A 52,616-nucleotide genomic window follows, 5' to 3' on the forward strand; every position below is an offset into this window, starting at 1 on the left:
CCGGTGGGCAACGCCTCGATCTCCCGCTGGCGTGCGCGCGACGGGCGGCTGCGGGCGATCCGCTACAACGACACGCGGCATCTGCGCGGCATCGACGTGCGCTGAGCGGGCGGGGATCGGGTCGGCGGCCGGGGACCGCCCGGCCGCGGCGCGGTGTTCGCGGCGGCCGACGGTCGGGCACGGGGGAGTGGGCCCGACCGTCGGCGCCTTGATACCCGCGGGGTGGGGGTGCGCCGTCGCGCAGTGGGGGTGTCAGGTCCCCTCCCCTCCCGTTCGGTGCCCTCTGGTTTCCCCGCTGCGAGGCCGGAAAACCGCCTCCGAACGAAGAGGTCGAACCCGGCCGGACCCGGCTTCCAACCGATCGCGGAGACGTCCATTCGAAGGCGATAGCGCCATTACCGAACAGAAATATGACGCTGCGTCAGTAACCGGAAGAGGAGCCTTCCCGCCCTATTTCGTCGCTGATCAGCCGCTTGATCACCGATCCGGCGCTCTGCTCGCAACCGACCGGATCGCCCATGATCGTCCGCCCGACAACCGTTCGGTCGCCGGGCGGACGATCGCGGCGCCGGCGGATCGCTCCGGCGCCGTGTCACCCCCGGTCCGACAACCGCTCCAGCGCGCCGATCAGGTCCGGATACCGTCGGGTGCGGGCGCCGCCGTCGACGCCGTAGACGCTGCCGGAGACGAACGAGGCCTCGTCGGAGGCCAGGAACAGGACCACGGCCGCCACCTCCTCGGGTTCCGCGAACCGGCCCAGCGGGGCGTTCTCGACGTATTCGTCGACCACGCCCGGGACATGCCACATGCCGGCGGTGGCCCGGGTGCGAATCAGGCCCGGGGCCACCGCGTTCACCCGGATGCCCGACGGCCCCAGTTCGAGGGCGGCCACCTCGGTCAGGGCGACCACGCCGGCCTTGGCCGCGCAGTACGCGCCCATGCCTCGGCCGGGCTGGACCGCGTTGAGCGAGGCCAGGTTGACGATCGAACCGGCTCGGCCGTCCTGGGCGCGCATCACCCGGCCCGCGTGCTTGACGGTCAGGAACGCGCCGTTGAGGCACAGGTCGACGACGCGACGCCAGGCGGCGTACTCGTGGTCGGCCAGTTCGGCCGCCGTGCCGCCGCCCGCGTTGGCCACCGCGATGTCCAGGCCGCCGAACTCGTCCACGGCGGCTTGGGCCAGCGCAGCCACGTCGTCCTCGACGGTCACGTCGCACAACCGGGTGGCGCACCGCTCCGGGCCCAACTCGTCGGCGAGCGTCGTGAGTCCGGCCGCGTCGATGTCGCCCGCCAGCACGTACGCGCCCTCGGCCGCCAGGCGGTGTGCCACGGCCCGCCCGATGCCCGCCGCCGCCCCGGTCACCAGGGCGACCTTGCCCGCGACGCGTCCCGGGCCGGCGTCGCCCTCGATCCGCGTGCTCACGCCGTGCTTCCCTTCGTGTTCTCGTAGTCCTTCACGGCCCCGCCGACAGCGTGCGCGGTCTGGTCGCGCCAGGTCTGGGACAGGCCCACCTGCCAGTCCTGGGACGCGAGCGGGCCGTGCGCGGCACCGGTGAAGTACGGGATCACCTCGCGCGCGATCAGTTCGTAGGAACGCTTCGTCGCCTCCGGGTCGGCGAAGTCGGCGCCCATGAACAGGTAGGTGCCGAAACCGCCGGACTTCTGCCACAACCGCTCGATCTGACGGATCGCCATCTCCGGCGTGCCACAGATGAACGAGCCGGTCGCGTTGCCGTGGTCGATGCGGTCCGCCAGCGGAGTGGACGTGTCCAGCGGGATCGGCAGCACCTTGGCCTGGTAGTTCTGGATGCCCTCCAGGCCGTACGCCACCTCGCGGCGGGCCTGCTCCTCGGTCTCGGCGATGTGCATCATGCCCATCAGCCGCCACTTGGACCGGTCCATGGTCTGCCCGTGCCGACCGGCGACCTCGTTCGCGATGCCCCAGTGCGTGCCCAGCGCGTCGAAGCCGCCCTCCTGGCTCGCCGCGATCGAGAGCATGCCCGCGCCGAACCGCCCGGCGGTACGCGGACCGGCCGGCGAGAAGGTCGCGGCGACGGCGAGCTCCAGCGACGGGTGGGTGTACGGCCGCAACTGCAACCGGGCATCGCGCAGTGTGAACCAGTCGCTCTCCCGGGTCACCGGTTCGCGACCGGCCAGCAGTGCGACGATCGCCTCCAGCGACTCCTCCATCATCGCCCGCTGACGTGCGGTGTCGATGCCCAACATGTGCGCGTCGGAAGCGAGTTGGCCGGGCCCCACACCGAGCATGACCCGGCCGCGGGTGAGGTGGTCGAGCAGGACCAGCCGATCCGCGACGTGCAGCGGGTGGTGGTAGGGCAGCGAGACGACGCCGGTGCCGAAGCGGATGTGCCGGGTACGGGCCGCGGCGCTCGCGATGAACAACTCGGGCGAAGCGACGATCTCCCAGCCACCCGAATGGTGCTCGCCGATCCACGCCTCGGCGTAACCGAGCCGGTCCAGGTGCTCGACCAGGGCCAGGTCCTGTTCCAGCATCAGGGTCGGGTTGCGCCCCGCTTGATGGAAGGGGGCCAGGAAGACCCCGAACTCGAGCGGACGGCGCTCGCCCAGGGCGACCTGCCGGGCGATCTGCTGCGGTTCCGTGTGTGCCACCGCGACTCCTTGGAATACCCGAAAACTGATGAGCCGTCACCGTTCCAGGTTGCGATGCGCGAATCAATAGTTGCACTATGCGAAAGGTGGTCGGGTCGGCGGGTCGAGCGGCCCGCGGGCCGGCGCCGCTCGCGCCGGTGCGTTCCGTGACGTGCCCGAGGCGCGCTACCGTGCGGGGGAGCCCGAAATGCGTTGGCCCGGTCGGCGTGGAACGGGTAGGAAGGGTTGTCATCCTCGGAACGACCCGTCGAGGACCACCTCGGATCCCCCGACCGCAGGACGAAGGACGCGCGCAGGCCATGGGCTACATCGATGTCAACACCGTCGGCTTCACCCTTCCCGACGGGCGTGTTCTGTTGGACGAGGTCTCCTTTCGGGTCGGTGACGGCACCACCGTGGCGCTCATCGGGGCGAACGGCGCCGGCAAGACCACGCTGCTCCGGATCATCACGGGGGAGCTGAAACCCGACACCGGCGCGGTCGCCCGAACGGGTGGACTCGGCATCATGCCGCAGTTCGTCGGCCGGATCCGGGACGCCTCCACGGTGCGTGATCTGCTCGTCTCGCTCGCCCCGCCGCGGATCCGGGACGCGATGCGCGCGGTCGACGACGCCGAGCTGGCGCTGATGGAGAACGACGACGAGAAGCACCAGATGCGCTACGCCACGGCGCTCGCCGAGTTCGGTGACGCGGGCGGCTACGACATCGAGCCGGCCTGGGACCAGTGTTGTCAGGCGGCGCTGGGCACCACCTACGACGGCGCCAAGTGGCGTGAGGTGCGCACGCTCTCCGGCGGCGAGCAGAAGCGGCTCGCCCTGGAGGCGCTGTTGCGCGGCCCGGACCAGGTGTTGATCCTCGACGAACCGGACAACTATCTCGACGTCCCGGGCAAGCGTTGGCTCGAACAGTCCCTGCGCGAGTCCCAGAAGTCGGTGCTGCTGGTCTCGCACGACCGCGAACTGCTCGCCCAGGCCGCCGACCGGATCGTCACCATCGAACTCGGCGCGGCGGGCAACACCGTCTGGATCCACGGTGGTTCGTTCGGCACCTATCACGAGGCCCGGCGGGCCCGGTTCGAGCGCTTCGAGGAGTTGGGCCGGCGCTGGGACGAGGAGCACGCCAAGCTCAAGGCGCTGGTCCTGATGTACAAGACCAAGGCGGCGTACAACGACGGTCTGGCCTCCCGGCTGCAGGCCGCCCGGACCCGACTGCGCAAGTTCGAGGAGGCCGGGCCGCCGCAGAACATCCCGCGCGAGCAGGACGTCAAGATGCGGCTGCGCGGTTCGCGCACCGGAAAACGCGCGGTGATCGCCGAGGCGCTGGAACTGACCGGTCTGATGCGGCCGTTCGACACCGAGGTCTGGTACGGCGACCGGGTCGCGGTGCTCGGCTCGAACGGCTCGGGCAAGTCGCACTTCCTGCGGCTGCTCGCGGCCGGCGGCACCGATCCCGAGGTCGAGCACGAACCGGTCGGCGAGACGGTGATCGCACCGGTGGCGCACACCGGGCGGGCCCGGCTCGGGGCACGGGTACGGCCCGGTTGGTTCGCGCAGACGCACGATCATCCCGAGTTCGTCGGCAAGACGCTGGTCGACATCCTCGGTCGGGGCGACGAACACCGCAGCGGGCTGGGCCGCGAAGGCGCCGCGAAGGTGCTCGACCGGTACGAACTGGCCTACGGCGCCGAGCAGCCCTTCGACACCCTCTCCGGCGGCCAACAGGCCCGATTCCAGGTGCTGTTGCTCGAACTCTCCGGCGCCAACCTGCTGTTGCTCGACGAGCCGACCGACAACCTCGACCTGGTCTCGGCCGAGGCGCTCCAGGAGGCCCTGGAAGCCTTCGACGGCACCGTGCTGGCGGTCACCCACGACCGGTGGTTCGCGTCCTCCTTCGACCGCTTCCTGGTCTTCGGCCAGGACGGTCGGGTGCGCGAGACGGACGGCCCGGTGTGGGACGAGGGGCGCGTCGAGCGCGTCCGGGGCTGACCCGAAACCCCCGGGTGGGCGCGGGAGTCGCGCGCCCACCCGGGGGTTCGTCGTGTCGGTGGTGGGGCGGCCCCTTCGCGGACCGGTGGGCCGGTGGGCCCGGTACCGGGAACCGGAATGACGTCGACGGGCCCTCTGCCCTACGGTTCGGCGGATGCATCCTCACTTCGACGCGGCGAACGAATCGAACGAGCCGACCGGATCGACCGACCCGAACGACGTGATCATCCGGTGCAACGACAATCCGGCCATCCGGATCCGCCTCCGCGACGCGGTCAACCCCGACGACGAGGTCGCCGTGCGCTACACGGCCTCGCGGCTGGTGCACTACACCGTCGAGATCCACGCGCCCGAAATGGCCGCGCAGCTCGATCGGGTGGTCGGCTGGGTCGGCGAGACGAGGGAGATAGACGGCTTTCTGACCGATCTCGCCCGGGACTTCGGCGGCTGGGACGGCGAACGCCGCTGGCACACCGACGATCGTGATCTCACCGTCACGGCGGCCTTCCGCTCCGGCGGGCGGGTCGAACTGACCTGGGAGCTGCGACCGAGACGGCTGGGCGGCTGCGGTTGGGCCGCCTCGGTGACGCTGGTGGTGGAGACGGGCGAGCAACTGGCCGCGCTCGCGGGCGACGTGCGCCGGTTTCTCTCGCGCGCGGACGGGTGACCGCCCTCGGCTCGATCCCGCGGCGACGCGGAGGCGCCCGCCGCCGCCCGCCGCGGCCCGGCGGAACCTGCCCGGCGCGAGCGCGGTACGAGCGATCGACCGGCGGTGCCGGCGCGGGAATCGGGCGACCGGGCGGCGCCGGGCGCCGGCCTCGGGCTCACCCGTGCTCGGCGAAGGCCGCGACGAGGGCGCCTCGGTCGGCGCCCGAGGCGATCAGCAGGCGTAGCAACACCCGGGCCTTGTAGGGGTCGAGCAGGCCGGCGTCGAGCAGACCGCGGCGTTGCAGGTCGGTTTCCGAGCCGGCCCCGCCGTAGGTGTGCCGCAGCACGGAACCGGCGCCGGTGCGCGAGGTCAGCACGACCGGGATGCGCGCGGCCAGTTCGCCGAGCACCGGCGCGAGGGCCGCCGGCACGTGGCCGACGCCGAATCCGGCGACCACCAGGCCCCGTCGGTCGGTCGGGTAGTCGGCGAGCAGCGCGCCGTCGTCGTCGAGGGCGACCGTATACAGCGCCACCCGGGTCGAGGCGAGCGCGGCCGGCTCCGGGATCGGCAGCGGCCGATGCGGCGGCGGGGTGGCCAGGATCCGTACCCGGCCCTCGACGACGACCCCCAGCGGTCCGGTGTCCGGCGAGCGGAAGGTGGCGGTACTCGTACTGTGCGTCTTGCGCACCCGGCGCGCCGCGTGGATCTCGTCCGCGAACACCACCGACGCGCCCAGCCCACGGGCCGATTCGGCCGCCGCGACCCGGGCGGCGGCGAGCAGGTTCGCGGGGCCGTCGGGCCCGGCCGGCGTCGGGTTGCGCATCGCTCCGGTGAGCACGAACGGCTCCGGATGCGGCCAGACCAGGTCGACGAGGTAGGCGGTCTCCTCCAGTGTGTCGGTGCCCTGGGCCACCACGACACCGGTCGCTCCCGCGGCGACCGCGCGCGACGCGGCGGCGACCACGTCGAGGACCTGGGTGAAGGTCAGGTTCCCGCTGGACACGGCCTGTACGTCCTGCACGTCGAGCGTGATGCCCGACTCGGCGAGGCCCGGTACGGCGGCGGTCAACTGCGCGCCGGTCAGCCGGGCGACCACCTTCCGGCGTCGGCGCCGACCGCCCCGGCCATCGCGATCGTGCCCCCGAGTGTGAACAACGCGACGCTCATCGGCAGAGCCTCTCCATCGATTGCTTCGGCGAACGCCGCCAAGGTAGCCGCCCGGGCGGTGCGCGCGGCGGCGCGGTGCCGCGGTGGACCGGGGTCGGGCACCGGGCCCGGACGTGCAGCGACCCCGAGGGACTGAGGTCCACTCGGGGTCGCCGGGGGGTTTCGGTGTTGCGTTCGGCCGTCGACATCGTCCGGTCGGTCCGGACCGCGTGTCGGGGGTCACCGCCGCGGTCACCGGGTGAGCAGCTGCAGGTTCCGACGCATGCGTACCGATTCGATCGCGGCGGCGCTCTGCACCACCGCCTCGTGGGTCGCGCGCTCGGCGCGCCGGGCCTTGGCGGCGGCCCGCCGGGTGCGCAGCGCCGCCATGACCAGACGGTCGCGGTCGGCACCGGCGAGAAGCTCCTGCTGACGGCTCTTGTAAAGCTCGTACTCGATCACTGTGTCCACCTTCTGTTACTTCGACCCGGTTTCCCCGGCTCGTGGTAACAGCTTCGCGTGCCAGTGGGGGGCCGGGCATGAGGCGGATGCCGCATCTATGCCCACCCCCGACCACCACCCGATACCTAAGCCGCGCCGAGGAGCCCTAAGGCGACCCAAGGCGGGGTAAGGCGGCCTAAGGCATTCCCTGAGGCACCCCCCTGTGCCCCCTGATGCACCGCTTTGCGACTCCGGCGGCGGCCCGGCCGCGGTGTGGGTGCGCTTCGCCGGTCGGGCGGTCGGGCGATCGGGCCCGGCGGCGTCGATGTCGAACACGGCCACCGGTGCTCCCGTGTTCGCGTCGACCGACTCCAGGCGCAGACCCGGGACTCGGCCGAAGGTGCCGGCGTCGGTCGAGGCCGCCAGGATCACCGCGTCGAGATCGGCCGGCGCGCGGGTGAGGTCGATGGCGACCACGTGCGACCCGGGTGGTCCGCCCCGGTGGGTCACCGCGCCCGAGGGGTGGTTCGGCTGGTTGTGGAAGACCGGATCCGCGTCGCCGCCCGCCCGACGGTCGCCGTTCACCAGCAGTGCGGACACATCCACGTCCGGCACGCCGGGACCCGGTCGCCAACCCAGGGTGGCGTGCAACGTCGGCCTCGACAGCGGAGTGTTCGCCCCCTTGGCGAGCGTTGTCATTCGCCCACCGTGCCACAGGACCCGGTCTGCGATGCGGGGACGGACCGATCGAGCCTGCTTCGGCAACCGCTGCCAGGATGGCGGCATGGCGTCAACCGTGCTCGCATCGCTGACCGTGCCCTGGATCCCCACCGCGCACCGGCTGGACGTACTGCGCTGTGCCGATCTGCCCGAGGGCCACACCGTCACCACCGCCTTCGTGCTCGCGCTGGACGGCCTCGGGCGCACCCTGCTCACCCGGGTGGACCGGCCCGGACGCGGCTGGGAGGTGCCGGGCGGACACCTGGAGCCGGGGGAGACGCCGGCCCGGGCGGCGGCGCGCGAGTTGGCGGAGGAGGCGGGCCTGCGGGTGGCCACCGAGCGGCTCACCCTGTTCGGCGGCCAGCGGATCACCCTGCTGGGCACGCCGCCGGCCGGCTACCGCTATCCGACCCGGGCGTTCCAGGCGTTCTACACGGTGCGGCTGCCGGGGCCGGGCGCGCCGACCCGGCCCGACGCCGGGTCCGAGTGCGACGCGGCCGAGTGGGTCGAGGCGGACCGGGTGGCCGCACGTTGCCCCGACGCGGCCTGGTCGGCGCTGCACGCCGCGCTGCTCGGCTGAGGTCCGAGGGCGGCGCCGCCGATCGCGGGCCGGCCGACCCTCGCCGGCTCACCCCCCGGCTTCGCGCCGCCCCGAAACGGGCTAATCTGCACCGATGATCACCGTCTCCACCGCCAACGTGAACGGCCTGCGCGCCGCCGCCGGCAAGGGCTTCACCGCATGGCTGAACGCGACCGAGGCCGACGTGGTGTGCCTGCAAGAGGTACGGGCCATGCCCGAGCAGCTCACCGACGAGGTACGCGACCCCGAGGGCTGGCACGCCTACTACGCCCCGGCGACGGCCAAGGGTCGGGCCGGCGTGGCCGTGTACAGCAGGGTCGAGCCGAGCGCGGTGCGGATCGGATTCGGCTCGGCCGAGTTCGACGCGGCCGGCCGGTGGATCGAGGTGGACCTGCCCAAGGTGACCGTGGCCAGCCTCTACCTGCCCACCGGGGAGGCGGAGACGCCCAAGCAGGACGAGAAGAACCGGTTCATGGCCGACCTGGTCGCGCACCTCAAGGTGATGCGCGCGACGGCGGCGATCGGCGGTCGCGAGTCGCTGGTGTGCGGGGACTGGAACATCGCGCATACCGAGCACGACATCAAGAACTGGAAGGGCAACGTCAAGAAGTCCGGCTTCCTGCCCCAGGAGCGGGCCTGGCTCGACGAGTTGTTCGGCGCGGCCGACTGGCACGACGTGGTCCGCCGGATCCACCCCGACGGCCCCGGCCCCTACTCGTGGTGGTCCTACCGCGGCAAGGCGTTCGACACCGACGCGGGCTGGCGGATCGACTACCACGTGGCGACCCCGAAGCTGGCGAACGCGGCCGTCACCGCCGTGGTCGAACGCGCCGACACCTACGCGGAGCGCTGGTCCGACCACGCGCCGGTGACCGTGGCCTACGAGATCTGAGCCCCCCGCGACACCCGCGGCGAGCCGGGCCGGTCCGCGAGCGACGCCAGGGCGCGGGCGAGTCCGGCCGACCAGGTCGCCGCGCCGTCCCGGGCCGCCGGGTGCTCCGCGCGGAACCGCTCCCAGTCGGGCACCGGCCAGGCGCCGATCTCGGGTGCGGTGATCGGCGCGCCGCCCACCACCCGGTCCAGCAGCCCCGGGGGCAGCCGCAGATGCGGGGATTCGGCGAGCAGGACCGCGTCGTACAGGTCCTTGGCGAAGACACCGCCTCGCGCCGCGTCCCGGCGCAACCAGCGCAGCTTCCAGGCCAGGGACAACGCCCGGCTCGCCGCCGGCACCACCACCGGCGGCCCGCCGCCCGTGCGTGGGATCGCCATCCACCGGGCCGGCTCCGGCATCGGCTCGTCGAAGGCGTAGTCGACCCGGATCGTGCCTTCGGGCAGCCCGTGCGCACGCCAGGGGACGATCAGCCGCACGCCACCCTCGCCGCCTTGGTACCCGCCCCCTTCCGCGTGCGCCCAACTGCCGTCCAGGACCACGCCGGCACCCGCGTCGGGGCACTCGCGCAGGGCCTCGACGAGTTCGTGATGCGGCGACTCGCCCGCGTCGTCCCCCTCCTCGCCGTCGTCGGACGGCCCGTCGTCCTCGTCGTCGCCCCAGCTCTCCACCCGCACCCACGCGGTCCCCTCGGGCGGTGGGCAGGCCCGGATGCCTCCGGTGTCGAACTCCTCGTCGCACCACAACTCGGCCGCACCCGCGCCGGCGAACACCTCGGGCCACTCCTGGACCGCCGCGCGGTGCGCGACGTACGGGTGCGGGTCGAGCAGTCCGACCGGGCGCACCGGGGAACGGGCCACCACCCAGTCCAGGTCGCCCGGCTCCCGCGCCGCCGCCCCCAGCCACACGGTCAGCGGCATGCTGCCGCGCAACACCAGCGCACTGCCCGAGGGCCCCTCCGCGGCCAACCGCAGCGCGTGCTCCAGCGCCCGACGTCGGGCGGCCCACCAGCGCCGCCGCTGCGCCGGGTCGGCGAACACGGGTACCTCGATGCCGCCGCCGCGATCGGAGGTCGCGCCGGCCGGGACGGTCGCGGTCACCCGGACAGCCGGGCGGGCGGGAGCGCGCAGGCGGGTTCGTCGGGTCGATCCGGCGGCACGCCGAGGGCCGAAGTGGGTTGGGTCCAGCGGGACTTCCGCCGGCACGCGGCGCAACACCAGTGCGTGGTCGTCATCGCCATCAGCTCGGCCAGGCGCCCGCGCGTGACGTCGTCGGCCGGCGTGTACACCAGCATCCGGGTCTCCGGCACGCTCAACAGCAGTCGGGTGCCCGCGAATTCCATCCGGCCCAGCACGTTGTGCACGATCCGCTTGACGTGCCGATTGCCCGAGCCGACCTCGCGACGGGCCCACAGCCGGGCGAACTTCGGGCTGCAACTCGCCAGGCGTCGCACGAACGACTCCCACTCCGGCTCGCCCACGTGCCGGGCGAACGCGGCCTGCAACTCGGCGACCATGCGCGGCTCCTCGAAATCCCGGTCGAGGAACGGATTGCACGGGTCGGGCGACATGAACGTGGCCCAGATCACGTTGCGTTCGTCCGGCGCCTGCTCGACCAGGCCGGGAAACATCTTGTGGTACGCCTCGTTCCAGGCCAGCACGTCGTACCGGGCGTTGTACACGGCGGCCGGATTCGGGACCAGGCCGTCCAGGATCTGCTGGATCTCCACCGGCAACGTCGTGCCCGACTGCGTCTCGATCTCCCAGGGCACCTGCGCGAGTCGGTACAGGTGGGTGCGCTCGGCCGGGTCGAGCCCCAGCGTGCGCGCGACCGCGTCCAGCACCTGCACGCTCGCGTTGATCGGGCGACCCTGCTCCAACCACGTGTACCAGGTCACCCCCACGCCGGCGAGCATCGCGACCTCCTCGCGACGCAACCCGGGGGTACGCCGGCGCAGGCCCGGCGGCAGGCCGACGTCCTCCGGGGTTCGGCGTTCGCGCCGGCTGCGCAGGAACGCGCCCAGTTCGGTGCGTCGGCTCGCGGTGTTGGTACCCATCCGGCCATCCTCGCCTCTGTTCCGATCCGCTGCCAGGTGCTCCGGGTACCAGGATCGACAGACTCTCGGCAACAGGATCGCGCGGCCCGCACGCTCCTGGCATGACCACCACGACCGCGGCGCCGGACACGGCGCGACGCGCCCATCCGCTGCTGCTGACCGCATTGCTGACCGCTCAGTTCATGGCGTTGTTGGACACCTCCGTCGTCAACGTCGCCGGCCCCACGATCCGTACCGACCTGGACACCAGCGGTGCGGGACTGCAACTGGTCGTCTCCGGCTACACCATCGTCTACGCGATGCTCATCGTCACCGGCTCGCGGCTCGGCGGCCGGCACGGCTTCCGGCGGGTGTTCGGTGTCGGCCTGATCGTCTTCACCGCCGCATCGCTGCTGTGCGGCCTGGCCTGGGACGAAACCTCGCTGATCGCGGCCCGCGCGGTCCAGGGCGGCGGCGCCGCGCTGATGGTGCCCCAGGTGCTCAACCTGATCCAGGCCACCTACACCGGCGCCGACCGGGCCCGGGCGATGGGTCGGTACGCGGCGACCATCGCGGGCGGCATGGTCGCCGGCCAGGTATTGGGCGGACTCCTGGTCAGCGCCGACCTGTTCGGGCTGTCCTGGCGGCCGGTGTTCCTGATCAACATCCCGGTCGGGATCGTGCTGTACCTGCTCGCCCGCCGGGTGTTGCCGGCCGGTGGGACCCCCGCGGCGCGCGGTCTGGACGTCCCGGGCCTGGCGCTGCTCGCCCCCGCGTTGCTCGCGCTGGTCGTGCCGTTGGTGATGGGGCACGAATTGCACTGGCCGACCTGGGGCTGGGTCGGCCTGGGGGCCTGCGCGGTGTTGTTCGTGCTGTTCGCGCTCGTCGAACGACGTGTGTCGGCGCCGCTGATCCCGGTCGAACTGCTGCGGATGCCGGGCGTGGTGGCGGGGGCGGTCACGCTGTTGTTGGTGATGACGGCGTTCGGCGGGCTGATGTTCATCACCGCGCTGTACGTGCAGAGCGGTCTGGGCTACAGCGCGTTGGAGGCGGGGCTGACCTTCATCCCGTCCTCGGCCGTGTTCGCGACGGTGTCGCTGCGCTGGCAGCGGTTGCCCGCGGCGTGGCATCGGTGGTTGCCGACGATCGGGATGCCGATCGGCGCGCTCGGGTTCGCGGCCACCGGGTGGGCGTTCGGCAGCGGGCAACCGTTGGCGATCCTGCTCGCCACGATGATCGTGAGCAGCTTCGGGCTGGGCGTCGCGTACAGCCCGGTGATGATGCTCGCGCTGGGCCGGGTCCCGTTGCCCAGGGCGGCGGACGCGTCGGGGCTGATGGTGACGATGATCCAGCTCGGGCAGGTGCTCGGGGTGGCCGCCTTCGGCACGCTCTACCTGTCCGTGGGTGCCGACTTCCACCACGCCGGCGAACTGACGGCCTGGGCGATCGCCGCGACGGCGCTGGTCACCACGGCGCCGGCGGCCCGATTGGGCCGGTGATCGCCCGCCGGCTCAGCCGGTGTCCGCCGCGTCCTGGGCGGCCAGGACGCGGTGGCCGTGTTCGAGCGACCAGGCGCCGAGTGCGTGGAACGGGACCAGGAGGCTCTCGCCCAGGTCGGTCAGCGCGTAGTCGACGCGCGGTGGAGCCTCGGCGTAGGCCCGGCGGCACACCAGGCCGTGGTACTCCAGCCTGCGCAACGTCTCGTTGAGCACCTTGGCGCTGATCCCGCCGATCCGCGCGGCCAGGGCGCCGGGCCGCATCGGCCCGTCGGCCAGGGCGAAGACCACCACGCTGTTCCAGCGATTGGTGAGCAGGTCGAAGCCCATCCGGGCGCGGCAGTCGGCGACGTACTCGCCCTCGTGCGTGGTCATCGGCCCATTGTGGCCCGGTCGATGGACACCGAATGGTGCGGATCGGGCCGCCTAGCTTCGAGGAATCGGAGACGGCCCGGCCAAACGAGCGGAGCAGCGGCTGTGCGAATCGGAATTCTGGGTGCGGGCAACATGGCGGGCGCGTTGGGCGCGAAGTGGGTCGAGGCCGGGCACGACGTGCTGATCGGGGCACGTTCGGCGCCGCGCGCGGAGGAGTTGGCGAAGCGGATCGGGGCGCGGGCGGGCGGTTTCGCCGAGGCGGCCGAGCACGGCGACGCGGTGTTGGCCGCGGTCGGGCACACGGCGACCGCCGAGGTGGTCGTGCCGGTGGCCGGTCTGCTGGTCGGGAAGGCGCTGTTGGACTGCTCGAACCCGATCGTGCCCGGGCCGGACGGGCTGATGTTGACCACCGACGGCGGGCCGTCGGCGGCCCGCACGCTCGCGGACGCGGCGCCGGGGGCGCATGTGGTCAAGGCGTTCCACCTGGGCGCGGCCGAGTTGTGGGCGGGGCCGCATGGGCGGGGGGTCGCGGTGCCGTTGTGCGGGGACGACCCGGCCGCGCTGGCCGTGGCGCACACGTTGGTCGCGGCGGTGGGCGCGGTGCCGCTGTCGGTCGGCGGGCTGGACCGGGCGGGTTACCTGGAGGCGACGGCGGCGATCGTGATCGGGATGTGGTTCGCCGGCCAGGATCCGCGGACGATGTTGCCGGCGGCCGAACACGCGCACGGTTAGGGTCGCGCGGCGCGCTCGGCGGATCGGGGCGGGCCTGCGACTCCCCACGGGTGGGGCGGAGTTGCGGCGTGGTCGGGGACACGGGCTACGAGCCCTCGCCCAGGTAGTCGACCAGGACCGGGGCGTGGCTGTGGTCCGGGTCGCGGACGGCGGTGAGCAGGGTGAGGCGGCCGTCGCCCGCCCGGGTGAGCAGCGCGGCGCGGGCCGCGTGCGCCGGCGCGCTGTCGAGTTCGTCGCGGTAGCGGGCGCGGAACACCTCCTCGGCCAGGCCGCCTGTGTGCCAGGCCCGGCGCAGCTCGGTGGAGGGGGTCAACTCCTTGGGCCACTCGTCCAACCGCGCGTCCGCCTTGGCGATCCCGCGCGGCCACAGCCGGTCGATCAGGACACGCAGACCGTCGTCCGGATCGACCGGCTCGTATACCCGGCGCACGGTGATGGTGGGTCCGCCGGTGGTGCCGCGTCGAGCCATCGTGCCTCCCGCTCGTGTGTGGTGATCGATGGCCTGTACCCGACTCGTGGCGATCCCACCGGCGGGCGATCGGGCGGCTCGGCCGGGTGCCTCGGTGCCTCGGCGATTCAGTACGCGATGCCCAGCGGTCGGCGGTAGGTCGCCGGGTCGTCCAGGATCGCGAGCATGGCGTGCGCGAGGTCGGCCCGCGCGATGGTGCTGCCGCGCGGGACGCTGCCGCCGATCTGCGTGCGGTAGGTGCCGGTGCCGCGGCCTTTGGTGAGCATCGGCGGCCGCATCGCGGTCCAGTCGGCGTCGCTGCGCGCCAACTCGGCCTCCATCGCCGCCAGGTCGGCGTACACCGTCCTGAGCGACGCGCGCAGCATCGGGATCAGCGCGCCGCGTACGAACACCGAGTCCTCGCGCGGCGTCGGGCCCACCGGCGCCGCGCTGATCGTCACCAACCGGCGCACGCCGGTGTCGGCCATCGCGGTCAGGATCGCGGCGGTCGCCGCCGCGGCGATCCCGGTGCTCTTGCGGCCGCGCGGTCCGATCCCGGACAACACCGCGTCGTGGCCCTCGATCGCCTCGTGCAGCTCGGCCGGATCGGTCACGTCGGCCCGCAGCAGCTCGATGTTCGGGTGTTCGACGGCGGGGCGGGACGGCGCCCGGACCACGGCGGTGATCTTGTGTCCGGCGGCTGCGGCATGGCGCAGGACGTGCTCGCCGGTGGCACCGCTCGCCCCGAAAACGGTGAGTCTCATCTTCTGCCTCCCGAGGTGGGTGAGTGAGGGTGGGTGAATACTCACTCACCTGCACATGGTGAATACTTGCCCACCACCACGTCAAGTCCGCGAGACGGATCGCCCCGAACCCATCGGAGGCACCCGAAGCCCCCGGATCACCCCACCCACGACGAACGGACGACCGCCGCGATGCCGAACCCACCCCGCCCCGAAGGCCGGCAGCGGGAGCCGCATTCGGCGCCGCGACCCGTCGTGCCCACCCGGCAGCGGATCCTGGACGCCGCCGAGCACCTGATGCGCACCCTCGGCCTCGCGCGGACCACGACCAAGGAGATCGCGCGCGCCGCCGGTTGCTCGGAGGCCGCGCTGTACAAGCACTTCACCGGCAAGGAGGAACTGTTCGTCGCGGTCCTCCAGGAGCGGCTGCCACCGCTGGGCCCGCTGCTCGCCGAACTCGCCCGACTCGCCGACGAGCCCGACGGGGCCGACGGGGCCGAAGCACTCGAGGGGGCCGACGAACTCGGCGGCTCCGACGGATCCGACGGATCCCACGACTCCGAGGGATCCGAGGCGGCCGACCGGGTCGAGCGCCGGCTGGCCGCGATCGCGAGCCGGGCCGCCGAGTTCTACGAACAGAGCATGCCGATCGCCTCGTCGCTGTTCGCCGAACCCGCGCTGTTGCAACGCCACCGCGAGGCGCTGCGCGGCATCGGCGCGGGCCCGCACGTCCCGCTGCGCCTGCTCGCCGCCTACCTCACGGTCGAACGCGACCGGGGCCGGATCGACCCGGACGCCGACCCGGAGGCCGCCGCCGCGATGTTGCTCGGCGCGTGCTACCAGCGGGCCTTCCTACGGCACTTCATGGGCATCGAGGACGGGCCGACGGTGGCCGAGTTCGCCGCGAGCACCGCTCGTACCCTGATCCGAGGCATCGTCCGCTCCTGACCGCGGTGCCGCGGGACCCGTCGGGGGCCGTCGGTGTGGGCCGCGACAGCGTCCGTGAGCCGCGACACTCCGGCGGAAAGGAAGCGGGATTGTCACACCGGCCTCCTATCGTGCGGGTATGGAATTGAAGCAAGAGATGATCACGATCGACTGCGCCGAACCCGGCCCGCTGGCCGCCTGGTGGGCGAACGCCCTGGGCGTGGAGATCGCCCAGGACTTCGGCGAGTTCGTGATGGTCGCGGCCCAGCCCCTGGTGCTGGGTTTCCAGCGCGTGCCGGAGGAGCGGGCCGGCAAGAACCGGGTGCACGTGGACTTCTCCACGGCGGACCGCACGGCCGCGGTCGAGCGATTGGTGGCGCTGGGCGCGAAGGTGGTGGCCGAACGCGACGTACCGGGGCTGAACTGGACCACGATGCAGGACCCGGAGGGCAACGAGTTCTGCGTTTCGGGGTGATCGCCGGGTGGCCGCGCCCGAGCGGTGCCGTCCGGCGACTCAGTGCCGGGTGCGCAGGTAGCGGCCACGCGGGAGTTCGGTGACCAGGACCGGTCGACCCTGTACGGGCACGGTGGTGCGGCGCTCCTCGGTCATGCCCAGTTTGTCCATCACCTTGGCGGACGCGGTGTTGTCCACGTGGCAGATGGAGACCAGCCGCGGCAGTCGGGCGTACTCGAACGCGAAGCGCAGCACCTCGACGGCGGCCTCGGTGGCGATGCCGTGGCCCCAGTACGGGCGGGCCAGCCGCCAGCCGATCTCCACCGCGGGCAGCACCTCGGGCAGGAACTCCGGCACGGCCAGGCCCACCCAGCCCGCGAACGCGCCGACCGGGCCCGGTTCGGCGGTACGCAGTTCGACCGCGAACAAGCCGAAGCCGCGCTTCTCCCAAGCGAGTTCGTACGCGGCCAGGGCGGCGGCGCTCTGCTCGGCGGTACGCGGCAGACCGTCGCCCACGTAGCGCATCACCTCGGGGTCGGCGTTCAGCGCGGTGAGCGCGGGCAGGTCGTCGGCACGCCAGCGGCGGAGCAGGAGACGCTCGGTTTCGATCATCGGACCATCCTGCCCGAACGCGGGCTCGCCGGCTCGGCCCGAATCGGGCCCAACGCGATGTCCGATTCCCGCCGGACGATGGGCCCGCGAGCGCGCACAGTGGAATCCGGAAGCACCTGTGACCAGTGCACACGGTGTCCGACCACTGCCCGCGACAGCCGTCGCGGCCTCGACGAAGGAAGCGCTGATGACCGTCCACACCACCTTCGACAGCCCCCTCGGCGAGTTGTTGCTGATCGGCGACGAACGTCCCGACGGCACCCTCGCGCTGGCCTCGCTGTCCGTCCCGGGGCAAAAGGGCGGGGCCGCCGTGCCCGCCGATTCACGCCCGGACCCGGCCGTCTTCGCCGAGGCGGTCCGCCAACTCACCGCCTACTTCGCGGGCGAGTTGCACGACTTCGACCTGCCGACGGCACCGCGCGGCTCGGCCTTCCAGGAACGCGTCTGGGCCGCGATCGACGTGATCCCCTACGGCACCACCACCACGTACGGTGCGATCGCCGAGCGGGTGGGCACCTCGCGGGCGGGCGTGCGCGCGGTCGGTACCGCGATCGGCGCCAACCCGCTGCTCCTGGTCCGGCCCTGCCACCGGGTGATCGGCGCGGACGGCGCGCTGCGCGGGTACGCCGGCGGCCTGGACCGCAAGGAGTACCTGCTCGTGCACGAAGGCGCGCTCGCGGCGCGGGTGCGGTGATCGTGGTGGACACGCTCTTCGCGGCCGAGCCGGCGACCACCTCGGAACTCGCCGCGCACGTGGACGAACACGGCCACGCGTTGACCCACCGGATCCTGGACCCGGACACCTGCCGAGAGATCGCCGAGCTGTACGACCGCCCGGAACTCTTCCGGGCCACCATCGAGATGGCCAGGCATCGGTTCGGCTCCGGCCGGTACCGCTACTTCGCCGTGCCCGTGCCCGAGCCGATCGCGACGCTGCGCGCGTCCTGCTACCCGCACCTGTTGCCGATCGCCCGGGCCTGGGCCGCCCGCCTGGGTCGGCCCGCGCCCTGGCCGGACACCCTGGACGAGTGGCTGACGATGTGTCATGCGGCGGGCCAGACCCGGCCGACCCCGATCCTGCTGCGCTACGGACCGGGCGACTGGAACGCGTTGCACCGGGACCTGTACGGCGACCTGGTCTTCCCGCTCCAGGTGGTGATCGGCCTGGACGAACCCGGAGTCGACTACACCGGCGGCGAGTTCCTGATGGCCGAGCAGCGGTTCCGGGCCCAGTCGCGCGGCACCGCGATCAGCCTGCCGCAGGGGCACGGGCTGATCTTCACCACCCGGGACCGGCCGATCCGCTCGGCCCGAGGCTGGTCCGCGGCGCCCATGCGGCACGGCGTCAGCACCGTGCACACCGGGCTGCGCCGCACCCTCGGCCTGGTCTTCCACGATGCGGCGTGACGTGCGGTACACGCTGATCGGGCCGGACGGGCGGCCCTACCGCAGCGCGACGCCCGGCACGCTGGGCGGCACCACGAACGGTCGGCTGTACGGGCGGTTGCACTGTCGCAGCGCGCTGCGGGCGATCGCGCGCGGCGGCTACGTCGCGAGTCGGGTGTTCTTCGCCGACGAGGCCACCGCGATCGCGGCCGGGTTCCGGCCCTGCGCGGTGTGTCTGCCGGAGCCCTACGCGCGCTGGAAGGGTCGCCTGCCGGCGCCGCACACCGACGCCGAACTGGCCGAGTTGCTGGACCGGTTGGCCGGCTGCCGGACGCTGGCGATCGGGCACGGGCGAGACCGCGCCTCGACCGCCGCGGCGCACGCGCTCGCGGCGGCCTGGCCGGGCGAGGTGCCGGCCGTCGTCTCCTGGCCCGAGCAGGCGGCCTCGTGGTTGCGCCCGGCGTTGCGGCTGACCGCACAGGCTCCGGACGCGTGGGTGGTGGCGGGTACCGCGCCGGGCTGGGCGGGCATGCGTGATCGGCTGTTGCGCAGTACCGACTGGGACCCGCGACGCACGTACGCCTTCGCCTCGTTGGCGGACGCGATCACCGATGCCGATCGGGACGAGGGGCCCTGGTGGGCGGCGGCCCGGCCGGGGTGATCGCGGCCGGGCCGGTGCCGGCTACCGTTTCGCGTAGCGCACGTGCTCGAACGGCCAGTGCTCGGCCAGCCACGCACTGACCTCGCGGTACACCGGCTCGTCGAGTTCGGCCCGATCGGCCCGGACCCAGGAACGCACCGAGGTGACGGTGGGGTCGTCGTGGTCGGGATAGATGTAGACGCAGCCGATCACGTCGTAGTCGCCGGCGTTGCCACCGTTGTCGAGCACGGTGTAGGTGAAGCCGGTGCGTTTGTCGAAGTCGTCGGCGTGCCGGACCAGGTCGCGCAGATTGTCGTCCGCGCTCAGCCCGTCCAGGGGTGGCCAGTGGCGATCGGCGTAGCCGGGGGTGGCCCGGATGTGCTCGATGCTGGAGGACCACGCGGCCAGATCGGCCCGGTTGTGCCGGGCGGCCAGCGGCTCCAACCGGAAGGACGCGGTGCTCGGCGGCGCGGGCACGACGAACTCCGCCGGGACGAAGGTGGGTTCAACCATGCCGGGGAGCCTACGCGGGCCGAGGAGGCAGGGCGACCGCGGGCTATCCGAATTCGGACGTCAGGGCCGCCAGTTCGCGCCACTGCGCGAGCGGCATTCGGCCCTGGTCGGAGGTCAGGACCTGGAGGCAGACGTGGTCGGCGCCCGCGTCCAGGTGGGCCCGGACGCGCTCGGCGATCGACGCGGTGTCGCCGAGGGCGCACAGTGCCTCGACCAGGCGGGTGCCCTCGCCGTCGAGTTCGGCCTCGGTGAAGCCCAGCCGACGCAGGTTGTTCGCCTGGTGCCGGGCGACCCGGTAGCCGGCCGTGAAGCCGCGGGCGACCTCGACGGCCCGGGCGCGGTCGGTGTCCGGGACCGCGGTGAGCGCGACGGACAGGTACGGGTCCGGGCCCATCGCCGCGCGGGCCGCCGCGGTGTGCTCCACCGGCACCAGGTAGGTGTGCGCGCCCCAGGTCCGGGTCCCGGCCAGGGCCAGCATTTTCGGGCCGAGCGCGGCGAGCACCCGGCGGCCGGGGCGGTCGGGCGCGGGGGCGACCAGGACGGCGGCGTCCATCTCGTCCAGGTAGGCGCCGACGGTGGCGACGGCGGGGGCGGTGTTCGCCTTGGGCATGCCGGCCAGGTCCGCCTGGCCCGCGGCGCGGTGGCCGCCCAGGCCCAGCACGAAGCGGTCCGGGTACGCCTCGTTGAGGGTGCGCTCGGCGGCGGCCATCAGCCGCGGGGTGCGTTCGGACATGATCGCGATGCCGGTGGCGACCGGGAGCGTCCGGGTCGCGGCCAGCAGGAGTTGGGCGTGGGTGGTGGCCTCGCGGCCGATGCCCTCGCCGACCCACAGGCCGCCGTAGCCGAGTTCCTCGATCTCGGCCGCCGCCTCGCGTACCGCGCCGGCGGGCTGCCCGTCGAACGCGAAGGTCCACAGGCCGAGCCGGCCGAGGGCGGTCTTGTCGTGCGTCATCGGGTGTCCTTTCCCGGTTATTCGGAGGCTGCCTCCGATTTGCCTGCCTCACCATATGGAGGCAGGCTCCGTTTGACAACGTCCGAGAGGGAACGCCGATGACCCGACCGATGCGCGCCGATGCCCGCCGCAACTACGAGCGCCTGCTCGCCGAGGCCCGGCTGTTGTTCGCCGAGCACGGCGTGGACGCGTCGTTGGAGGACCTCGCCCGCCGGGCCGGGGTCGGCATCGGCACGCTGTATCGGCACTTCCCCACCCGCGACGCGCTGGTCGAGGCGGTGGTGCGGGACCGGTTCGACAAACTCGCCGCGCGGGCGCGGGCGTTGCGCGACGGCCCGGCGGCGCGCGACGCGCTGGCCACGTGGTTGCGGCTGCTGATCGAGGGCGCGGGCACGTTCCGGGGGATGAGCGCGACGTTGTTGAACACGCTCGCCGACGAGAACTCGGAGCTGTACGCCTCCTGTCACGCGATGCGCGCCGCCGGCGCCGAGCTGCTCACCCGCGCCCAGGCGGCCGGGGAGGTGCGCCCGGACGTCGACACGGACGAGCTGTTCACCCTCGCGCACGGCATCGCCTGGGCCCACGAGCAGCGCTACGGCGACGATCCCGAGCGTCTGCCCAAGCTGGTCGACGTGGTCGTCCTGGGCCTGGCGACGCGCCCCTGAATCGAGGCGACGGCGGCCGGAGCGGGACCCCGTTCGGGCGGTGGGGCGGAGGCTGGGTCAGACTTCGTGGTCATGGACACCCATGCGGACAGCCTGGTGGAGAGCGGTGCGGCGGGTGGGTTGACCGCCGCCGCCGGGGCGTTGTTCTTCGACGGCGAGGGGCGGGTGTTGCTCGTCGAGCCGGACTACAAGCCGGGGTTGGAGTTTCCCGGCGGGATCCTCGAACCGGGGGAGTCGCCCTGGGCGGGCTGTGTCCGCGAGGTGCGGGAGGAGCTGGGGATCGTGCTGGAGGGGCCGCCGAACCTGCTCGTGGCGCAGTGGGTGGCACCGGTGGACGGGCACCGCGGGGGGATGCGCTGGTTGTTCGACGGCGGCGTGTTGGGCCCGGACCGGCTTGCCGAAATCCGGCTCCAGACCGACGAGTTGCGGGCCTGGCATCTACTGACGCCGGATCGGGGCGCGGCGGCGATGCCGGCGGAGCGGGCCCAGCGGTTGTGGGCCGCGCTGCGGGCGCGCGGCAGCGGCGGGGGGATGTACGCGGAGGCCGTGCGCTGATCCGGCCGCCGCGTGCCGGGCGGCGGGCGGCCGTCGGTGTCGAGCGCGACCGCGGGGAGGCCGGCTCGGGCGCTTCGCCGGCCGCGCCGGTCAGGGCTGCGGCGCGGCGTTCGCCACCGCCGTGGCGAGGACGTCGACCAGCGGGATCGGCGCGGCGTCGGCCGGCGGCGGATGCACCAGCAGCGTGCCGTCGGCCGCGACACCGAAACAGCCGCCGGCGCGGTCGGTGCGCGCGGCCTCGTCGGCATCGAACACGATCGGCGGACCCGCGCGCAGGATCAGGGTGTCCGGGGTCAGGCCGGCGCGGAGGACGGCCGCGCGCAGCGCGTGGGCCCGACCGGGGTGCGAGGTGCGCAGCCAGATCTCCTCGGCCGGTACGGCGCCACGTTCCAGGAACGGCCGACCCGAGCCGTCGAGCGAGAACAGGTCCAGGACCGGTCGCCGCCGGTCGACGACGGTCGGCCGGCGACGCAGGAGCCGGGCCGGCCCCCGCGTCGCCGGCCGACCGAAGACCGGCAACATCGCGACCTCCCGGCCGTGCAACTCCGCCGCCGTCGCGACCAGGAGCACCTCGACGCGTTCGATGATCCGCGCCCAGTCCGCAGGCCGGCGCCCGGCCGGCGTCGCGCCGGCGCCCGGGTCCGCACCGGCCGCCGGGTCCGCCGGTCGCCGCCGCTCCGCCTCGATACGCGCGTCGAAGTCGCTCATGGCGGCAACCTACCCGCGACCACCCGACCGCGGGCGGGACACGACCGACACCGACGCCTCGGCGCTCCGGCCGCGTCCCGTGCCGGTCCGACTCCACCCCGCCCGGACGGACCCGGACGGCCTGCCCCACCGTCAGTCCGGCCGTCCCCGACCCTGGCCGAACGGCAAGCCGCTTTCCTTGTGAACAACGGTGCCGAGATGAAAATTGACGCCCCATCAGCCTTGTCGATTGGCAGAGGTCGACGTATGTTCATGCCCAACAGGAAGGGGGACCCGTGGCGATCCCGGCACCCGAGGACACCTATGACAAGGTGCTCCAGGCGGCAGAGGAACTGTTCGGTGAACAGGGCTTCGCCGGCACCTCGTTGCAGGCCATCGCCGATCGGGTCGGGGTGACCAAGGCCGCCCTCTACTACCACTTCCGCACCAAGGACGAACTGCTCGACGCCCTCCTGCGCCCGGCCCTGAACGATCTGGACCGAGTGTTGGAGGTCGCCGAGAGCAGACGCGGCACCACCGCTCGCCAGCGCCTGCTTTTCGAGGGCTACGTCGACTTCCTCATCCGGTATCGCACCCTCGCCGTCATCCTCGATCGCGACGTCTCGATCGGACGCCACCCCGCCATTCAGCCCCGACTCGCCTCGATCACCGCGCGGGTGCGCGAAGTCCTCGACGACGTCGACGACTCGATCGAGTACCGCGTGTCCACGGCCGTGGCGATGGGCGGCATCTACTCCGCCGTCGCCGCCTTCGCGGAACTGCCCGACGACGAACTCGGCCGCATCCTGCGCGGCGTGGTCCGCAAGCTCCTGGGCCCCCGCCGCAGAGCACCGGGCCCGGTCGCCGGGGCCTGACCGGCAGCACACCACCGGCCCACCACCGGTACCAGTACGCAGCACCGCGCCATCGCACCACCGCGCTTTCCGGCACCCGTCCCCGGCCGGTTCCCGCGGCGACCTCGCACACCCTCCGGCAACGGGAGTTCCACCATGACGTGTCCGGTCCTCGACCACGGCTTCGACCCCACCGACCCCGACCTGTACACCACGCGCATCCCGCTCGACGAGTTCGCCGAGCTGCGCAAGACCTCGCCGGTGGTGTGGGTCCCGCAGACGCCCGAGGTGTCCAACTTCGGCGACGACGGCTACTGGCTGGTCACCCGGCACGCGGACGTCAAGGAGGTCTCCACCAAGCCGGAGATCTACTCGACGAACAAGAACACGGCGATCATCCGGTTCGCCGAGGGCATGGACATGTCCAACATCGATGCGCAGAAGCTCATCATGATCAACATCGACCCGCCGGAGCACACCCGGCTGCGCAGCATCGTCCAGCGCGGCTTCACCCCCCGGGCGATCAACGCGCTCCAGGCCGCGCTGACCGAGCGGGCCGCGCAGATCGTGCGCGACGCCAAGCTCAAGGGCTCGGGCGACTTCGTCACCGAGGTGGCCTGCGAGCTGCCGTTGCAGGCGATCGCGGAGCTGATCGGCGTACCGCAGGAGGACCGCAAGAAGATCTTCGAGTGGTCCAACAAGATGCTCGGCTACGACGACCCGGAGTACGCGGAGTCCACCGAGGTGGGCGCGCAGGCCGCCGCCGAGCTGATGTTGTACTCGATGGGCATGGCCGAGGAACGCAAGGCGTGCCCGGCGCAGGACATCGTCACCCGGCTGATCACCGCCGAGTCCGACGGCAGCCTGTCCTCGGACGAATTCGGCTTCTTCGTCCTGCTGTTGGCCGTCGCGGGCAACGAGACCACGCGCAACGCGATCACGCACGGCATGCTCGCCTTCTTCGACAACCCCGACCAGTGGGAGCTGTACAAGGCGGAGCGCCCGGAGACCACGGCGGACGAGATCGTGCGCTATTCGTCGCCGGTGATGTCCTTCCAGCGCACCGCGACCCAGGACACCGTCCTGGGCGGCCAGGAGATCAAGGCGGGGCAGCGAGTCGGCATCTTCTACAGCTCGGCCAACTACGACGCCGACGTGTTCGAGAACCCGACGAAGTTCGACATCACCCGCAACCCGAACCCGCACCTGGGCTTCGGCGGCGGCGGCCCGCACTTCTGCCTGGGCGCCTCGCTGGCCCGGATGGAGATCAACCTGATGTTCAACGCGATCGCCGACGCGATGCCGGACATCACCAAGGCCGCCGATCCCCGGCGACTGCGCCACGCGTGGATCAACGGGATCAAGGAACTCCAGGTGAACTACACGGGCGAGTAGCCCCGTTCAGCCTCGGCCGGATCCGTGGGAACCACCCTCCGACCTGGCCGAACATGACAGGCGCCGTCCGTCTACGGGAGCAGCGGGCGGCGCCTTGCTCTGTCCGGAGGCGGGGGTTGGGGCACGGACCCGTCGGCCCACGCTGTGTGACGCCTCGGCTGCCGCCGAGTCCGTTGCCTCCCACCACCCCTGGACGGCCTCGGCAATGGCCCGTTCCATGCTTGGGGCGGCGTGCCGGCAGGTTCCCTTGACCGTGCGCGTTTCGTGCCCCAGGCGCTCCTCGATCGCGACGTCCGGATGTCCGGCCTCGTCCAGCCACACCGCATGGCCATGGCGCAAGCCGTGGGGAACCATCCCCTCCAGGCCCGCGACGCCGGCCGCGGCGGGCTTGTCCACAGGTTCGCCGCAGCGCGCTCGCCGGGGGTTCGTGCTCCGCCGGGCGAGTGGGGGCTCCGTCAGCCGTAGCGGGGGCGGCACCAGAGGCGTCCGGGGCTCCTCGGGTTGCATGTCGCGCGCCCTCTCCGGTGCCGGTGCGGGTGGCCGCTGCCGTGGCCTGGGCGATGTGTTCGTCGTGCATCTCGACGCTGTACGAGGCCGGTCCGACAAGGCCCGCTCAGATCGAGACGAGCTTGAGCATGGTCACCACGAGCACGCTGCTGCTGATCTCGTACTCGGTGATCACTCCAGCGAGACACGCCGAGCGCCGATCCTTGTCGCCGCGGATGGCCGCGCCGTGGGCGTAGGGGTCGCGGGCCATGTAGCTCACGGCGGCATCGAAGTCGCGGCGCACGTTCGCGGGCAGGGCGCTGTATTCACTGCGGGCACGGTTGGAGTACTGGATGTAGTAGCTGCTCATGGCTCCACCGGGTTTCCATGGACGTCCACGACGCCGGTGAGGTCGCCGGACCTGATGCGGTCGGCGTCGGCCCGGATCCGGGCGTGTTCCTCGGGCGGGATGGCCCAGTGGACGGCGATGGCGACGATGTCCCGCAGCGCCGCGTTGTTGATCTCTTTGTCGAATGCTTCGCGCTGGTCTTCGGGGAGGGTGGCCCGGATGTCTGCGAGGGTGCCGGGGAGTCGGGTGAGCACGCCGTCGACGGTGGTGGTGATCGTCGGGCGGTCGGGGTCGCGGAGGTCGTCGTCCATGCGGTCAGGGTGGCATCGCGGTGGTGGCGATCGGTAGCCCGCGCACACGGGCGGAGTACGCGCCGGGGAATGCTTCGACCCGCACAAATCTGTGCGGGTGGGAAGGCTTCATCTGTGCGTTGGTATGCGGACAGCGCTGGCGACGTACCCTGCGATTGCCACCGACCCGGGGAGACATCGATGGGCCTCATGGACGACGAGGGCGTGGGAGCGCGGATCCGTACCGCCCGCAACCTGCATCAACTCACTCAACAGCACACCGCGACCGCTGCGGGGCTCTCGCTCAGCTACCTCGAAAAGCTGGAGCGGGGCGCACGTCTGCCCACTCACGACGTCCTGGTGCGGCTCGCCGGCGCCCTCCGCACCGATGTCACCCGCCTCAACGGGCAACCCGATCGCAGCGATCGAGACGTGAGCGGGGTGATCCCCGAACTGCGGCGGGTCCTGCTCTGCTATCGCAACCCGGCCCGGCTGACCGTCGCCCCGCGCACACTTGCCGAACTGCGCGTCTCGGTCGAGACGATCAGCCGCCACCGTCGCGCGGCGCAGTACGCCCAGGTTGCCCCGAACCTGCCGGGTGTGCTCACCGAGTTGGGGCACGTCGCCCTGACGGCGGAGGGCCCGGAGCGGCGGGAGGCGTTCGGGTTGCTGGCGACCGGCTATCGGGCGGCGAACTCCCTGGCCCACAAGCTCGGCTACTACGACCTGAGCACGTCGGCACTGGAGCGCACGGAGTGGGCCGCCGAGCAGTCCGAGGATCCGCTTGCCGTGGCGACCGCGCGCTACCTCCTGGGCGGGGCGATGCTCCGTGAGGGCGCCATCGAGTCGGGCGTGAGCCTGCTCGAAGGAGTGGAGCGGGACTTGGTCGCGTTGTCCGCGCAGCGACCGCGCACGATCCAGGACACCGGCGTGCACGGTGCGATCCTGCTCAAGCTGGCGATCCTGACGGCCCGGGGCGTGGGCAACCGCAACCCTCAGGCGTATTTCGAGGAGGCCGACCGACTGGCGGCCACCATGGGCGGCGACAAGGTCGTCTACGAGACGACGTTCGGACCCGCCAACGTGGCCATCCACAAGGTGGCGGCCGAGATCGAGATCGGCGAGATGGACAACGCGGTCCGCATGGCCGAGGACATGGTGTTGCCGAACGACCTGGCGCCCGAGCGGAGTTCGCACCACCACATCGATGTGGCGCACGCCAAGCTGGCGACGGGTGATCGCGACGGCACGCTGAAGTCGTTGCAGGAGGCGCGGAAGCTCGCGCCTCAACACACCAGGCATCACCCGCGGGTGCGTGACACGGCCGCCGCGCTGCTGAGGCAGGACCGCGGCAACCGCGAATCCGTCGCGGGATTCGCCCGTTGGAGTGGTATCGACCTCTAGTCCCAGGTATTTCCGCAGCTCAGAGGGCCCGCACAAAACTGTGCGGGCCCTCGGCTGGTTTCTCTCGCAAGATCTATGCACTGGGAGTGACACCGAGATCACCAAGGGAGAAGCGATGGCCGGCGACACCGAGCAACCGCGAGTGACCGTAGAGCTGGAGCCTGAGGCCGACCAGCCGTTCGTCATCCACATGGGGTCGACCGCGCAGGTGGAACCGACTCGCGAGGAGGCCGAGCGTCACGTCGCCGAAATGGTCAACCTTCTCGACCTGTTCGACGTCGACGCGACGGTACGGAGCATCCGGTGAACGGCCCCGCCCCGACGGTGAACGTGGGCCCGTCCGGCGATCCGCACCGCCCGATCCGCGTGAAGCTCCCGGACCGTGAGCCGACGGACATGACGAGCGACGAACTCGTCGCGCTCCAGCACGAGATCCGCGTGCACCTGCTGTACCGGGTCCCGGCTCCGTCGCTCGGCCGGATCTCGAATTCGGGCGGCTGACGAGCCGCCCCATGGCCGCAGCGGCTCGGACCCGCACGCGGCCTCCGGCCAGGCCCGCGCGTCCCACCGCGCCGCCTGGCCGGCCCCGGCCACCCGTCCTCCGTCGGGTGGCCCGGGCCGGCGGTGCTGTGTCACCGCCGGGCCCGCCTTCCCCTCGCCCGGCCTCGGGTACGCCCAAGGCGGCCGGGCGAGGACCACCACCCACACCCAGCCCTGGAGAGGTCATGTCCAGCTCGGGCCCTTGGTCCGTCGGCGACAACCTGTGGCGCAAACTCGGCGACGGCAACCACCACTTCGGCACCATCACCCGTGTCTGGCAGGAGACGGACGGCCGGTGGCTGGTCGAGTACAGGCGCGGCTGGTCGCCGACGAAGCGGGAGACGCACGTCGCGCCCGCCGACGAGATGTACGCCGGCGGCAGGGCCCCCTCGCGGCCGGTGTGACCTACCCGAGCCGGACCTCCCACCGGTCCGCCGGCAGCAACCCCTCCACTGCGGCGCCTCGTCCGTCCCGCGAGTACCCGACCACCCACACGACCAGGAGCATCGCCCCGATGGTGACCCCGAGCATGCCGGCCTCGCCGGAGGCGGCAGCGCGCCCGGACACGCCGCCGATCGTGTGGCCATCCGGGATGGGGCGGGAGGCGGCCGGTCTACCCGACGAGCAGGTGGCTGGTCCGCCCGTCGGGGTCGAGCAACTCCACCCGCTCGCACGGGACTCGGGCATTGTCGGAGAGGCCGAGTAGCGTCCGAGCGATGTCCGGTACGACGCCGCGCGTCGGATGGCTTTTGCCCAATCGCCGGAGGATGCACCGCGGTGAGGCGATGCCGCTGGGATCTCTCGATGAGTGCATCCGCACGGAGGACCCGCATAACCTCGTGGGCGGCTCCGTCGCCGACGCCGTACTGCTCGCGCGGTTCGCTGCGGGTGGGGGAAGCGCTCTCCGGCGCCAGGATGCCGCGTTCGTTGAGGCCCGCAGGTGAGCGGCGACGCACTGCTGGTGGTCGTCTGCGTTGGGCGCATTGCGAATCCTCGCTGGTCAGTCCCACCCGGGACTCGGCCGGGCCACACGTTTGCGGCCCGGCCGAACACGACGGGCGCCGTCCGCTACGGGAGCAGCGGGCGGCGCCGTCGTGCCGTTGTGGGGCGACTCGGCGCGGGATGGATCACGACTCGGTGAAGGACGCCCGTTCGAGTGGTCCGGGGGCGTAGCCTCCGCGGCATCCGACTGTGGGGAGTCCCGTGAGCAATCAACCGCCGCAGCGGCGTCGACGGATCGGCAACCGTGTCGTGGGGGCATGTGTGGCCATCGTCCTGGTGATCGGCGCCGCCGTGTTCGTGGCAAGTCTGGTGCAGGGCAAGGGGGACGGTGACGCGGCGAGTCCGGCCGCAGCCGGCCGGGCGGACTCCTCGCCGGCCGACGGCAGTCGCTCGCCCGTCGATGCCAGATTCGTCGCCGAACTCGGTCGCTCCGCACCGCAACTGGTGGGCCCGAAAGCCGATTTGAACGTGCTGCTGAGCATGGCCAACGTGGCCTGCGGCTGGGTGCAGATGGGCAAGGACCGGGAGGAGATCGCCAACCGCATCATGGGCGTCACCTACACCCGCGACGAGGCCCTGGCCATCACCAACGCCGCGATGACCGGGTACTGCCCGAACGGGGGGCGCAAGTAGCGCCGACGCGCGATCGCCGGGTCGGCGGCCGGCGGGCCCGGTGTGGGTGCGGCGTGCGAGGGTGACTGGTTCAAGATCATGGATCCGGACCGGGAGCGCTTCGTGGCTGGGGTTGGCGAGGGTGTGTATGTGCTGCGGAACGTGCGCAGTGGGCTGGTCCTCGAAGTCGAGGGCGGGCGGACCCACAGCGGGGCCAATGTGTGGCAGGGCGCCGAGGACGGTTCCGCCGCGCAGCACTGGCGGATCACCGCCGTACACGCGGGCGGCGCGGTCCACCACGTGGAGCACGTGGCCAGTGGGAAGCGGCTGGACGTGACCGGGGCCTCGGAGGAGAACGGGGCCAACGTGCAACTGTGGCGGGCGAACAACTTCGGCGCGCAGGAGTGGATCCTGGAGGAGCACGTCGACGTGCCGGGCCGGGTCACGCTGGTCAACTACGTCAGCGGGCTGCTCCTGGAGGCGGCCGACGGCAGCACCGAGCCCGGCGGCAACGTGCGGCAGTGGGAGGACACCGACAGCCCGTCGCAGTGGTGGGCGCTCGAACCGCGCTGAGCACGCCGACCGGACCGGGCCGCCGCCGTCCCCCTTCGCGCGAGGGTCAGGCGGCGGCCACCACGTGGGTGCGGGCCAGCGTCGGGGTGAGCGGGCGCGGGCGCGGGCGCGCGGCGGGGCGGGCGAACACGAACAGCCGCAGCACCACGAACCGGCCGATCCCGGCCAGGCCGGACGCGCCCAGGTAGACGCCCTGTTCGACCAGGACACCCGCGCCCGGCGCCGCCGCGTGCAGGCCGAGCACCGCGGTCGTGGTGAACAGGTAGGCGACCAGCGCGCTGAGCGCCGACTGGCCGTGGGCGCGCAATCCGGCGCGCCCGCCGCCGAAGGTGAACCGGCTGTGCAACTCGGTCGCGGCCACCGTGGAGACCACGGTCACGAACGCGTTGGCGATCGCGATCGGCATCGTGCCGGAGAGCACGACCAGCGCACCCGAGGAGGCGATCCCGGTGCCGCCCCCGAAGACCACGAACCGCGCGAACGCGGCGATCGAACCGGACTTCCCGGCCCTGCCGCCGGCTGCGTTGTTGCTCTTCCCCGTGGTCTTCATGTCCTTCAGCCTAGAAACGAATGAGGCCAGAGACGTTCCTGATTCACCCGGTGCGCGCGAGGTGTTCGGTAAAAACCCTGCGGTTCGCCGAAACCCCGCTGCCGCTTGGCCTCCGGGCCCGCCGACCCGGGGTGCGGGACGGTCGTGCCGCCCACCACCCTGGTGCAGAACCGGCACCGGCCGCACCCGATTTTTCGCGCCGCGCCGTGTCCGCCCCGAACGGTTGGCGCCCCGCGGCGCGGGCATGCGACGACCCCGGTCGGGGCGTCGGGTCGCGACGCGGTGGACCGGGGTCGGGGAGCGCGGTGTCTCCTCGGGCTTCAGCCGGGGCGTTCCTGTTTCGATCGGATCCGTCGGGCCTCAGCCGGCCGAGGTGAACACCAGGGACGCGTTGTGGCCGCCGAATCCGAAGGCGTTCGCGACGGCGACGTTCAGCGGCCCCACCCGGGGCTCCTTGGCGACCACGTCGAGGTCGATGTTCGGGTCCTGGGAGTCCAGGTTGCGGGTGGCCGGGATGACGCCGTCGCGCAGCGCCGCCACGGCCGCGACCGCGCCGATCGCGCCGGCCGCACCGCACAGGTGGCCGAGCATCGACTTGATCGCGGTGACCGCCGCGTGCCTGCCGATCGCCTCGGCGATCGAGGCGGCCTCCAGCACGTCGCCCGCCGGTGTCGAGGTCGCGTGCGCCTGGATGTGATCCACGTCCGCGCCGGTGACGCCGGCCTCGGCCATCGCCATCCGCAGCGCCCGGACCTGGCCCGGCCCGTACCCGGCGGTGATGTGGTTGGCGTCCGAGGTGACCCCCGCGCCGGCCAGGTACGCGTGCCTGCCGGCGCCGCGGGCCGCCGCGAAGTCGGCCCGCTCCAGGACCAGCAGCGCGGCCCCCTCGCTCATCACGAAGCCGTTGCGCTTGGCGTCGAACGGACGCGACGCCGCGGCCGGGTCGCCGTCGTAGGTGGACAACGCGCGGGCCTGGGCGAAGCCCGCGATCGGCAGGGGGCCTATCGTCGCCTCCGCGCCGCCCGCGATCACCACGTCGGCGCGACCGAGGCGGATCAGGTCCAGGGCGTACGCGATCGCCTCCGAGCCCGACGCGCACGCGCTGACCGGGGTGTAGGCGCCGGCGCGAGCCCCGAACTCCATGCTGACCTGCGCGGCCGGCCCGTTGGGCATCAGCATCGGCACCGTGTGCGGGGACACCCGGCGCACGCCGGACGCGGCCAGCACGTCGTGCTGCGCGAGCATCGTCATCGCACCACCCATGCCGGTGCCCACCACCACGGCGAACCGTTCCGGCTCGACCACCGGCGCGCCCGCGTCCGCCCACGCCTCGCGGGCCGCCACGAGTGCGGCCTGCTGACACCGGTCCAGACGCCGCGCCCGGACCCGGTCGAGCACCGTCTCGGGGCAGACTCGCATCCGCCCGGCGATCCGGACCGGCAGGTCGGCCGCCCACGCGTCCGCCAGGGCTTCGATTCCCGACTCGCCCGCGAGGAGGGCCGCCCACGTGGACGGCACGTCCCCGCCCAACGGCGTGGTCGCGCCCATCCCCGTCACCACCACATCGGTCTTGCCGAGCGTCATAAAACGCACCCCAGCTCTGTCGAAGCATTGTGGAAACACGACACGGGTGACCCACGCGCGCTCGCGTACGGGTCACTTGATCCGCAACGCTGTCAGGGAAAGTTCGGCGCGGGGGTATCGACACCGATAAAGAGGACGTCCTATTACTTGTTGAGTTCCCACAACCGACCGGTAACCGGTTCAGCTCCGCAAATGCCATCGAAACGGCTGATACCCGCCGATGATCGGCGGTTGTGAGCGACGGATCCGGGGCGGCGGGACGCGCGCGAGGGCAGTCGCGGGGCGCGCGCGAGGACGCTCGCGGGGCGTGCGGTGCGGCAAGCCGCGCGCGGCATTATGGGCTGCTTCAGCGGGATCGTCCCGGCTTTGCGGAAGATCGACGAAAAGCCGGCAAAACGTCGTGACCATGGGCATTTGCGACCTCGATCCCAGGGAGACCGCCATGGCCTGGTACCCCGGAGCCACCAAGCGCGAGCTGGAGCCCGAATCCGACGCGCAGCCCGCCATCCGCCCCACTCAATTGATCCTGCACTCGATCGCCGCGCCGTGGTCGGGCGAGCGGATGTACGAGTACTGGCGCGACTCGACCAACCTCGAATCGCACTTCGGCTGCGCGTACGACGGCGGCCTGTGGCAGTTCATCGGCACCGAGACCCGGGCCGACGCGAACGCCTCGGCGAACCGCCGGTCGGACGGCACCGGCGCGGTCAGCGTCGAGAGCGCGAGCAACCTGGAGCACACCGACCCGTGGACCGAGGCCCAGGTGGACAGCCTGATCCGGCTCGGCGTGTGGATGCACGAACGGCACGACCTGCCGCTGCGGGTGTGCCGGGCGTGGGACGACCCCGGGTACGGCTACCACCGGCTGTTCGCCAAATGGTCCATCGACGGCACCGCGTGCCCCGGCGACGCGCGCGTACGGCAGTTCCACGACCGGATCTTCCCGGGCATCGTGGCCGGCACCGGCGGCACCCCACCCGTCGACATCCCGGCCCCGCGCCCCGCCGTCGACCTGGCCGAACTGGTCGCCGCGGCACGGTCGGACCCGAGCCGCCAGGGCACTCCGGTCACCTACGTGGGCACCCGCATGGTCGAGAACGCCCTGGTCGCCGAGGGCCTGCTCGCCGGCCATCTGGCCGACGGCCACTACGGCACCGCGACCCTGAAGGCATACGCCGAATGGCAGCGCCGACTGGGCTACAACGGCTCGGACGCGGACGGCATCCCGGGGCGCCGGTCACTGACCCGACTGGGGGCCAAACACGGCTTCACCGTCGCGTGAGCGGGGCGCGCACAGCGGAAGCGGGGCGTCTCACACGCCTCGGTCGGTGGCCACCAGCAGGCCGGTGACGATCGCCATCAGCGACCACACCAGCCACATCCAGGCCACCGCGTCGTACAGCGCGCTGTACAGACCCAGGATGGTGAGCAGCACGAGTGTGCAGGCCACCATGCCCCGACTCTGTGGACCGTAGGTACGGATCATCGTCGCCTCCACCCTCGGAGCCCGGGAACGAACCGGTGTCTGGCACGGTAGCGCAGCAGCTCGCGAGACGGACAGAGCGCGGCGCCCGGGAACCACGTGGCGCGGCGGCCGGCGGCCGGGTGACCGCCGGGCCTTCGCCGCGCCTCACAACACCAAGAGGTCGAAGAGCCGGTCCAGGTCCGCCGCCGGATTCGCGGTCAATCCGCCGTGCACCGGACCCGGCTGCACGATCGTGCTGCGCGGCGCGGTCAGCCAGCGAAATCGGCGCCCGACCGGCTCGGCGCCGGGCGCACCGGCCGCCTCGCTGCCCGCACACACCAGTTCCCACGCGGCGAGTACGGCGCGTGCCTGGGTGACGTCGGCGTCCGGGTCGAGCGCGCACAGCCTGGACTGTTCGACGTGGGTGCGGGCGCCCAGGAAGCCGAACGCCTGGCTGTACAGCGCGACGCCGACGTTCAGGCACTCCCCGCGCTCCACCCGGGGCACCAGGCGGATGATCGAGTACTCGAAGAACTCCCGCTGGGCGATCGTCGTCATCACTTGAGCCAATCCGGGCGGTTCGACACCGAGGAGGCCGCGCCCGGTCGCGCGACCGTTTCCGGCGCGATCTCCGGGAGCCACGCGCGCGGTGCGGCGGCGCGGGCGGACAGGTGCGCGATGTACGCCTCGCGCAGCGCGTCGGGGCTGTCCAGGCCGAGTGCGCGCTCGGCGTCGCCCGACTCCAGCCACTCGTCCGGGACCAGCGCGAGTACCTCGGTGAGCAACGCGCGGGTGATCCGCGGAGCCAGTTCGGCGTCCGCCTTGAGCAGACCGGGACCGCCGAGGGTGGCCAGCACGTGATCGCCGGCGTCGAACGCACGCGTCGCGGCCGACGTCGCGGCCCGCCACGCGTGGTGGAACCACAACGAGGCGCCGTGGTCGATCAGCCACAGCCGACCGTGCCACACCAGCAGGTTCGGATTGCGCCAGGAACGGTCCACGTTCGAGGTCAGCGCGTCCAGCCACAACACGCGTGCGGCCAGCTCGGCGTCCGGCTCCCAGGTGGCCGGGGTGAAGTCGGCCGAGCCCGGCAGGAAGTCCATCCCCAGGTTCAGCCCGGCACTGGCCTTGATCAGCTCCTGCACCTCCTGGTCCGGCTCGCCGCGCGCGATCACCGGATCCACCTCCATCCGCACCAGGGCGGGCACCGGCAGCCCGAGCCGGCGGGCCAGTTCGCCCACCACGACCTCGGCGACCAGGACCTTGGCCCCCTGCCCGGCGCTGCGGAACTTCACGACGTAGGTGCCGAGATCGTCGGCCTCGACGAGCCCGGGCAACGAACCGCCCTCGCGCATCGGCGTGACGTAACGAATGGCATGGACCAGGGGAAGCATTCCCGAACAATGCCACGCCCCTCGGGCCGAAAAACACTCGGGCCACCGCGGCGGGCTCGCGCGGGTCGGGCGCGTCGAGCCGCGCGGGCGCGGGTCGACCCTGGGCGCTGGGCCCGTTGCCGTCAGAGGCTGGGGGGTTCGGGGCGGACCAGGCCGTTCTGGTAGGCGATGACGACGAGTTGGGCGCGGTCGCGGGCGCCGAGTTTGGTCATCGCGCGTTGGATGTGGGTGCGCACGGTCAGGACGCTGAGGACGAGCTTTTCCGCGATCCGGTCGTTGGACTCGCCGTGGGCGGCCAGGACGGTGACCTCCTGCTCGCGGGGGGTGAGGTCGGCGAGGCGTTCGGCGGGGGCCAGGGGCGGTCCGGAGGCGGGCGTGGTGAGGAAGCGGGTGATCAGGGCCCGGGTGGCTCCCGGTGACAGGAGCGCCTCGCCGGCGGCGACGGTGCGGATTCCGTCCAGCAGCGCGTCCGTGGTGACGTATTTGCCGAGGAAGCCGCTGGCGCCGACGCGTAGTGCCCGGGCGACGTACTCCTCGGTCTCGAACATGGTCAGGATGAGGACGCGGGTGCCGGCGAGGTCGGGGTCCTCGCAGATGGCGGCGGTGGCGGCGAGCCCGTCGCCGTCGGGCATCCGGATGTCCATCAGGACGATGTCGGGTTGCCGGGCGCGGGTGAGTTCCACGGCCTGGTGGCCGTCGGCGGCCTCGCCGACCACCTCCATGTCCGCGCAGGAGTCGATCAGCAGCCGGAAGGTGCCGCGCAGGAGGGCCTGGTCGTCGGCGAGCAGGACGCGGATGGTCAACGGGTTTCCTCGGGTCGTCGTCCGGCCGGGGTGTCCGCCGGGGCGGGAGGCGGGAGGGGGAGTGCGGCGGCGACTTCGAAGCCGCCGTCGGGTCGGGGGCCGGCGCGCAGGTCGCCGCCGACGGAGTGGGCGCGTTCGCGCATGCCCATCAGTCCGTAGCCGCCTCCGGGTACCGGCGGGACGGCCCCGCCGTCGGGTGAACCGTCGTTGTCGACGGTGACGAGCAGGTGTGAGTCCTGGTAGTGGAGCCGAACCCGGGCCGCGTGGTCGGGCGCGTGTTTGGTGGCGTTGGTCAGGGCCTCCTGGATGATCCGGTAGGCGGTCAGGTCCACGCCCGGGGACAGCGGCCGGGCCCGGCCCTCGGTGGTGACGGTGACCGTCAGGCCGGCCGATTCGCAGGCCGCGACCAGCGTGGCGAGACGGTCCAGGCCGGGGGCGGGCGCCAGCGGGTCGGCGTCCGGGTCGGCGCTCTGGCGCAACACGCCCACGGTGGCGCGCAGTTCCAGGAGCGCGGAGGTGGTGGTGCCGACCAGGTCGGCGAGGATCCGTCGGGTCTGTTCGGGGTGGGTGTCGGCGAGGTGGGCGGCGGTGCCGGCCTGGGCGTGCGCGACGGCCATGTGGTGGGCGATGGCGTCGTGCAGTTCGCGGGCGATGCGCATGCGTTCCTCGGCGACGCGCAGCCGGGCTTCCTCCTCGCGGGTGCGTTCGGCGTGCGTGGCGCGGGCCTGGACGGATTCGAGGTAGGCGCGCCGGAAGCGGCTCCTGCTGCCCAGGGACATCGGCAGCCACAACCACAGGACGGTACCCACGGTCCGCAGGATGAGGTCGTCGCCGAGCGGCGCGCCGGCCAGCGAGGTGGCCGGCAGCACGGCCACCGCCGCCCGGCCGTAGCGGCCGGTGGTCCGCGAGTCGGTGAGCGCGGCAAGCCAGTACAGGGCGGTCATCACCGGGGCCAGCAGCAGCGGACTGGGCAGGTAGCCGAGCGCGGTCAGCAGTGCGGCCGCGCCGGTGGTGACCGCGAGGGTGGCACGCGGGTGGGTGCGGGCGCCGAGCACGGCCACGCCGGAGACCACGAGGATCCAGGCGGGCCACAGGGCGTGCGGGGGCGAGGACTCGGACGTGCTGATCTGCGCCCCGAAGAGCGTGCAGACGCACATCGCCACCGCCGTCACCACATCCGCGGCCCGGGCGTGGCGCTCCGCGTACCGTTCGAGATTGCCGGTCATCGTGCTCTCCGCGAGGGGGCGTGCCGGGTCCATGGTTGCCGATGCCCACGAGGACGGCGCAAGGACCGCCCGAGACGGCTTGCTCGGGCGGTCCTTCGGGCGCAGTCGATCACCGGTGCGCCCGGACCGGCCCGTCCGGGTCGCGGTCCGGGCCGGCGGGCCGGGCGTGGCCCAGGGCCGAGCCCTCCACGTCGACTCGGGGCAGGACGCGGCCCAGCCGGCTCGGCAGCCACCAGGCCCGGTCGCCGAGCAGGGCCAGGACGGCGGGCACGATCGCCATCCGGACCACGAAGGCGTCGAAGAGCACCGCGGCGGCCAGGCCGAACCCGAGCATCTTGATCAGCCCGCCCTGTTCCCCGATGAACCCGGAGAAGACCGCGATCATGATCAGCGCGGCGGCCGTCACCACCCGGGCGCTGTGCCGGAACCCGGACACGACCGCCTGCTCGGCCCCTTCCCCGCGGGTGTACGCCTCCCGCATCCGGGAGACCAGGAAGACCTCGTAGTCCATGGCCAGCCCGAAGACGATGCCCATCATGAAGATCGGCATCAGGCTCATGATCGGCCCGGTCTGCTCCACCCCGAACAGGTCCGCGGCGTGTCCCTCCTGGAAGACCAGCACCAATACGCCCAGCGCCGCGAGCACCGAGAGCACGAAACCCAGGGCCGCCTTGATCGGCACCAGCAGGGACCGGAAGACCAGCAGCAGCAACACCACCGCCAGGCCGCCCACCACCGCCAGGTACGGCACCAGCGCGGCCTGCACCTTCGCCGCGACGTCGATGTTCAGCGCGGTCGTGCCGGTGACCTCGAACGTCGCCGACGCCTGCTTCTCCACGGCCGGCCGGTCCCGGCGGATCGCCTCCACCAGGTCCTTGGTCCGCTGGTCCGTGGGGCTGCTCGACGGGGTGGCCCGGAAGACCGCGGTGTCGCCGACCTGGTTGAAGCGGGCCTGCGAGACCGACACGATGCCGGCTGTGCCGCCGATCCGGTCGCCGACGGCGCGCACCGCGGCGTGCGGGTCGGCCGAGCCCCTGGCGTCCACGACGATGGTCAGCGGTCCGTTGAAGCCGGGGCCGAAGCCCGCCGCGAGCGCGTCGTAGGCCCGTCGCTCGGTGGTGGCGGTGGACTTGGCCTCGTCACCGGGCATGCCCAGGCGCAGCGATGCCACCGGTACGGCCAGTGCGACCAGGCCCACCACGCCGAGGATCAGCACCGCCACGGGACGACGCAGCACGAAGCCGGCCCAGCGGGTGCCCAGGTTGACCCGTGTGCGGGTGCCCGGCGCACCGCCGCTCGGGAGCACGGTCCGGTCGGCGCCCCGGGCGCGGGCCTTGCGCGTCCTGCGGGCCAGGACCGCGTCGGGCCAGTACCCGAGCAGCGCGGGCACGAGTGTCAAGGCGACCAGGACGGCGACCGCGATGGCCCCCGCGGCGGCCAGGCCCATTTTGGTCAGCGTCGGGATCCCGACCACCGACAGGCCCGCCAGGGCGATCATCACGGTGATCCCGGCGAACACGACCGCCGATCCGGCGGTGCCCACCGCCACCCCGGCCGCCTCCTGCGGGGGCCGGCCGCGCTCGCGCTCTTCCCGATAGCGGGAGACCACGAACAGGGCGTAGTCGATGCCCACCGCCAGGCCCAGCATCGTCCCGAGCGTGAGCGTGTCCGAGGACAGCCCCAACGGGCCCGCCAGCAATACGACCGTGAACAGACTCACGGCGACACCCACGATCGCGGTCAGCAGCGGCAGACCTGCGGCCGCCAGTGACCCGAAGGTGATCAGCAGCACGACCGCCGCCGCCGAGAGGCCGACGATCTCCGCGACGCCGCCGGGGCCGCCGCCGCCGTCCATCGCCGACCCGCCGGTCTCCACCGTCAGGCCCGCCGCCCGGGCCTGATTCGCCGCCTTGTCCACCGCCGCCCGGTCGGCATCGGTGACGTCGGCGGACTCCACCTTGTAGGTGACGGTCGCGTACGCGGTCGTACCGTCCTTGCTGACCGCCTGCGACTCGAACGGGTCCGCGACAGCGGCCACCCGCGGGCCGCCGCCCAGCGTGTCCACCGCGTTCACGACGGCCTTGCGCAGGTCGCCCGTGCCCACCTGCCGCCCGTCCGGGGCGACGAAGACGATCCTGGCGGTGGCGCCGTCCGCGGCGGCCCCGGGGAAGCGTTCCTCCATGAGATCGAACGCCTTTTGCGACTCGATCCCCGGCATCGAGAATTCCTCGTCCGAGGGCCCCCGCGCTCCCGCGGCACCCACCGCGACCGCGGCCAGCACCCCGAGCCAGACCAGGACGACCAGGCGGCGGCGCCGGAAAGCGCCGAGCCCGAGCCGATACAGAAAAGTCGCCACGTCAGGGTCTCCCTATCCACGAGCGATGACCGCTCAAGGCTCGCCCGGGAGGACCCGTCCCGTCGTCATGCCGCTACGGACACCGCGACCTACCGAAACCACACGACGCACTACCGAAATCGCAGTAGGCGCCCGAGGCGTGACCGCCCGGAGCGGCCCGTGACCACCCCCGTCGTCCCGGGTCGGGGGCGGCGGGACAATGGGGGGTATTCGGATCCGCTCGGGTCCCTGTCTCCTGGACGTGACACGCGTGAGTTCGCCGGAATCCAGCTCGGCGCCGATCGGCGATTTGTTCATGCGGCTGGCCAGGCGCATTCGGGTGCGCGCCGGCCGGGAACTCGCCCCGTTGGGTCTGACGCCGGCTCAGGCGCATGCGATGAAGGTGCTCGCGCACGCCGAGGAGCCGCTGCGGATGGCGGATCTGGCGGCGCGGCTGGAGATCGTGCCGCGCTCGGCGACCACCGTGGTGGACGATCTGGCCGCGCGGGACCTGGTCCGGCGCAGTACCTCCGCGCTGGATCGGCGCGCGACGCTGGTGGAGTTGACCGAGCGGGGGCGGGACGAGCTGCGTCGGATCCGGGCGATCCGGCAGGGTGCGGGTGCGGCCGTCTTCGATCGACTGGGCGAGGCGGATCGGGCCGAGTTGTTGCGGCTGTTGCGGTTGGTGGACCGGGAGTTGGCCGAGTACGAGGCGGTGGAGCCGGGGGCGGTCCGGGACGGGCGCTCGTGCCCGCCGCGCGACGGGGGATGAGCGGTGGCCGCGGGTTTACGCCGACAGCGATTCCGCCCAGAGCGTGAGGTGCTTCCGGTGATCGTCGCGGGTGGGCAGAGTCGGGGCATGAGAATTCTGATTCTGGGTGGTTCCGAGTTCGTCGGCCGCGCCGTCACCGACGCCGCGTCGGCCAGGGACTGGGACGTGACCGTGTTCAATCGCGGTCGGCACGAACTTCCGTCCGGCATAAGGTCGTTGGTGGGTGACCGGACCACTGTGGGCGGTCTGGCCGCGCTCGCCGACGGCGAGTGGGACGTGGTCCTGGACACCTGGAGCGCCGCGCCGCGCGTGGTCCGCGCCTCGGCCGAGCTGTTGGCCGACCGCGTCGGGCGTTACGTCTACATCTCCAGTTGCTCGGTGTACGACCAGCCGACGCCCGCCGGACTGGGCGAGGAGGCGGCCCTGGTCGAGGCCGCGCCCGACGACGGCGACGACGTGTCCTACCCCCGGGCCAAGCGCGGCGCCGAGATCGCCGTCGAGCAGGCGTTGGGCGACCGGTACGTGCACGCGCGGGCCGGGCTGATCCTGGGTCCGCGGGAGAACATCGGCCGGCTCCCGTGGTGGCTGAACCGGATCGCCCGCGGCGGCCTCGTCCCGGCTCCGGGTCCGCGTGAGGCGCGGCTCCAGTACATCGACGCGCGCGACCTGGCCGAGTGGACTCTGGACGCGGCCGAGGCCGGTCGCAGCGGCGCCTACAACCTGGTCGGGCCGACCGGCCACACCACGATGGGCGAGCTGCTCGACCTGTGCGTGCGGATCACCGGTTCGGACGCCGAACTGCGCTGGATCGACCCGGACACGATCCTGGCCGCGGGCATCCAGCCCTGGCTCGAACTGCCGATCTGGCTCCCGGCGGGCGAGGACTACGACGGCATTCACCGGCGCGACGTGCGCAAGGCGCTGGCCGCCGGCCTGCGGGTGCGCCCGGTCGAGGAGACCGTCGCCGACACGTGGACCTGGCTGCGCTCGGTGAACGGCGTCGTGCCGCAACGCCCGGACCGCCCGGTGGTGGGCCTGCCGCCGGAGAAGGAGGCCAAGCTTCCGCTGGGCTGAGCCGCCGGCGCGCCGGGGTGGGCGGGTGTCACCCGGGCGGCGGGAAGGAGTGGTCCAGGAAGGCGGTCCAGGCCGACTGCACCCTGTCCCGATGGTCCGGCGTGCCGCCGGCCAGGTGGTCGAGCAGCAGGCCGCGCAGCACGGCCAGCACCAGGGTCGGCGGCACCGGGTGGTCGGCCAGGACGCGCCGGAGCGGGGGCAGCCAGTCGTCGAGGGACCTGCCGGCGAAGTCGGACCACGGCCCGTCGGGCCCGTCGAAGGATCGCACGTAGCCGTCGAAGAACAGGCGGAGCGCGCCTCGGCGTTCGGGGGCGACCAGCCAGGTCCACAGCAGGTCGAGGGTCTCCCGGGCGGTGCCCGGGTGGCCGTCGGCGCGGGCGACCAGGGCGAGTTGCTCGGCGCGGCCGACGTCGAGGATCTCCCGGACCAGTCCCTCCTTCGCGCCGAACAGGTAGAGCAGTACACGGGGGCTGGAGCCGATCGCCCGGGCCAGCGGGCGCAGCGAGAGTTCGGCCAGCCCGTGCTCGGCGACGTAGGCCGCGCTCGCGGCGAGCAGCTCGTCACGGCGGGCGGAGGTGGGGGGTTTCACGTCGGCGGTCATCCGCATACTCTCTACTGAAACAACTGTTTCAGTGAAGGGTATCGAGACCATGACCTCGACACCGAGCACGCGCGGCGTGAGCATTCGCGACGCGACGCGTCCCGGCGACCTGGGCGCGCTCGCCGCGTTGCACGGCGTGCTGTACAGCCGCGAATACGGCATGGACGCGACGATGGAGGCGGGCGTCGCCGCGGGCATGGCCGAACTCGTATTGGCCCGAACCCGCGAAGGCGACGACGGGCCCGGTCGGATGTGGGTCGCCCAGGACGACCGGGACACCGAACGTGTGCTCGGCGGCATCGGGTTGACCCGTGCCGAGGACGGGTGGACGCGGCTGCGCTGGGTGATCCTGGATCCGGCCGCGCGCGGTCGCGGGGTGGGTGGTGCGTTGCTCGACACCGCACTGGCCGAGGCCCGTCGGCGCGACGCGGTCGGCGTCTACCTGTGGACGATCGCCGGCCTGGAGGCATCCCGGCACCTGTACGACCGGGCCGGTTTCGCCCTGACCGAGGAACACCCGGCCCGGACCTGGGGAATCGACACCGTCAGGCAACGTTTCGACCTGAAGTGGTGATCGGCGTCGACCCCGGAATCGATCCGGGATCGGCGCCCGCCCCGGCCCGACGACGGCCCGAGTGCCGGCTCAGCGCAGCGGCAGCGTCACCCACACCGTCTTGCCGCCGGTCGTGTCCGGCTGGATCCCCGCATACCCGCCGGCCTCGGCGACCAGGGCCTTGACGATCAACAGGCCGCGCCCGCTGTCGTCGTCGACGGTCTCCAACAGCGCCTTGGGGCAGAACGGATGTCGATCGTGCACCCCCACCTGCACCCCGCCGTCGTCGGTGCCGCACACGGTGACGCCGATGGCCGGCGTCAACACCCCCGCGTGCCGGACCGCGTTGGTCACCAACTCGGACACGACCAGACGCAGCGTGTCCGCGAGATCGCCGTGGGCGGGCATGCCCCACCCGACGGCGATCGCGACCACCTTGCGTCGGGCCGCGGACACCTCCGCCTCGTGCGGCGGCAGATCGAACCGACACACCGGATGGGCGTCATTGAGCACGGTCATACCGCGCCTCCCGAGCCGGTGGCGGTCACGCGATGGACGGACACGGCACCGTGACGGTGCCCGGTGTGACTCATGATGTCCCCGATGGCGGGTGTACGGATCTTCCGAGGGAATTCCCTCGGAGCGTACCGATTCCGACACCCGGTGCGTCCCGTTTGCGACACTTCCACACCCCGCTCGGCGGGGCGTTCGGGGGCGTGCGCGAACGAAACGCCCTGGCGAGCGCGCCGTCCGCGCACGGCGCGCGCCAGGGCGGACCGGCCGGGGTCCACCCTTACGCGTGACACCCGCCCCGCGCGTCCCCCGGACCCGGCCCGTACCCGGCTCCGCCGCTACGCCGTGGCGGGATGTACGCCCGACCCCTCCAAATGTGGGCGGACCAGGACCTTGACGTGCTCGTCCGGCCGGCCGAGCGTGTCGATCGCCGCGGCCACCCCGCCGAAGCCCACCTGGCCGGTGACCAGCGCCGCCGCGTCCACGCTGCCGGCGGCGATCCGGGCCAGCGTCTTCGGATACTCCTCCGGCGGATAGGTCAGACACATCTTGACCGTGAGGTCCTTGTAGATGCCCACCACGGGTCGGAAGGTGTCCTCGGTCATGCACACTCCGATCAGCAACACCGTGGCGCCGCGCGGCGCGGCGTAGGTGATGCGATCGAACATGCCGGCCTTGCCCGAACACTCGAAGATCGTCAGCGGTTGCCCCGGCTCGGCGATCTCGCGCCACGCGACGAACGGGTCCTGCTCGGCCGGGTCGACCACGACGTGGGCGCCGAACGCGCGGGCGAGTTCGCGGCGGCGCGGGGAGGGTTCGGAGACCACCACCGGGGCCACGCCGCGCTCGATCAGGCCGGCGATCGCGCCCAGGCCGATCGGCCCGGCGCCGATCACGATCGCCGCGCCGCCCTTCTCCGCGCCGGAGCGGGCCACGTTGCCGAAGCCGACCGCGAGCGGCTCGGTCAGCGCGGCGACGTGCGCCGGTACGTGTGCGGGCACCTTGACCAGGGCCGCCGCCTGCATCACCATGCGCTCGCCGAAGCCGCCGGGGAAGGTGTTGGAGTAGCCGATGGTGCGCAATACGCCACCGCCGTCCAGCGCCCAGGGCAGGCCGACCACGACCTCGCCCTCCTCGAAGCCGGTCACCCCCGGCCCGGGCCGCACGACCCGCGCGGACAACTCGTGACCCATCACCAGGTCGGCGTCCGGGTCGAAGACGAACGACGGCGTGTCGGAATCGATGGACGCCCGGAGGAACTCGGCCGTGTGTTTGTACGCGGACAGGTCCGAGCCGCAGATCCCGCAGGCCATCGTCTCCACGAGGACCTGCCCCTCGCCGGGTTCGGGTGCCGCGATGTCCTCGACCGTGAACGCGCCGCCGCGTAGTACCGCTGCTCGCATGTTGGGCAATCTCCCTGTCGGGTCGACGGCTCACCGGTGCTCCGGATCGCCGAAACGAACGTGCGTGGACGGGTTCAGGAGGCGGGCGGCGTCATCGCCGCGACGACCGCCTGACGCAGCGCGCCGATGAAGCGCTCGCTGTTGTCGTGCGCCCAGGCCATCGAGGACTGCCGGGGACGGTTGGCGCCGGTGAAGTGCGGGACCACGTACTCGGCGAACAGTTCGTAGCTGCGCCGCTTGTCCGCCGGTCGCGCGATCGGCAGGTCGAGCAGGAGCAGTGTGCCGAAGCCGCCGGACTGTTCGGCCATCGCGGTGATGCGTTCGATCGCCTGCGCCGGTGTGCCGATCATCGCCACGCCGAAGGTCGGGAAACCCTCGCCGGTCCACTGCGCCACGGCCTGCCCGGGCGTCGCCCCCCAGGGCATGGTCATCCCGGACAACCCCTGGATGTAGTCGACCAGGTGGTGCACGCCGTACTCGGCCTGCTCGCGCGCCGCCTCGGTGGTCTCGGCGAGGTGCATCGGCACCACCAGGCGCCAGCGCTCGCGGTCGGCGACGTGGCCGTGCTCGGCGCAGGTCTTGGCGTAGACGTCCCAGTTCGTGGACAGCGCCGCGAAGCCGGACGGGTCGGCGGCGGCGAGCGAGAGCAGGCCCATGCCGTGGGTGCCGGCCTGGACCGATCCGGACGGCGAGACGGTGGAGGCGCACACGGTCTCGATGCCGGCGCGCGTGTACGGGCCCAGGTGCAGCCGGGCCTGGTCCAGGGTGAACCAGTCGGTGCGCATGGTCACCGTCTCGCCGCGCAGGAGCGGGACGATCGCGGCCAGCGCCTCGGCCATCATGGCGCGCTGGCGCATCGGGTCGATGCCCATCATGAAGGCGTCCGAGGCCAGTTGGCCGGGCCCGGAACCGAACATCACCCGGCCGCGCGATTGCAGGTCGAGCTGCACGATGCGGTCCGCCAGCACCAGCGGGTGGTGGTACGGCAGCGAGTTGACGCCGGTACCGAGTCGGATCCGGGTGGTGCGTTCGGCGGCGGCGGCGATGAACACCTCGGGCGAGGCGATCGTCTCGTATCCGGCCGAGTGGTGCTCCCCGATCCACGCCTCCTCGAAGCCGAGCGCGTCCAGGTGTTCGACCAGGTCGAGGTCCCGGCGCAGTTGCAGCGAGGGGTTGCCGTCGATGCCGTGGTAGGGGGCGATGAAGGCACCGAAGCGGGTCGGCGGAGCGGCCTCTGACACGGGCTGGACCTTTCGTAGGACACAAGAACATGCTTGGATGAGTTATGTCCTACCTGGAGGATCGCGAGGAAACAAGGGGTACGCCCGCCGGTCGCACCGGGCCGCGCACCCGGCGCACCGCCGATGGCGGGCCCAGCGCCCGCACGTTGTTGTTGACCGTGCTGGGGGAGTACGTGCGCTGGCCCGGGCACGACGGGGTGTGGTCGCCGACGGCCGTGGCGGCGCTCGACGCGCTGGGGGTGCCGGAGGCGGCCACCCGGCGGGCGATCACCAGGCTGACCGGGGAGGGCTGGCTGGTGGCCCGGGCCGAGGGGCGGTACACCCGGCTGACCCTCGCGCCGTCGTTGTATCGGCTGCTGACCGGATGGACCGAGCGGCTCGCCCGGGCGACCCGCGAGACGCCCTGGTCGGGACAGTGGCAACAACTGCTGTTCCGCCCGCCGGCGACGCTGCGCGAGGCCCGCGCGGTGGTCGAGGAGCAGCTCGCCTTCGAGGGCTTCGGCGATCTGGGGCGGGGGGTGTGGATCGCGGCGGACCCGGGCGGGGTGGGCGCGTTGCGGGCGCTGATCGCCGAGCAGGGCCTGGCCGGGCACGCGACCTGGATGACGTCGAGCGTGAGCGACCCGGAGCGGGAACGGGCCCTGGTCGAACAGGCGTGGGACCCGGCCGCGATCCGGGTGGTCCTGGAGGCGTTCGTCGACCGGTTCGCCGGCGCGCGGGCGAACACCGACGCGGAGGCGTTCGAGCTGCGTACCCGGCTGGTGCACGCGTGGCGGCTGACCTTCGAATGCGACCCGCGCCTGCCCGCCGCGCTGCTGCCGGCGGATTGGCCGGGGGCGGCGGCGAGCGACCTGTTCGTGGCTACGTGGCACCAAGTCCACGAACCGGCGCAGCGGTGGTGGGCGCACCTGGATCGGGATCCTCGGCGGGGTTGAGCGGGGCCGGCCGCGGCTTCGGAACGGGCGCGGCGGGCCTGCGGGAACGGGTGTTACGCGTTTGCGGGAACGGGTGCGGCGCGGTGGTGGGAACGGCGCGGCGCGCTTGCGTGTGGATACCCCCTGCCCCTATCTTCTTCTCATGCTCGTATGAAGAGCTGTTCAGACGATACGATGTCCGAGTCGAGACGACGGCGGACGTGGGCGACCACGCGAAAGTGGAGGTGACCCGGTGGCGCAGCCGGTGGACGCGGACCTGGTGGACTCGGTGCGATCGCGGTTGCCCGACGGCCCGCACCTGGCCGAGACCGCGGACGTGTTCGCGCTCCTGGGCGACCCCGGCCGACTCACCCTGCTGGTCGCGCTTTTGGAGGGCGAGCTGTGCGTCCGCGACCTGGCCGCCGCCTGCGGGCAGGGCGAATCGGCGGTCTCGCACCAACTGCGGTTGCTGCGCGCACACCAGGTGGTGACGGTGCGCCGGGCGGGCCGGATGGCCTACTACCGCCTCGCGGACGCGCACGTTCGGCTGCTCCTGGACGTGGCGCTCGCGCACATCGGTCACGCCCCCGCCACCGATCACACCGGCTGCGCGAACGAGCTCCCCGGAGGGACTTCATGACCACCCGCGACCACGACCACGGCCCGGACGCGGCCGGGTCCACGGCGCCGACCCGCGAGCCGGATCCGGCGCACGGCAGCCACGGCGGGCACGACGGGCACGACGGGCACGACCACGGGGGAGCCGGGCACGCCGGTCACTCGCATGGGGTGGCCGCGGACGCGGACCGCCGCTACCTGACCGCCGCGCTCGTGCTGATCGGCGCGTTCATCGTGGTCGAGGTCACCGTCGGCATCCTGGCGAGTTCGCTCGCGTTGATCACCGACGCCGGCCACATGGTCACCGACGCGTTCGCGATCGGGCTCGCGCTGGTGGCGATGCGGCTCGCGGCCCGGCCCGCGCGTGGGCGCTGGACGTACGGGTTCAAGCGGGCGGAGATCCTGTCCGCGCAGATCAACGGCATCACGTTCCTGGTCCTGGCGGTGTGGTTCACCTACGAGGCGGTCCGGCGGCTGATCTCGCCGCCCGACGTCGAGGGCTCGTTGGTGATCGTCACCGCCGCGGTCGGCATCGTGATCAACGTGATCGCGGCGTGGCTGATCTCCCGGGCCAACCGCTCCAGCCTCAACGTCGAGGGCGCCTACCAGCACATCCTCAACGACCTGTGGGCGTTCATCGCCACCCTGATCTCCGGCGTCGTGGTGCTGACCACCGGCTTCGCCCGGGCCGACGCGATCGCCTCGCTGATCGTGGCGGCGCTGATGCTCAAGTCCGGCATCGTGCTGGTCCGCGAGTCGTGGCGGATCTTCCTGGAGGCGGCCCCCAACGGCATCGAACCGGACGCGGTCGGGGCGGACCTGGCCTCGGTCGAGGGCGTCACCGAGGTGCACGACCTGCACATCTGGACCATCACGTCCGGCTTCCCGGCGTTGTCCGCACACGTCCTGGTCGAGCCCGGGGACGACTGCCACCGGGTCCGCGACCGGCTCCAGGAGCGGCTGCGCGAACGGTACGCGATCACCCACACGACGCTTCAGGTCGATCACGCCGACCCGGCGGTGCTGGCGATCGGCACGACACGCGGGCACTGCGAGGACCCGCACGGGACGGTGCACACGCGCTGACGGGGAGCGCCGACAAGACCGAAGGCCCGCGTACCGCTCGGCGGTACGCGGGCCCTCGGCCCATCTGCTCTTCGCTCAGTTCGAGGCGGCGGCGCGGACCGTGCGCAGGCGCTCGGAGCGGAGCTGCTCGTGCCAGTGGTCGCCCAGCGGGGTCAGCGGCACGCCGGTGGCCCAGGTGAGCAGCAGGTCGGCCAGCGCCGGGTTGCGCGACATCACCGGCCCGTGCATGTAGGTACCGATCACCCGACCCGCGTACGCGCCCTCGGTGCCGTCGCCGGTCCCGTTGCCGTTGCCGTGGGTGACCCGGGCCAACGGCTTGGCGCCGGGGCCCACGTGGGTGACGCCCTGGTGGTTCTCGAACCCGGAGAGCACCGGCAGGCCGAGCGCGGGGTCGACCTCGGCCAGCACCTCGCCGACGCAGCGCTTGCCGGGCGCGCCCCTGCCGGAGCGTACGTCCAGCAGGCCCAGACCGGCTTCGGCCTGGTCGAGGTCGTCGATGAACTCGTTGCCGATGATCTGGTAGCCGGCACACACCGCGAGCAGCGCGGCGCCGGCGCCGACCGCGGTGGCCAACCCCGGGTCGCGGCGCAGGCGTTCGGCGGCCAGCCGCTGCGGCCGGTCCTCGCCGCCACCGATCAGGTAGATGTCGCCGGAGGTGGGCACGGGCTGGTCGGAGCGTACGTCCACCCGCTCGACCTCGATGCCGCGCATCAGCGCGCGGCGCTCCACGATCAGCGCGTTGCCCTGGTCGCCGTATGTGCTGAGCAGGTCCGGGTAGATCCAGACCAGGCGCAGCCTGCTCTCACCGATCATGCGTGGGCCGCTTCCTTGATCGTCTTGCGAAGCTGTTGGAACGCCGTGTAGTTGGCGATGACCTCGATCTGGCCGGGCGGCGAGGCCGCGACCGCCTGACCGAGCGTCTCGAAGACCTGGAACTGCAGGCCCGCGACCTCCAGCCGGACGGCCAGGTCGAGTCGGCGCTGGCCCAGGACCATCAGCGGGCGACCGGCGAGCTGGGTGAAGTCGACGTCCCAGATCCACGAGGTGTCCTTGCCGTCCGCGTCGAGCGCGTTGACGGACAGGATCACCGGGGTGGGCGGCGGGTCGATCAGCGAGAACGTCTCGACCCAGCCGGCCGGGTTCTTGGCCAGCAGCAGGCGCAACTTGCGGCCCATGTAGTCGACCACGTCGTAGCGGCCGGCGACGGCGGTGACGTGCTTCATCCGCTCCAGCGCCGCTTCCACGGGCACGCCGAACAACGACGCGACGGCCGCGGCGGTGACCGCGTTGGCGCGGTTGGCCCGGCCCGGCAGTTGCAGGTGCAGCGGCCACACCTGCCCGTCCGGGTCGACCATGCGATCGCCGGCGAGCGACCAGGTGGGCGAGGGACGACGGAAGTCGCACTCCGAGCAGAACCAGTCGTCGCCCGGACGCTGCATCACGCCGCCGCACTGCGGGCAGGACCAGGAGTCCTCCTGCCAGGTCTGCCCGGCGGCCACCCACAAGACGTCCTTGCTGGAGGACGCGGCCCACACGATCAGCGGGTCGTCCGCGTTGGCGACCACGATCGCGTCCCGCCCGCGCAGACCCTCGCGCCACTTCTCGGCGAGCATCCGGGTCTCGGCGGCGCGGTCGAGCTGGTCCCGGGAGAGGTTGAGCAGCGCGATGGCGACGGGGTCGGAGTCGCGGGCGACACCCGCGAGGTACTTCTCGTCGACCTCGATCACGCCGTAGCGGGCCTCGTTGCCCGCGCCCGCGAGGGCGGAGGTGATGCCCGCCGGCATGTTCGCGCCCAGCGCGTTGGACACCACCGGGCCGGCCGCGCGCATCGCTTCGGCGACCAGGCGGGTGGTGGTGGTCTTGCCGTTGGTCCCGGAGATCAGCACCACCTGCAGCCCCACCGACAACTGCGCGAGCAGGTCCGGGGCGAGTCGCAGCGCGAGCTTGCCGCCGATGACCGAACCGCTGCCCTTGCCGGCGCGCCGCGAGATGGCCGCGGTCACCCGACTCGCGGTGATCGCCAATTTGGAACGCGGCGGCAACGCCTCGGAGGAGCGCTGCGGCGCACCCCCCTGGCCGGGAACGCTATTGCCTGACATCGAAGAAGGTTCCTCCAAGCGACGGCCCCGACCGGCGGTGGCCCATGACCGGTTGTACCGGCCGCCACCCTATCGAGATCACACCACCTTCCGTCGCCGGCGGCGGTGCGTATAGGCGTGGACGCGCGGGGTCGGCGTTTCGGTTGCGGCGGTGCCGGTGGGGCGGTGTGTGCCCGGTGCCGCGGCCGGAGCACGGGTGTCCTGCGGCGGGCCCGGGGGCGGGTGTTGGTGCCTTCGGGTTACGGGAGGCGCCAGTCCACCGGTTGGGCGCCTTGGCCCACCAGGAGGTCGTTGGTACGAGAGAAGGGGCGGGAGCCGAAGAAGCCGCCGGCGGCCGACATGGGGGAGGGGTGCGCGGACTCGACCACGGCCGCGCCCGGGCCGAGCAGCGGCCGGGCATTGCGGGCGTCGCGACCCCACAGGATCGACACCAGCGGGGTGCCGCGCGCGGCGAGCGCCTTGATCGCCTGCTCGGTGACTTCCTCCCAGCCCTTGCCGCGGTGCGCGGCGGGCCGACCGGGGGCGGTGGTCAGCGCGCGGTTGAGCAGCAACACGCCCTGGTCGGCCCACGGGGTCAGATCACCGTTGGTGGGCATCGGCAGGCCCAGGTCGCGGTTCATCTCGGTGAAGATGTTGATCAGCGAACCGGGCAGCGGACGCACCTCCGGAGCGACCGAAAAGCTCAACCCCACCGCGTGCCCGGGGTTGGGATAGGGATCCTGACCCACGATCAGCACCCGTACGTCCGCGAACGGTTGGGTGAACGCCCGCAACACGTTCGCGCCCGCCGGTACGTACCGCCGCCCGGCGGCGATTTCACCTCGCAGGAACTCGCCCATGGCGGCCACTCGGCCCGCCACCGGTTCCAGGGCCTTCGCCCATCCTGCCTCGACAAGTTCGCCCAACGGCCGCGCCACCATGGGAGTTGAGCATAGGGCAAACGAGTGACACTCCCGCACGGCCGCACCCGCGCCGACCAGGGTACGAGCGTGCGGGGGAGGGGACTTGGTCGCGGCGCCGCGCGTCGGTGCCGCGCCCCCCGACCCACGGTAGCGATCACCCGGCTGCGGTCGAAACGTTTGCGTCGGGCTGCGAAGGCCGGTTGCCTCGGCTGCCCGCTCGACGCGCCTGCCCGGCTACTCGATCAGGCCCGTCACCATGTCCCAGGCGTCCTCGGCATCCGAGCCGGCCAGCGACAGGGCCACCGCCGCCTCGCACGCGGCCAACGCGAAGACCGCGCCCACCCACGTGCGTTCCGCGGGGGTCAGCCGGCGCCATTCGAGCGCCCCGCCGGCCCCGTCCACCAGATCCGAGGCCACCACGAGCCAACCCCACTCGGCACTGCCCCGCCCCGCCGCCAACGCGCGCAGCACGCCTGCGCCCAACAACACGTCCCGCGCCCCGAGACCGCGGCCGAGCAACGACGCCTCCCGGGCCGCGGTGGGCCGCAACCACACCCCACCGCGCGGAGCCACCATGGACACCACCCCGGCGGCCACCCGCCCCGCCGCCAATACCGCCGCCATCCGTCCGGCCGACCCGGATATCGCCCCCGAAACCGCCACCACAGCCCCTTATCGAAACCAGCTCGCACCCCCCGGCCCAACGACCGGCGGCCCACACCGTAGCGGTGCCCCACATCGCAGCCCCCGCACCCCCAGGACGCACCCAACCTCCACCCCGGTTTCGACCCCGACCCCCACCCGCCCCCCGAGGCAAGTGAGCGACGAACCAGGCAGGTTCAAGCCAACCAGGCACGACCACCACCGCGACACACGCGCCACAGCCGGCCTCCCCCAACCCGCCGACCCGCCCCGCCCCCCGGCGCGTCAGCGCCCCCGAGACAGGTGAGCCGCGCGATCGACGCGCAGCGCGGAGAGCGGCGGAGCCGCAAAACAAAGACTTCGTGACCCGTAGCGAAGCGAAGGGACACGAAGTCACGAGCGAGGGGCCACTTTTTTGTGGAGGAGCCCGCGACGGAACAAAAAAGTGGTGCCTCGCGAGCCGGCGCCGAAGGCGCCCAATAAAAAGCAGCGCCGCATCGCCGAAAGCCGCCCACCCGCTCGCTCCGCTCACGACCCGGGCCCACCCCCTCGCTCCGCCCACCACCCAGGCCCCCCGACCCGCTCCACTCACAACCCAGCCCAGTCGCGCTCAACGCACCCTCGCTCACCGCGTCGCTCCACTCGCGACCCCGGCGAACCGCCACGCTCCGCCCACGACTCCAGCTTGCGGGCCGGCTTCACGCACGATGCCGCTCGCCCCAGGACACCACCCCGCCCACCGTTCGGCCCGCCACGCCTGCTGCGCCCCGTGCGCGCAGTTGCGGGAACATCCCCGGGTTCCCAAAAGGATCCGCGTCGGCGGACGCGTACTCCCCGGGGATGTCCCCTCCCGCCCGGCACGGGGGCGGCACACGCCGGGCGCCGGGACCAATGGCCTGGGTCCCGGGGTCCATACCGTGCGGCTCGGCCGGCAGGCCCTTCAGTTGCTCAGCCCGTCAGCCGGCCAGCCGGTCCGCCGGTTCGCGGGCCAGCCGGTCCGCGGGTCAGCCCGTCCGCCGGCCAGCCGATCAGCCCACCCGCCAACCCGCCCGCCAACCCGCCGACCAAGGCCAAC

At 72.5% G+C, this 52,616-nt stretch carries 62 protein-coding genes (1 of these 62 running past the window's edge); 29 read left to right on the forward strand and 33 right to left on the reverse strand.

What is annotated here, in order from left to right; all coding sequences use genetic code 11:
* Window positions 1-105: the final stretch of a histidine phosphatase family protein gene (locus tag ACH4U8_RS22850; RefSeq protein WP_360311663.1), read on the forward strand. It extends 681 nt beyond the left edge of the window; the window shows 105 of its 786 coding nt (coding positions 682-786); its start codon lies off the left edge, out of view; the stop codon is at window positions 103-105.
* Between the two features lie 487 nt (window positions 106-592).
* Here ACH4U8_RS22850 and ACH4U8_RS22855 read toward each other — a convergent pair whose 3' ends face one another.
* Window positions 593-1,423: an SDR family NAD(P)-dependent oxidoreductase gene (locus ACH4U8_RS22855; protein WP_395779765.1), complete on the reverse strand. Its 831-nt coding sequence runs from the start codon at window positions 1,421-1,423 to the stop codon at window positions 593-595.
* A complete protein-coding gene (locus tag ACH4U8_RS22860; protein ID WP_360311667.1) occupies window positions 1,420-2,631 on the reverse strand; it encodes an LLM class flavin-dependent oxidoreductase in 1,212 nt (403 codons plus the stop codon). The genes ACH4U8_RS22855 and ACH4U8_RS22860 overlap by 4 nt, the downstream gene beginning before the upstream one ends.
* Before the next feature lie 299 nt (window positions 2,632-2,930).
* On the opposite strand from ACH4U8_RS22860, the gene ACH4U8_RS22865 reads away from it, so the two are divergent.
* Window positions 2,931-4,616, forward strand: coding sequence for an ABC-F family ATP-binding cassette domain-containing protein (locus ACH4U8_RS22865; protein WP_379990299.1), 1,686 nt, complete (start codon window positions 2,931-2,933; stop codon window positions 4,614-4,616).
* Between the two features lie 154 nt (window positions 4,617-4,770).
* Window positions 4,771-5,283, forward strand: a complete 513-nt coding sequence (locus ACH4U8_RS22870) for a DUF6228 family protein (RefSeq protein ID WP_380020737.1) — start codon at window positions 4,771-4,773, stop codon at window positions 5,281-5,283.
* A 157-nt stretch (window positions 5,284-5,440) separates the two neighbouring features.
* Here ACH4U8_RS22870 and ACH4U8_RS22875 read toward each other — a convergent pair whose 3' ends face one another.
* The 3 genes from ACH4U8_RS22875 to ACH4U8_RS22885 all read right to left on the reverse strand — a co-directional run bounded on the left by ACH4U8_RS22875 (window position 5,441) and on the right by ACH4U8_RS22885 (window position 7,638).
* Window positions 5,441-6,361 carry an asparaginase gene (locus ACH4U8_RS22875; RefSeq protein WP_395779767.1) on the reverse strand — a complete coding sequence of 307 codons (921 nt, stop codon included), beginning with the start codon at window positions 6,359-6,361 and terminating at the stop codon, window positions 5,441-5,443.
* A 302-nt stretch (window positions 6,362-6,663) separates the two neighbouring features.
* Window positions 6,664-6,873 carry a hypothetical protein gene (locus tag ACH4U8_RS22880; protein WP_360311675.1) on the reverse strand — a complete coding sequence of 70 codons (210 nt, stop codon included), beginning with the start codon at window positions 6,871-6,873 and terminating at the stop codon, window positions 6,664-6,666.
* Between the two features lie 15 nt (window positions 6,874-6,888).
* Entirely contained in the window at window positions 6,889-7,638 is a 750-nt protein-coding gene (locus ACH4U8_RS22885) for a TerD family protein (RefSeq protein WP_395779769.1), read from the reverse strand.
* On the opposite strand from ACH4U8_RS22885, the gene ACH4U8_RS22890 reads away from it, so the two are divergent.
* The gene (locus tag ACH4U8_RS22890) at window positions 7,637-8,152 is read left to right on the forward strand and encodes an NUDIX hydrolase (RefSeq protein WP_395779771.1); all 516 of its coding nucleotides are present in this window, start codon (window positions 7,637-7,639) and stop codon (window positions 8,150-8,152) included. The two genes, ACH4U8_RS22885 and ACH4U8_RS22890, sit on opposite strands and share 2 nt — an antisense overlap.
* A 94-nt stretch (window positions 8,153-8,246) precedes the next feature.
* Complete coding sequence (locus ACH4U8_RS22895; RefSeq protein WP_395779773.1) at window positions 8,247-9,044, forward strand: exodeoxyribonuclease III; 798 nt, start codon at window positions 8,247-8,249, stop codon at window positions 9,042-9,044.
* On the opposite strand, the gene ACH4U8_RS22900 is transcribed toward ACH4U8_RS22895, so the two are convergent.
* Window positions 9,032-10,141 (reverse strand): nucleotidyl transferase AbiEii/AbiGii toxin family protein, encoded by a 1,110-nt coding sequence (locus tag ACH4U8_RS22900; RefSeq protein WP_395779775.1) that lies wholly within the window; start codon window positions 10,139-10,141, stop codon window positions 9,032-9,034. The two genes, ACH4U8_RS22895 and ACH4U8_RS22900, sit on opposite strands and share 13 nt — an antisense overlap.
* Window positions 10,138-11,097 carry a helix-turn-helix transcriptional regulator gene (locus ACH4U8_RS22905; protein WP_360311685.1) on the reverse strand — a complete coding sequence of 320 codons (960 nt, stop codon included), beginning with the start codon at window positions 11,095-11,097 and terminating at the stop codon, window positions 10,138-10,140. Before ACH4U8_RS22905 ends, ACH4U8_RS22900 begins: the two co-directional genes overlap by 4 nt.
* Before the next feature lie 101 nt (window positions 11,098-11,198).
* Between ACH4U8_RS22905 and ACH4U8_RS22910 the strand changes: the two genes are divergently transcribed.
* Window positions 11,199-12,575: an MFS transporter gene (locus tag ACH4U8_RS22910; protein WP_395779777.1), complete on the forward strand. Its 1,377-nt coding sequence runs from the start codon at window positions 11,199-11,201 to the stop codon at window positions 12,573-12,575.
* A gap of 12 nt (window positions 12,576-12,587) precedes the next feature.
* On the opposite strand, the gene ACH4U8_RS22915 is transcribed toward ACH4U8_RS22910, so the two are convergent.
* On the reverse strand, window positions 12,588-12,947 hold the full coding sequence (locus tag ACH4U8_RS22915) for a winged helix-turn-helix transcriptional regulator (protein WP_395779779.1): 360 nt from the start codon (window positions 12,945-12,947) through the stop codon (window positions 12,588-12,590).
* Window positions 12,948-13,049: 102 nt separating this feature from the next.
* Here ACH4U8_RS22915 and ACH4U8_RS22920 point away from each other — a divergent pair, with 102 nt between their 5' ends.
* The gene (locus tag ACH4U8_RS22920) at window positions 13,050-13,679 is read left to right on the forward strand and encodes an NADPH-dependent F420 reductase (RefSeq protein WP_395779781.1); all 630 of its coding nucleotides are present in this window, start codon (window positions 13,050-13,052) and stop codon (window positions 13,677-13,679) included.
* A gap of 85 nt (window positions 13,680-13,764) precedes the next feature.
* On the opposite strand, the gene ACH4U8_RS22925 is transcribed toward ACH4U8_RS22920, so the two are convergent.
* Window positions 13,765-14,148, reverse strand: a complete 384-nt coding sequence (locus ACH4U8_RS22925; protein ID WP_395779783.1) for a DUF488 domain-containing protein — start codon at window positions 14,146-14,148, stop codon at window positions 13,765-13,767.
* A gap of 107 nt (window positions 14,149-14,255) precedes the next feature.
* A complete protein-coding gene (locus ACH4U8_RS22930; RefSeq protein WP_395779785.1) occupies window positions 14,256-14,891 on the reverse strand; it encodes an NAD(P)-dependent oxidoreductase in 636 nt (211 codons plus the stop codon).
* A 171-nt stretch (window positions 14,892-15,062) separates the two neighbouring features.
* Here ACH4U8_RS22930 and ACH4U8_RS22935 point away from each other — a divergent pair, with 171 nt between their 5' ends.
* Window positions 15,063-15,818: a TetR/AcrR family transcriptional regulator gene (locus ACH4U8_RS22935; RefSeq protein ID WP_395779787.1), complete on the forward strand. Its 756-nt coding sequence runs from the start codon at window positions 15,063-15,065 to the stop codon at window positions 15,816-15,818.
* 118 nt (window positions 15,819-15,936) lie between these two features.
* Window positions 15,937-16,272 (forward strand): VOC family protein, encoded by a 336-nt coding sequence (locus ACH4U8_RS22940; protein ID WP_360311699.1) that lies wholly within the window; start codon window positions 15,937-15,939, stop codon window positions 16,270-16,272.
* Between the two features lie 39 nt (window positions 16,273-16,311).
* Here ACH4U8_RS22940 and ACH4U8_RS22945 read toward each other — a convergent pair whose 3' ends face one another.
* The gene (locus tag ACH4U8_RS22945) at window positions 16,312-16,863 is read right to left on the reverse strand and encodes a GNAT family N-acetyltransferase (RefSeq protein WP_395779788.1); all 552 of its coding nucleotides are present in this window, start codon (window positions 16,861-16,863) and stop codon (window positions 16,312-16,314) included.
* Window positions 16,864-17,050: 187 nt separating this feature from the next.
* Between ACH4U8_RS22945 and ACH4U8_RS22950 the strand changes: the two genes are divergently transcribed.
* Genes ACH4U8_RS22950 through ACH4U8_RS22960 form a run of 3 tightly spaced genes read left to right on the forward strand, consistent with a single transcriptional unit; the run spans window position 17,051 to window position 18,910 of the window.
* Entirely contained in the window at window positions 17,051-17,557 is a 507-nt protein-coding gene (locus ACH4U8_RS22950) for a methylated-DNA--[protein]-cysteine S-methyltransferase (protein WP_395779790.1), read from the forward strand.
* The gene (locus ACH4U8_RS22955; RefSeq protein WP_395779792.1) at window positions 17,554-18,270 is read left to right on the forward strand and encodes a 2OG-Fe(II) oxygenase; all 717 of its coding nucleotides are present in this window, start codon (window positions 17,554-17,556) and stop codon (window positions 18,268-18,270) included. The genes ACH4U8_RS22950 and ACH4U8_RS22955 overlap by 4 nt, the downstream gene beginning before the upstream one ends.
* On the forward strand, window positions 18,260-18,910 hold the full coding sequence (locus tag ACH4U8_RS22960; RefSeq protein ID WP_395779794.1) for a hypothetical protein: 651 nt from the start codon (window positions 18,260-18,262) through the stop codon (window positions 18,908-18,910). The genes ACH4U8_RS22955 and ACH4U8_RS22960 overlap by 11 nt, the downstream gene beginning before the upstream one ends.
* 21 nt (window positions 18,911-18,931) lie before the next feature.
* Here the strand turns inward: ACH4U8_RS22960 and ACH4U8_RS22965 are convergent, their stop codons facing one another.
* Both ACH4U8_RS22965 and ACH4U8_RS22970 read right to left on the reverse strand, forming a co-directional pair.
* Window positions 18,932-19,402 carry an N-acetyltransferase gene (locus tag ACH4U8_RS22965; RefSeq protein WP_360311709.1) on the reverse strand — a complete coding sequence of 157 codons (471 nt, stop codon included), beginning with the start codon at window positions 19,400-19,402 and terminating at the stop codon, window positions 18,932-18,934.
* A gap of 43 nt (window positions 19,403-19,445) precedes the next feature.
* Window positions 19,446-20,354: a TIGR03620 family F420-dependent LLM class oxidoreductase gene (locus ACH4U8_RS22970; RefSeq protein ID WP_360311711.1), complete on the reverse strand. Its 909-nt coding sequence runs from the start codon at window positions 20,352-20,354 to the stop codon at window positions 19,446-19,448.
* A gap of 98 nt (window positions 20,355-20,452) precedes the next feature.
* On the opposite strand from ACH4U8_RS22970, the gene ACH4U8_RS22975 reads away from it, so the two are divergent.
* Together ACH4U8_RS22975 and ACH4U8_RS22980 are read left to right on the forward strand one after the other, a co-directional pair.
* A complete protein-coding gene (locus ACH4U8_RS22975) occupies window positions 20,453-21,019 on the forward strand; it encodes a helix-turn-helix domain-containing protein (RefSeq protein WP_360311713.1) in 567 nt (188 codons plus the stop codon).
* 72 nt (window positions 21,020-21,091) lie between these two features.
* Window positions 21,092-21,574 carry an NUDIX hydrolase gene (locus tag ACH4U8_RS22980; protein ID WP_360311715.1) on the forward strand — a complete coding sequence of 161 codons (483 nt, stop codon included), beginning with the start codon at window positions 21,092-21,094 and terminating at the stop codon, window positions 21,572-21,574.
* Between the two features lie 90 nt (window positions 21,575-21,664).
* Here the strand turns inward: ACH4U8_RS22980 and ACH4U8_RS22985 are convergent, their stop codons facing one another.
* Window positions 21,665-22,282: a hypothetical protein gene (locus ACH4U8_RS22985; protein WP_395779796.1), complete on the reverse strand. Its 618-nt coding sequence runs from the start codon at window positions 22,280-22,282 to the stop codon at window positions 21,665-21,667.
* 275 nt (window positions 22,283-22,557) lie between these two features.
* On the opposite strand from ACH4U8_RS22985, the gene ACH4U8_RS22990 reads away from it, so the two are divergent.
* Both ACH4U8_RS22990 and ACH4U8_RS22995 read left to right on the forward strand, forming a co-directional pair.
* Window positions 22,558-23,136 (forward strand): helix-turn-helix domain-containing protein, encoded by a 579-nt coding sequence (locus ACH4U8_RS22990; protein WP_360311719.1) that lies wholly within the window; start codon window positions 22,558-22,560, stop codon window positions 23,134-23,136.
* Between the two features lie 135 nt (window positions 23,137-23,271).
* The gene (locus ACH4U8_RS22995) at window positions 23,272-24,510 is read left to right on the forward strand and encodes a cytochrome P450 (RefSeq protein WP_379989686.1); all 1,239 of its coding nucleotides are present in this window, start codon (window positions 23,272-23,274) and stop codon (window positions 24,508-24,510) included.
* Between the two features lie 613 nt (window positions 24,511-25,123).
* Here the strand turns inward: ACH4U8_RS22995 and ACH4U8_RS23000 are convergent.
* Together ACH4U8_RS23000 and ACH4U8_RS23005 are read right to left on the reverse strand one after the other, a co-directional pair.
* Window positions 25,124-25,366: a hypothetical protein gene (locus tag ACH4U8_RS23000; RefSeq protein WP_395779798.1), complete on the reverse strand. Its 243-nt coding sequence runs from the start codon at window positions 25,364-25,366 to the stop codon at window positions 25,124-25,126.
* Window positions 25,363-25,656: a hypothetical protein gene (locus ACH4U8_RS23005; protein ID WP_395779800.1), complete on the reverse strand. Its 294-nt coding sequence runs from the start codon at window positions 25,654-25,656 to the stop codon at window positions 25,363-25,365. The genes ACH4U8_RS23000 and ACH4U8_RS23005 overlap by 4 nt, the downstream gene beginning before the upstream one ends.
* Window positions 25,657-25,836: 180 nt before the next feature.
* Here ACH4U8_RS23005 and ACH4U8_RS23010 point away from each other — a divergent pair, with 180 nt between their 5' ends.
* The 4 genes from ACH4U8_RS23010 (at window position 25,837) to ACH4U8_RS23025 (ending at window position 27,983) form a co-directional block, all read left to right on the forward strand.
* Window positions 25,837-27,039: a helix-turn-helix domain-containing protein gene (locus ACH4U8_RS23010; RefSeq protein ID WP_395779802.1), complete on the forward strand. Its 1,203-nt coding sequence runs from the start codon at window positions 25,837-25,839 to the stop codon at window positions 27,037-27,039.
* 115 nt (window positions 27,040-27,154) lie between these two features.
* A complete protein-coding gene (locus ACH4U8_RS23015; RefSeq protein ID WP_395779804.1) occupies window positions 27,155-27,346 on the forward strand; it encodes a hypothetical protein in 192 nt (63 codons plus the stop codon).
* On the forward strand, window positions 27,343-27,540 hold the full coding sequence (locus tag ACH4U8_RS23020) for a hypothetical protein (protein WP_395779806.1): 198 nt from the start codon (window positions 27,343-27,345) through the stop codon (window positions 27,538-27,540). The genes ACH4U8_RS23015 and ACH4U8_RS23020 overlap by 4 nt, the downstream gene beginning before the upstream one ends.
* Before the next feature lie 224 nt (window positions 27,541-27,764).
* Window positions 27,765-27,983, forward strand: coding sequence for a hypothetical protein (locus ACH4U8_RS23025; protein WP_395779808.1), 219 nt, complete (start codon window positions 27,765-27,767; stop codon window positions 27,981-27,983).
* A 1-nt stretch (window position 27,984) separates the two neighbouring features.
* On the opposite strand, the gene ACH4U8_RS23030 is transcribed toward ACH4U8_RS23025, so the two are convergent.
* A complete protein-coding gene (locus tag ACH4U8_RS23030; protein ID WP_395779810.1) occupies window positions 27,985-28,146 on the reverse strand; it encodes a hypothetical protein in 162 nt (53 codons plus the stop codon).
* A gap of 636 nt (window positions 28,147-28,782) precedes the next feature.
* Here ACH4U8_RS23030 and ACH4U8_RS23035 point away from each other — a divergent pair.
* Window positions 28,783-29,214 carry a DUF732 domain-containing protein gene (locus tag ACH4U8_RS23035; RefSeq protein WP_360311723.1) on the forward strand — a complete coding sequence of 144 codons (432 nt, stop codon included), beginning with the start codon at window positions 28,783-28,785 and terminating at the stop codon, window positions 29,212-29,214.
* A gap of 102 nt (window positions 29,215-29,316) precedes the next feature.
* Window positions 29,317-29,766: an RICIN domain-containing protein gene (locus ACH4U8_RS23040; RefSeq protein ID WP_395779812.1), complete on the forward strand. Its 450-nt coding sequence runs from the start codon at window positions 29,317-29,319 to the stop codon at window positions 29,764-29,766.
* 46 nt (window positions 29,767-29,812) lie between these two features.
* Here the strand turns inward: ACH4U8_RS23040 and ACH4U8_RS23045 are convergent, their stop codons facing one another.
* Entirely contained in the window at window positions 29,813-30,316 is a 504-nt protein-coding gene (locus ACH4U8_RS23045; RefSeq protein WP_395779814.1) for a hypothetical protein, read from the reverse strand.
* A 360-nt stretch (window positions 30,317-30,676) separates the two neighbouring features.
* Complete coding sequence (locus ACH4U8_RS23050; RefSeq protein WP_360311729.1) at window positions 30,677-31,900, reverse strand: beta-ketoacyl-ACP synthase II; 1,224 nt, start codon at window positions 31,898-31,900, stop codon at window positions 30,677-30,679.
* Window positions 31,901-32,306: 406 nt separating this feature from the next.
* On the opposite strand from ACH4U8_RS23050, the gene ACH4U8_RS23055 reads away from it, so the two are divergent.
* On the forward strand, window positions 32,307-33,182 hold the full coding sequence (locus tag ACH4U8_RS23055; RefSeq protein ID WP_395779816.1) for an N-acetylmuramoyl-L-alanine amidase: 876 nt from the start codon (window positions 32,307-32,309) through the stop codon (window positions 33,180-33,182).
* A gap of 30 nt (window positions 33,183-33,212) precedes the next feature.
* On the opposite strand, the gene ACH4U8_RS23060 is transcribed toward ACH4U8_RS23055, so the two are convergent.
* From ACH4U8_RS23060 to ACH4U8_RS23085, 6 genes are all read right to left on the reverse strand, one after another.
* Window positions 33,213-33,386 carry a hypothetical protein gene (locus ACH4U8_RS23060; RefSeq protein ID WP_360311733.1) on the reverse strand — a complete coding sequence of 58 codons (174 nt, stop codon included), beginning with the start codon at window positions 33,384-33,386 and terminating at the stop codon, window positions 33,213-33,215.
* A 144-nt stretch (window positions 33,387-33,530) separates the two neighbouring features.
* The gene (locus ACH4U8_RS23065) at window positions 33,531-33,923 is read right to left on the reverse strand and encodes a DUF3037 domain-containing protein (RefSeq protein ID WP_360311735.1); all 393 of its coding nucleotides are present in this window, start codon (window positions 33,921-33,923) and stop codon (window positions 33,531-33,533) included.
* Window positions 33,923-34,759: a HipA family kinase gene (locus ACH4U8_RS23070; RefSeq protein ID WP_395779818.1), complete on the reverse strand. Its 837-nt coding sequence runs from the start codon at window positions 34,757-34,759 to the stop codon at window positions 33,923-33,925. Before ACH4U8_RS23070 ends, ACH4U8_RS23065 begins: the two co-directional genes overlap by 1 nt.
* A gap of 122 nt (window positions 34,760-34,881) precedes the next feature.
* The gene (locus ACH4U8_RS23075; protein WP_360311739.1) at window positions 34,882-35,562 is read right to left on the reverse strand and encodes a response regulator transcription factor; all 681 of its coding nucleotides are present in this window, start codon (window positions 35,560-35,562) and stop codon (window positions 34,882-34,884) included.
* Complete coding sequence (locus tag ACH4U8_RS23080) at window positions 35,559-36,788, reverse strand: sensor histidine kinase (protein WP_395779820.1); 1,230 nt, start codon at window positions 36,786-36,788, stop codon at window positions 35,559-35,561. Before ACH4U8_RS23080 ends, ACH4U8_RS23075 begins: the two co-directional genes overlap by 4 nt.
* Before the next feature lie 109 nt (window positions 36,789-36,897).
* Entirely contained in the window at window positions 36,898-39,144 is a 2,247-nt protein-coding gene (locus ACH4U8_RS23085; protein WP_395779822.1) for an MMPL family transporter, read from the reverse strand.
* A 250-nt stretch (window positions 39,145-39,394) separates the two neighbouring features.
* Here ACH4U8_RS23085 and ACH4U8_RS23090 point away from each other — a divergent pair, with 250 nt between their 5' ends.
* Entirely contained in the window at window positions 39,395-39,895 is a 501-nt protein-coding gene (locus tag ACH4U8_RS23090) for a MarR family transcriptional regulator (RefSeq protein ID WP_360311745.1), read from the forward strand.
* An 87-nt stretch (window positions 39,896-39,982) separates the two neighbouring features.
* A complete protein-coding gene (locus ACH4U8_RS23095) occupies window positions 39,983-40,969 on the forward strand; it encodes an NAD-dependent epimerase/dehydratase family protein (protein ID WP_395779824.1) in 987 nt (328 codons plus the stop codon).
* Between the two features lie 28 nt (window positions 40,970-40,997).
* On the opposite strand, the gene ACH4U8_RS23100 is transcribed toward ACH4U8_RS23095, so the two are convergent.
* Window positions 40,998-41,570 (reverse strand): TetR/AcrR family transcriptional regulator, encoded by a 573-nt coding sequence (locus tag ACH4U8_RS23100; protein WP_360311749.1) that lies wholly within the window; start codon window positions 41,568-41,570, stop codon window positions 40,998-41,000.
* 49 nt (window positions 41,571-41,619) lie between these two features.
* On the opposite strand from ACH4U8_RS23100, the gene ACH4U8_RS23105 reads away from it, so the two are divergent.
* Window positions 41,620-42,144: a GNAT family N-acetyltransferase gene (locus ACH4U8_RS23105; RefSeq protein ID WP_395779826.1), complete on the forward strand. Its 525-nt coding sequence runs from the start codon at window positions 41,620-41,622 to the stop codon at window positions 42,142-42,144.
* 69 nt (window positions 42,145-42,213) lie between these two features.
* On the opposite strand, the gene ACH4U8_RS23110 is transcribed toward ACH4U8_RS23105, so the two are convergent.
* The 3 genes from ACH4U8_RS23110 to ACH4U8_RS23120 form a co-directional block, all read right to left on the reverse strand.
* Complete coding sequence (locus ACH4U8_RS23110) at window positions 42,214-42,642, reverse strand: ATP-binding protein (RefSeq protein WP_360311753.1); 429 nt, start codon at window positions 42,640-42,642, stop codon at window positions 42,214-42,216.
* 332 nt (window positions 42,643-42,974) lie between these two features.
* A complete protein-coding gene (locus ACH4U8_RS23115) occupies window positions 42,975-44,039 on the reverse strand; it encodes a zinc-binding dehydrogenase (RefSeq protein ID WP_395779828.1) in 1,065 nt (354 codons plus the stop codon).
* A 74-nt stretch (window positions 44,040-44,113) separates the two neighbouring features.
* Window positions 44,114-45,280, reverse strand: coding sequence for an LLM class flavin-dependent oxidoreductase (locus ACH4U8_RS23120; protein ID WP_360311757.1), 1,167 nt, complete (start codon window positions 45,278-45,280; stop codon window positions 44,114-44,116).
* A 44-nt stretch (window positions 45,281-45,324) separates the two neighbouring features.
* Between ACH4U8_RS23120 and ACH4U8_RS23125 the strand changes: the two genes are divergently transcribed.
* The 3 genes from ACH4U8_RS23125 to ACH4U8_RS23135 all read left to right on the forward strand — a co-directional run bounded on the left by ACH4U8_RS23125 (window position 45,325) and on the right by ACH4U8_RS23135 (window position 47,898).
* Entirely contained in the window at window positions 45,325-46,215 is an 891-nt protein-coding gene (locus tag ACH4U8_RS23125; protein ID WP_395779830.1) for a PaaX family transcriptional regulator C-terminal domain-containing protein, read from the forward strand.
* 232 nt (window positions 46,216-46,447) lie between these two features.
* Entirely contained in the window at window positions 46,448-46,834 is a 387-nt protein-coding gene (locus tag ACH4U8_RS23130; protein WP_360311761.1) for a metalloregulator ArsR/SmtB family transcription factor, read from the forward strand.
* The gene (locus ACH4U8_RS23135; RefSeq protein WP_395779832.1) at window positions 46,831-47,898 is read left to right on the forward strand and encodes a cation diffusion facilitator family transporter; all 1,068 of its coding nucleotides are present in this window, start codon (window positions 46,831-46,833) and stop codon (window positions 47,896-47,898) included. The genes ACH4U8_RS23130 and ACH4U8_RS23135 overlap by 4 nt, the downstream gene beginning before the upstream one ends.
* 75 nt (window positions 47,899-47,973) lie before the next feature.
* Here the strand turns inward: ACH4U8_RS23135 and ACH4U8_RS23140 are convergent, their stop codons facing one another.
* The 4 genes from ACH4U8_RS23140 to ACH4U8_RS23155 form a co-directional block, all read right to left on the reverse strand.
* Window positions 47,974-48,708 (reverse strand): glutamine amidotransferase, encoded by a 735-nt coding sequence (locus ACH4U8_RS23140; RefSeq protein WP_360311922.1) that lies wholly within the window; start codon window positions 48,706-48,708, stop codon window positions 47,974-47,976.
* Window positions 48,708-49,997, reverse strand: a complete 1,290-nt coding sequence (locus tag ACH4U8_RS23145) for a MurT ligase domain-containing protein (RefSeq protein ID WP_360311765.1) — start codon at window positions 49,995-49,997, stop codon at window positions 48,708-48,710. The genes ACH4U8_RS23140 and ACH4U8_RS23145 overlap by 1 nt, the downstream gene beginning before the upstream one ends.
* 239 nt (window positions 49,998-50,236) lie before the next feature.
* The gene (locus ACH4U8_RS23150; protein WP_360311767.1) at window positions 50,237-50,917 is read right to left on the reverse strand and encodes a uracil-DNA glycosylase; all 681 of its coding nucleotides are present in this window, start codon (window positions 50,915-50,917) and stop codon (window positions 50,237-50,239) included.
* A gap of 216 nt (window positions 50,918-51,133) precedes the next feature.
* On the reverse strand, window positions 51,134-51,562 hold the full coding sequence (locus ACH4U8_RS23155; protein ID WP_360311769.1) for a hypothetical protein: 429 nt from the start codon (window positions 51,560-51,562) through the stop codon (window positions 51,134-51,136).
* Window positions 51,563-52,616 lie beyond the last annotated feature (1,054 nt).

It is taken from the genome of Embleya sp. NPDC020886 (assembly GCF_044333915.1).
GTDB lineage: Bacteria > Actinomycetota > Actinomycetes > Streptomycetales > Streptomycetaceae > Embleya.

What these genes read in the sequence shown, in the direction of transcription:
- ACH4U8_RS22865 (WP_379990299.1), top strand. Translation starts at nt 2,931, where the DNA reads ATGGGCTACATCGATGTCAACACCGTCGGCTTCACCCTTCCCGACGGG.
- ACH4U8_RS22870 (WP_380020737.1), top strand. Translation starts at nt 4,771, where the DNA reads ATGCATCCTCACTTCGACGCGGCGAACGAATCGAACGAGCCGACCGGA.
- ACH4U8_RS22890 (WP_395779771.1), top strand. Translation starts at nt 7,637, where the DNA reads ATGGCGTCAACCGTGCTCGCATCGCTGACCGTGCCCTGGATCCCCACC.
- ACH4U8_RS22885 (WP_395779769.1), bottom strand. Translation starts at nt 7,638, where the DNA reads ATGCCGCCATCCTGGCAGCGGTTGCCGAAGCAGGCTCGATCGGTCCGT.
- ACH4U8_RS22895 (WP_395779773.1), top strand. Translation starts at nt 8,247, where the DNA reads ATGATCACCGTCTCCACCGCCAACGTGAACGGCCTGCGCGCCGCCGCC.
- ACH4U8_RS22905 (WP_360311685.1), bottom strand. Translation starts at nt 11,097, where the DNA reads ATGGGTACCAACACCGCGAGCCGACGCACCGAACTGGGCGCGTTCCTG.
- ACH4U8_RS22910 (WP_395779777.1), top strand. Translation starts at nt 11,199, where the DNA reads ATGACCACCACGACCGCGGCGCCGGACACGGCGCGACGCGCCCATCCG.
- ACH4U8_RS22915 (WP_395779779.1), bottom strand. Translation starts at nt 12,947, where the DNA reads ATGACCACGCACGAGGGCGAGTACGTCGCCGACTGCCGCGCCCGGATG.
- ACH4U8_RS22925 (WP_395779783.1), bottom strand. Translation starts at nt 14,148, where the DNA reads ATGGCTCGACGCGGCACCACCGGCGGACCCACCATCACCGTGCGCCGG.
- ACH4U8_RS22930 (WP_395779785.1), bottom strand. Translation starts at nt 14,891, where the DNA reads ATGAGACTCACCGTTTTCGGGGCGAGCGGTGCCACCGGCGAGCACGTC.
- ACH4U8_RS22935 (WP_395779787.1), top strand. Translation starts at nt 15,063, where the DNA reads ATGCCGAACCCACCCCGCCCCGAAGGCCGGCAGCGGGAGCCGCATTCG.
- ACH4U8_RS22940 (WP_360311699.1), top strand. Translation starts at nt 15,937, where the DNA reads ATGGAATTGAAGCAAGAGATGATCACGATCGACTGCGCCGAACCCGGC.
- ACH4U8_RS22945 (WP_395779788.1), bottom strand. Translation starts at nt 16,863, where the DNA reads ATGATCGAAACCGAGCGTCTCCTGCTCCGCCGCTGGCGTGCCGACGAC.
- ACH4U8_RS22950 (WP_395779790.1), top strand. Translation starts at nt 17,051, where the DNA reads ATGACCGTCCACACCACCTTCGACAGCCCCCTCGGCGAGTTGTTGCTG.
- ACH4U8_RS22960 (WP_395779794.1), top strand. Translation starts at nt 18,260, where the DNA reads ATGCGGCGTGACGTGCGGTACACGCTGATCGGGCCGGACGGGCGGCCC.
- ACH4U8_RS22965 (WP_360311709.1), bottom strand. Translation starts at nt 19,402, where the DNA reads ATGGTTGAACCCACCTTCGTCCCGGCGGAGTTCGTCGTGCCCGCGCCG.
- ACH4U8_RS22970 (WP_360311711.1), bottom strand. Translation starts at nt 20,354, where the DNA reads ATGACGCACGACAAGACCGCCCTCGGCCGGCTCGGCCTGTGGACCTTC.
- ACH4U8_RS22975 (WP_360311713.1), top strand. Translation starts at nt 20,453, where the DNA reads ATGACCCGACCGATGCGCGCCGATGCCCGCCGCAACTACGAGCGCCTG.
- ACH4U8_RS22980 (WP_360311715.1), top strand. Translation starts at nt 21,092, where the DNA reads ATGGACACCCATGCGGACAGCCTGGTGGAGAGCGGTGCGGCGGGTGGG.
- ACH4U8_RS22985 (WP_395779796.1), bottom strand. Translation starts at nt 22,282, where the DNA reads ATGAGCGACTTCGACGCGCGTATCGAGGCGGAGCGGCGGCGACCGGCG.
- ACH4U8_RS22995 (WP_379989686.1), top strand. Translation starts at nt 23,272, where the DNA reads ATGACGTGTCCGGTCCTCGACCACGGCTTCGACCCCACCGACCCCGAC.
- ACH4U8_RS23000 (WP_395779798.1), bottom strand. Translation starts at nt 25,366, where the DNA reads ATGAGCAGCTACTACATCCAGTACTCCAACCGTGCCCGCAGTGAATAC.
- ACH4U8_RS23005 (WP_395779800.1), bottom strand. Translation starts at nt 25,656, where the DNA reads ATGGACGACGACCTCCGCGACCCCGACCGCCCGACGATCACCACCACC.
- ACH4U8_RS23010 (WP_395779802.1), top strand. Translation starts at nt 25,837, where the DNA reads ATGGGCCTCATGGACGACGAGGGCGTGGGAGCGCGGATCCGTACCGCC.
- ACH4U8_RS23015 (WP_395779804.1), top strand. Translation starts at nt 27,155, where the DNA reads ATGGCCGGCGACACCGAGCAACCGCGAGTGACCGTAGAGCTGGAGCCT.
- ACH4U8_RS23025 (WP_395779808.1), top strand. Translation starts at nt 27,765, where the DNA reads ATGTCCAGCTCGGGCCCTTGGTCCGTCGGCGACAACCTGTGGCGCAAA.
- ACH4U8_RS23045 (WP_395779814.1), bottom strand. Translation starts at nt 30,316, where the DNA reads ATGAAGACCACGGGGAAGAGCAACAACGCAGCCGGCGGCAGGGCCGGG.
- ACH4U8_RS23050 (WP_360311729.1), bottom strand. Translation starts at nt 31,900, where the DNA reads ATGACGCTCGGCAAGACCGATGTGGTGGTGACGGGGATGGGCGCGACC.
- ACH4U8_RS23055 (WP_395779816.1), top strand. Translation starts at nt 32,307, where the DNA reads ATGGGCATTTGCGACCTCGATCCCAGGGAGACCGCCATGGCCTGGTAC.
- ACH4U8_RS23060 (WP_360311733.1), bottom strand. Translation starts at nt 33,386, where the DNA reads ATGATCCGTACCTACGGTCCACAGAGTCGGGGCATGGTGGCCTGCACA.
- ACH4U8_RS23065 (WP_360311735.1), bottom strand. Translation starts at nt 33,923, where the DNA reads ATGACGACGATCGCCCAGCGGGAGTTCTTCGAGTACTCGATCATCCGC.
- ACH4U8_RS23070 (WP_395779818.1), bottom strand. Translation starts at nt 34,759, where the DNA reads ATGCTTCCCCTGGTCCATGCCATTCGTTACGTCACGCCGATGCGCGAG.
- ACH4U8_RS23080 (WP_395779820.1), bottom strand. Translation starts at nt 36,788, where the DNA reads ATGACCGGCAATCTCGAACGGTACGCGGAGCGCCACGCCCGGGCCGCG.
- ACH4U8_RS23095 (WP_395779824.1), top strand. Translation starts at nt 39,983, where the DNA reads ATGAGAATTCTGATTCTGGGTGGTTCCGAGTTCGTCGGCCGCGCCGTC.
- ACH4U8_RS23100 (WP_360311749.1), bottom strand. Translation starts at nt 41,570, where the DNA reads ATGACCGCCGACGTGAAACCCCCCACCTCCGCCCGCCGTGACGAGCTG.
- ACH4U8_RS23105 (WP_395779826.1), top strand. Translation starts at nt 41,620, where the DNA reads ATGACCTCGACACCGAGCACGCGCGGCGTGAGCATTCGCGACGCGACG.
- ACH4U8_RS23110 (WP_360311753.1), bottom strand. Translation starts at nt 42,642, where the DNA reads ATGACCGTGCTCAATGACGCCCATCCGGTGTGTCGGTTCGATCTGCCG.
- ACH4U8_RS23115 (WP_395779828.1), bottom strand. Translation starts at nt 44,039, where the DNA reads ATGCGAGCAGCGGTACTACGCGGCGGCGCGTTCACGGTCGAGGACATC.
- ACH4U8_RS23125 (WP_395779830.1), top strand. Translation starts at nt 45,325, where the DNA reads ATGTCCTACCTGGAGGATCGCGAGGAAACAAGGGGTACGCCCGCCGGT.
- ACH4U8_RS23135 (WP_395779832.1), top strand. Translation starts at nt 46,831, where the DNA reads ATGACCACCCGCGACCACGACCACGGCCCGGACGCGGCCGGGTCCACG.
- ACH4U8_RS23145 (WP_360311765.1), bottom strand. Translation starts at nt 49,997, where the DNA reads ATGTCAGGCAATAGCGTTCCCGGCCAGGGGGGTGCGCCGCAGCGCTCC.
- ACH4U8_RS23150 (WP_360311767.1), bottom strand. Translation starts at nt 50,917, where the DNA reads ATGGTGGCGCGGCCGTTGGGCGAACTTGTCGAGGCAGGATGGGCGAAG.